This is a genomic window from Bartonella sp. AP20NXHL (assembly GCF_042196165.1).
GTDB lineage: Bacteria > Pseudomonadota > Alphaproteobacteria > Rhizobiales > Rhizobiaceae > Bartonella.
In genome coordinates this window covers 173,015-230,685 of sequence record NZ_JBHIPV010000002.1, presented here as the reverse complement: position 1 = coordinate 230,685, position 57,671 = coordinate 173,015, and the positions used below count along the sequence as shown (strand labels likewise).

The window sequence follows — 57,671 nt, the reverse complement described above, 5'->3', positions numbered from 1 at the left end:
AATAATTGATCCATCAGCCTGTTGATAATTTTCAAGTACGGCAATAAGACAACGTCCAACAGCCGTACCAGAACCATTAAGGCTATGAACAAAATGCAATTTTTTATCGCCTTCTTTACGATAGCGCGCATTCATACGGCGACCTTGAAAATCTCCACAAACTGAACAGCTAGAAATTTCACGATAACATTCTTGACCAGGAAGCCAAACCTCGATGTCATAGGTTTTACGCGCTGCAAACCCCATATCACCCGTAGAAAGAACCACTGTGCGAAAAGGCAAACCAAGCCGTTTTAATATATCTTCTGCACATTCCGTCATACGTTCTAATTCAATTAAAGACTGCTCTTCACTGGTAATCGAGACCATTTCAACTTTCCAAAATTGATGCTGACGCAACATACCGCGCGTATCACGACCGGCTGCTCCCGCCTCTGAACGAAAACAGGGAGATAAAGAAGAAAATCGCAGTGGTAAATCTGATATTTCAAGAATTTCATCGTTGACCAAATTGGTTAATGGCACTTCTGCTGTGGAAATAAGCCATCGACCATCTGTTGTACGAAAAAGGTCTTCAGCAAATTTCGGTAATTGTGCTGCTCCGTAAACAATTTCATCACGAACAAGAAGAGGTATTGAGACTTCTGTGTAACCATTCTCATTGACATGCACATCAAGCATAAACTGGCCTAATGCTCGTTCTAGCCGTGCTAATGCCCCTGAAAGTACTGTAAAACGTGTTCCAGACAAACGACTAGCTCGTTCAAAATTCATCTGCTTGAGATCTTGACCAAGATCAAAATGTTCCTTTGGTGTAAAATTAAATGTTGGAGGTGTACCAAAATGTCGAATGACGACATTATCACTTTCATCTTTACCTTCTGGAACATCATCTAATGGAATATTTGGAAGTGCTGAAAGAATTTTCTCAAGACTCTCCGTCAGCTGTTTTTCTTCCACTGTTGCAGAGGAAAGAAAAGCTTTAATCTCTTCAACTTCAGCTCTAAGACGTTCAGCCATTTGCTGATCCGATACCGCTAAAGCCTGTCCTATTTCCTTTGAAACAGCATTGCGACGTTCCTGCGCCAATTGCACCTTAGCAATATGCGACCGACGTGCAAGATCAAGTTGTATTAACCTTTCAGCTTGTGGCTCAAGACCTCTACTTACGAGTGCTTTATCTAATTTCTCAGGATTGTCACGAATCCACTTAATATCAAGCATAAAAATTCCTCATTTATATTGTTTTATTCATTCCTTATCGCATAAGATTATACACTTTTCTTAAGCGGATTTTCTTCTCTTTTCTATACTGTAAGCAATTAAAATTGAAATCTCGTAAAGTGCTATCGTTGGTAAAGCCACTGCAAACATCGTAAAAAAATCCGACGGCGTTATGATTGCCGCAATAATAAAAGAGAGCAAAATAGCCCATTTTCGTTTAGACGCCAAATCATAAGACGTTAAAAATCCAATTTTTGTTAAAAGACTGATGACAAGAGGTAATTGAAAAATCAAACCAAAAATTAGGATAAATGATGTCATAAAGCCCAAATAATCAGAAATACGCACTATAAACTCTATTTTTAAATGAACATCTGGAAGAAATTGTTGAGAAAGGCTAAACCATAGTATTATTGGCGCTAATAGACCATAAACAAACGCTCCCCCAATACAAAATAAAATAGGCCCCCCAATGAGAAATGGTAAAAAAGCCATCCGCTCATTTTTATAAAGCCCTGGTGCAATAAAACTATAAAACTGAAAAGCCGTATAGGGAAAAGATAAAATAATTCCCCCAAAAGCAGAAAGCTTCATCTTCGTTAAAAAAGTTTCCCATACTTGCGTTGATTGCAAACGAATACCCTCAGGATTACCCCCTGCTATTTTCATTGCCCACTGATATGGCCATAGTAAAAAAATTAAGATATAATCTTTAACAAGAAAACACATCATAAAAGCGATCATAAATGCAACCAAGGCAGCAATAATTCGCTGACGAAGTTCAATTAAATGTTCTAAAAGTGGTGCCATATGGGCATCAACTTCATCTTTCTTAACATTCATGACATATCTTCTTTATCTTTAGAAGCAATAGATACTGTCGTATCTTTATTGGTTACGTTTTGATCGCATTCCAAAATTTCTTTATCTTTTTTTGATTTATGGTGTGTTGCCTTAACATCCAAATTATCGTGGATATCTTCTAATGTATTTTGAATGGGATCAAAAGTCTCTGTCAACTTCTTACTTGAATCGCTAATATTCGAACATGTTTTTTGCAAAGCATCGAGCTCGATTTGTCTTATTGCATCATCAAACTGATGACGCAATTCATTTGCTGTTGAATACACATACGCTCTTATCTTTGCTACTGCCTTTAATATTTTAGGTAAATCTTTCGGTCCAACGACAATGATGAGAACAAGTAAGATTACGATAAACTCTGGTCCGTCAATCCCAAACATCTCTTAATTCGACTTTCTCATCAAAAAATAATGCACAATGATGATTGCGTTTTTGTTACTGTTTTTTAGCAACAGATGTTTTGCTTTTTTTAGAAGCAGAAGAAACCTTTCTGCGCGCTGTTGCATGTTTTACCGATAACGGCTGAGATTGTTGAGATTCTACATCAATTATTTGGGAAGTAGGAGCCATTTCAACTTTATCCTCAATGCTGTCATCTTCTTCCTTCATATTTTTTTTGAAGGCTTTAATTCCCTTAGCAACATCGCCCATTAATTCAGAAATTTTACCGCGACCGAAAAGCACAAAGATAATCAATAAAATTATAATTAAATGCGTTGGTGAAAAAATATTACCCATTACTCTCTCTAACTTATGCTTTTAAATTTGATTTCATTTATTCATGCTTCCTCTGAAGAATGTATCAAAATAATATCTTACTTGTATATTTTCTTCTTAACTTAAAAACAATTACACGCTTTTATTGCAAAAGAACTTTTTATCCTCTCATCCCTTTTTAGCGTACTATAACACAAACCATTCAACAATGATAAACCGCCTCATACAAAATTCAAAACACTTAAAAACTTTTCTAAAATAACTTCATCTGATCTCCTAGGTTACTCATCTTCCTGTAAATACTATAGCTAATGTCTCTCCTTTTACACAATGTTTTACGTATCATTACAAACATTTCCGTCAAATTATCCTTTACTGATAAAGATCATAACATGTTGTAAAACACTTTACGTATTCAATTGAAAAATTCAGAAAGAAAAACCTCTAAAAAACTTTCTTAACACATCATCAGTCTCTTCAAAAACTATCATCTTACGCACAACATTTATTCTTTGCGTTGGGGTAGGAATTTTATCATTCATTATTCTATGTACAATACGAAATATGAGCCATCATCGCGTTCAGTTAAATATCTGGCGTGTAAATAAAAACTATTAGCGGAAAGAGTAAAAATGCACTTTATGAACTAACTCAAGTACCAAGAGGTATGGCAATACTGCTAAAAAATAAAAAAGGTACCAGCTTGCGCCTTTATTCAGAAAATACCTCCATATAACCAGCTCTCTAAGCCACTGTATGCTCTAACTATTACACGTCTCCGGATTCTGGGCATGCGTTCTCATAATATCATGTGTTTAACCTATCTCAGTATTGAAAACAGAATGGGCAGGAATAGAAAATTACATTCAATCAAAGGCATGGTATCGAAGCATAATCCATATAAAAAGAATTTCTTATCCTAGCCTTTTTTATAAGATTACCTCATAAAGCCGCTCGATAATATAGTGTTAGAGATAGATAAACCTATTTACTTTAGTTTAAAATTCCTCATTTTATTGAGATCGCTTGCAGAGCACATATCAATTTTCAAAAGTTTTATTTTAGCATCATACACAATAACCTAGCTATTTAGCGTGTATAATGTAAAGCTTTGGCTCTGCTTAAAGCAATGAGATTCATTCACACTTTTACAAAAATCTATCACTATAACACCAGAACTTTATTGCTCCATCCATAATTTTACGCTCGCTAAAAAAACTTATAAATGTAACAATGTTTTTATCAAGCATTTGAAATTCTTTAATCTTTAAACAAGAAAATTTATGAATGAATTTGAAAGATACCCTTCAATTTTTCAAAAAACTTCACTAATATTCTCGTTAATTGAGTGTTTTTTATAGTCTTCCTGGAAGAGTCCGCGATCATAAAGAAAAATCTCTTACAACATAAATATCTCTATTGAAATGTTTGATCTCTTCTTGTCTATCTTTCATATAAAAAATTTAAAATTTTAACGATTAATCTCATAATATAAAAATAGCCTTGTGAATAAATGCTCCGATGACATTAATATTTTTTCTGTAGTGTATAATGTGGGAGTGAGGGTATTGTTTGATTTCTATAAGAATATTTTTATGGATATCAATTCTATTATTCTATGCTAATAATCCGGTACAGTTATACATATGATAGAGTTTACTCCATGAATTATCGGCATATTTATCATGCTGGCAATTTTGCTGATGTTTTTAAACACATTATTGTCACTCGCATTGTAGAATATCTCAAACGCAAAGAAAAAGCTTTTCGCGTTATAGATACGCATGCTGGAATCGGTATTTATGACCTTTCTTCTTTAGAAGCACATAAAACAGGAGAGTGTCGCGAAGGTGTCCAACGACTTTTTTCAACTCCTATCCCAGAAGATTTAAGAACACTCCTTTGTCCATGGTGTGATATCATTGATGCCCTCAATAAAGGGGAAAAAGAAATTGTATTTTATCCTGGATCTCCTGTTCTTATTCGTCAATTATTACGGAAACAAGATCGCCTCACTGCAATAGAATTGCACAATGAAGATTATCATATTTTAGCAAAAAACTTTGCAGGAGATTATCAGACAAAAGTTCTGCATTTAGATGGTTGGCTTTCCTTAAATGCTCATGTACCACCAAAAGAAAAACGTGGGTTTATCCTTGTTGACCCTCCCTTTGAAAAAACTGGAGAGTTTTCCCGCCTTATTGATGGATTAACGAAAGCCTATCGTCGCTTTTCTGGAGGAATCTACGCTTTATGGTATCCTGTTAAATATGACAAAGAAATTGAAAGTTTTCTTCACGCGCTTTATCAAACCGGAATTCCTAAGATTCTACAGCTTGAAATGCGTATCCGAAAAAGTTCAAGTCCACCGACAATGAATGGAAGTGGTATGATTATTATTAACCCTCCCTACCTTTTGGAAGAAGAAATGAAAAAACTCAGCCCCTTTCTTATCAACCGTCTGGGACAAGATGAAAATGCCCAAATAACGCATAAGTGGCTTCAAAAAGAACATCTATTATGTTAGATTTTTCTCTATATTTTTTCTAAATCAAATATCATGTTGTAAAATACAAAGGCATTAAATGATAAAGTTCTTTGATTCTTTGGATAATACCAACATATTATAATGGTAAGCTAATAACGATCAGCGTGAATTAATTTTTTTTCTTTTAGAAAGTCTATCCTCTTAATCATCATGGATTTCCTATTCCAATCATTTTAATGGATAAATTAGGCAAATTCATAAAGCTGTCTTAGAATAACAACTCTCATATTTTTTATGAAAGATCGGCTCTCTAAAATCATACTCTTATGCTATAAGATATTATTTATAGAAAAAAATTATAAAGACATAAATAATCATTATTTAATAAAAAAGAATATTTCATATATTAAACGAACAACATATTTGTAATAAACGGAATGGTCCTGAAAAGTAATACAAATTGTCCGCAAAATGAACGGGAAAAACTTTCTTTTCTCTCTAATATTACATGGCATAATGCTAATCAAAGCTATGAGAAAAATCAATTCCAAGGTATCAAGTTCATACAAGAGTTTGTTAGACACCTTCCGCATAAGCCAGGGGTTTACCGGATGATTGGTGAAAATGGTGATATTCTCTATGTTGGCAAAGCCCGTAATCTCAAAAAACGTGTTTCAAACTATACACGTGAACAAGGACACAATAATCGTATTACCCGCATGATTCGTGCAACATATCATATGGAATTTATCGTCACCCATACAGAAACAGAAGCACTCCTTTTAGAAGCCAATCTCATCAAAAGATTGCATCCACATTTTAATGTACTCCTACGTGATGATAAAAGTTTTCCTTATATTATGATTACAGATGATCATCGAGTGCCTGCACTTTACAAACATCGTGGTGCTCGAATACGAAAAGCTCACTATTTTGGTCCTTTTGCTTCTGCTGGTGCAGTGACACAAACAGTTCATGTTTTACAACGCGTCTTTTTATTACGAACCTGTACTGATTCAGTTTTTGAAAACCGTACACGCCCCTGCTTGCTTTATCAAATTAAGCGATGTTCTGCACCTTGTACTCATGAAATTAGTGACAGTGATTATAAAGAACTGGTGAAAGGAGCAAAAGCGTTCCTTTCGGGAAAAGATCAATCTATTAAAAGCGATATGGTTCAAGCTATGCATAAAGCCGCTGAAAATCTCGATTTTGAACAAGCAGCTTCCTATCGTGACCGCTTATCAGCCCTTTCTCACATACAAAGCCATCAAGGTATTAATCCTCAAACGATAAAAGAAGCGGATGTATTTGCAATTGCGCAAAAAGAAGGAATGACCTGTATTCAAGTGTTCTTTTTTCGCATGGGGCAAAATTGGGGAAACCGTGCCTATTTTCCTAAAGCAGATCCCTCTTTTTCCCGCACTGAAATTTTAGCGAGTTTTCTTGCCCAATTTTACGATGATAAACCACTTCCTAAAAGCATCCTTTTATCTGAAGAAATTGAAGAAAAGACACTTCTTACAGAGGCATTTAGTCTCAAAGCAAATCACAAAGTGTCCCTCTCTTTACCTAAACAAGGTGAACGAAAAACTCTTGTTAATCGTGCCTATCTCAATGCTCATGAAGCACTTGAACATAAGCTTTCTGAAACAGCCACCCATACAAAATTGCTTCAAGGTCTTGCTAAAACATTCCAACTACCTGTTCCTCCACGCCGGATAGAAGTCTATGACAATTCTCATATCATGGGAACAAATGCTGTAGGGGCTATGATTGTTGCTGGTCAAATGGGATTTATTAAAAATCAATATCGAAAATTCAACATTCGCTCAACAGATATCACGCCTGGCGATGATTTTGGCATGATGAAAGAAGTGATTAAACGAAGATTTTCACGCCTTATCAAAGAGTATGATCTGCCAAATAGAAGTCATGACATAAAAGATGATGATCTTTTTCCCATTTGGCCTGACCTTATCTTAATCGATGGTGGTGAAGGACAAATCAACAGCGTACATGCAATACTTGCTGAATTACAATTAAATGATCTCTTCACAGTTGTTGGAATCGCCAAAGGTGTTGACCGTCATGCGGGACGTGAACGATTTTTTATAAAAGGTATCCCCCCCTTTACACTTCCTCCACGTGATCCTATCCTCTATTTTTTGCAACGTCTGCGTGATGAAGCACACCGTTTTGCGATTGGAACTCATAGGATAAAACGAAAAAAAGCAACATTCAAAAACCCACTTGATGAAATCGAAAATATCGGTCCGACAAGAAAGCGTGCATTGCTTCATCATTTTGGAAGTGCCAAAGCTGTTGCTAGTGCCTCATTTGAAGATTTAAAAAAAGTTACGGGAATTTCTATGACAATTGCACAAAAAATTCATAACCATTTTCATGAAAAATAGGCTTGTTTCATAACCTTCGACTTGTTACGTTAAGGAAATATATTCTCTTTCACAAGAATTAAAAATGGCTCCATGAAAAATCATACTTTTTCTTTTCCAAATATTTTAACTTATGCACGAATTGTTGCAGTCCCAATGGTTGTTGCATGCTTTTTTTTAGAAGGGCGACTACAATCAAGTGATATCACTCGCTGGATTGCTGTTTCCATTTTTATCGTTGCATCCATTACTGACTTTCTTGACGGTTACCTTGCTCGTATTTGGGAACAAACATCCAATATTGGTCGCATGTTAGATCCAATTGCCGATAAACTTCTCGTCTCTGCTTGTTTGCTCTTGCTTGCCGCAGACAGTACCATCGCTGGGTGGACACTATGGGCAGCTATTATCATTCTTTGCAGAGAAATTCTTGTATCAGGATTACGTGAATATTTGGCTGAGTTAAAAGTTAGTGTTCCTGTCTCTCGTCTTGCAAAATGGAAAACTTTTGTACAGATGATCGCTATTGTATTTCTTTTAGCTGGACCAGCCGGTAATAAAATTTTCCCTTACACAGTAGAGTTTGGCATTACTATGCTGTGGATTTCTGCCCTCCTTACATTGTGGACAGGGTGGGATTATTTTCGTGCAGGTTTAAAACACGTTATCCTATGAAGAGTATGGAGATTTATAATGATAATTTATCTTTTTGTACTTAAATAAGAGATAAGAATAGCATAAGATTGATTTATTTTTATTAATGATAAATCAATCAAGCACTTTTTTGCACATTACAAGTAAGGGTGGTATATAGATAAAAGCTCTTCAAAAAAGAGTAAATAGGCTTTATATTTTCGTAAAAGCAGCTGTAATATTAAAAGCTAAAAAACAATTAATGCTCCATATGCTTTCAAAAAAGTCTATAATCTTATAAGCAAAAAACCGAAATATAGTGTTTCGGATTTTTGCTTCTTATAAACGCTTTATTAACCAACAATTTCTATCTCAGAAAACCAAAAGGCGATTTCTGTTTTTGCCGTTTCAGCACTATCGGATCCATGGACAGAATTTTCGCCAATCGATAAAGCATGAACCTTACGAATTGTCCCTTCTTCTGCATCACTAGGATTCGTAGCCCCCATTACTTCACGGTTTTTAGCTATTGCATTTTCGCCTTCCAAAACTTGTACAACGGTTGGACCAGAAGACATGAATTCAACCAATTCACTAAAAAAAGGGCGTTCTTTATGAATAGCATAAAATTTTTCAGCCTCACGTTTGCTCATCCAAACACGTTTAGACGCAATAACACGTAGCTCCGCATCCTCAAGCATTTTAGTAATTGCGCCAGTCAAATTACGACGGGTTGCATCTGGTTTAATCATCGAAAAAGTACGCTCTAAAGCCATTTACTCACCTTTATTTCATTTATAACATTCTCTGACTGTTTCTATAGCGAGCAAGGAGCCCTTTGCCAAGTGACTCTGCAAAAATCTACACAAATTCTCAAAATATAGAATGAATTATAAAGAAAACTTTAATAAAAATACCTGCAATCGCTCATCCCATCATAAAGATGCGCTACCGACTCTCAATAAATATTGAACCTTCTTTCATAATCTTAAATGCTTCCCATCAAAATTATCATTTAAGCAATAAAAAGTCATAAGAAAAAACTCACATGCAAAAAATATATCTTTTTGAAAGCCTTCTTCTTTAAAGAGGACGAACCTAGACACTTGGTTTGAAAATCCTTCTACACACATTGAGATCAATTAAAAATAACCATATACTTAGAAACTATAGCGTACACCTATAATTCCCTGAAGGGACTGTTTTGTTTTACGCCCTTTAATATAATGGGCCTCACCATATAACTTTAACTTCTCACTCACTAAACTGCTTAAACCTATTCCTAATTTACCTGCATTCCCTGATAAGTCCGTGGTAAAGGAATGCCGTTGATTAATTAACGTTTGATTGTCATCTTTATTCTCACGTAACCATGCTGCTGTAATATACGCAAGCGATGAGGAATCCATGTGAGAACCAAATTCATATCCTAAAGATAAGCCAACCTCACTGCGTAATGAAGTGAATGGACGCATGTCACCTGTCATGTCATTCGATAACTTGATTTCTTTACCCTCAACTTGCAACCATATAAATTGTCCATAAGGCTGCAACCAACTGTTCTTTGACGTCTGAAGTCGATAACCTGCTTCAAAGGAGGCGCCCACCGCCCATTGCCTATAACTTCCTTCAATCCCTAAACCATTCGTTGAAACTGCCTTTAGAGTATTTTGATAATGATTATATTTTAAAATACCATCGAGATACCATCCACTATGATCCAAATAAGTGACATAAGCGCCAATACCATAAGTATTGATACCACTGATACCCCCCCGTGCATGCGCAACACGGACACGATCATAACTGCCAAAACCACCTATATAAAATTCTCCATTTTCCCACTCGCTTAAACCATTGATCCCTAAAACAATACCTGTCTGATCTAACTTAAAATCTATATGCTCTGTCGCAATACTCTCTTTAGATTTAATCGCATAGGTCCATAAAGCTGCATTCTTTTTACTTTTATCTAGAATTCCTCTTCCCGCACGCACTGTTTGCATTTCGTTGTGAAACACCATCGCTGGAGCTACAGACATAGACAATACCGCATCTGTAGAGGGCGTGGTCAAAAAGTGAGAAACTGAAAGCGTCTCACTCAATTGTGGAGAAGGTTGTTCTTTATGAACTGGACGCACAATCATCTGATCGGCTAAAGAGTGAGAAGATTCTGAAACAGCAGTTTGTTGCTCTTCAGCAGAAAGAGGATGAGAACTGACTAGAGGAAACACCAGACGATTCTGATTTTCTTGAGAGGGAGATACAGAAACACTAGAGACATTCTGCACTTCTCTTAAATGACGTGGAGGCCGTGGTTTAGCTGGTTGTTTTTTAGTAGGTTTACGAGAACCGGTATTTTTTCCTCTAGAAGAAGCACTTTGATCAAACAATGCAAGAGGAATCTTCGTTTTCTTGTTTACACACTGTGTTTCAGTATTCGAACGTGTCGTACTTTCAGAGGCAGAACTTAAATACCAAATTGTAGAATAACCACTAGAATCAGCACATCTTTCTCTCTTTCGTAAAACATACTGATAAGCTCCACCATCAACAGCTGTAATGTCCTTACCCGAAAGATCTTCCAGAGTAAAATTAGCGCCTCCAAATTTATTAGTAACTAAATTAATCTCTGTGGTCCAACCATTTTTCTGAGAGATATGACCTGTAATTTCACGACCAGAATCTGCAACGCTTATTTTGTGATTACCTGAACCTTCATCAATCGACAAGTAATCACTTGCATCCCCCGTAGCACTAATATTGAATCGAAAATGCAAACTTCCTGAAAGTTTCTCAACATGAAGTGAAATATGTCGTGGATCATACGGTATAGAAGTAAAAATAACAGTCCCATTCTGCCCCCCTAAATCTTCAATTTCAATCTGAGGTTTTTCTCCTATATTCCGTTCACCAACCTCAAATATTGTTTCTTCAGATCTGTCCTGTATAGGAATTTTTTTCTTAGTCGTATGATTTGTCCTATCACCAGCGAATAAATAAAGTTCTCCGTGATCATTGATCCTTACTTCTCCAACGACATCTTTTATACCAACATGGAACCACGACTTAGCAAAGCTGTTAACAGTCAGACCATCCACAAACCCTTCAGGATATACAACTTGAATAGCATGATCTTTCAAATTAGTATCATAAGATTCTCCTAACGCTAAAACGTGCTGCCTCCCATTCCCAGAGACCTGAGCATACATTGATTTTCCCCCCTCTTTTCTTTCTCCTGCATAAAGATTTTGTTCTCCGTTATCTCCCACTTTCGTATACCACACCCACGCTTCATCATATACATTCTGCTGTCCCACTGCTCCACCGCCGCCAGAAACTGTGGTATTAGAAGCACTGCTTTTTCTCACCACGCTTGTAAGATCAATATTTTTCTCTTCATGAACAAACTGCTGACCTCCAAGGATTTTAGCATCTATTGCATTTCCTCCACGTGTAACTATTTGCATCCCTCCTTTTTCAATAGTGGATCCCATGGAAGTTTTTCCATTTTCAACAATTTCAACACCACCACCTTCGATCTTAACATTATTGTTGAAAAGGGTTGTAATCAGTGCTGAACCTTTTGGTACCTTCCCTCCACTTCCCACATTTTCTAATCTTTTTAACTCTTCATTCCTGTTTTCAACTGCACTTGCAACTTGTACAAAACAACTACTGATCATCAATACTGAAAAACTCAACTTATGTTTATACTGCATTATCGACACTCCACTCTCAATTATTTAGAAAAATATCCCACGGCTACGTAGGTAACTCGCCTTAGATTGTATCGTAATGTGTTTTATTTATGTTTAAAAACACTTTTTAAGTGTATTTTTTAATGTAAACAACTTTAAGTTGTGTATCTATGAGCTACTAGAAAATTCTAACTTACGGCTGAAAATCTTAATAAAATTCAAATTGTTTACTTGAGTTCAAGGAACAATTTTCAATATTTGAAGTTAGATGAACAAAATGCTCGTGCCTAACGAGGTCACGTCCTTCACGGAACACAAAACGCCTTTGAATTGTACATTCACGCGCTTGTTTTAAAGAGACATCTCTCAACGCACCCGAACCCATTTCGCGACGTCATCCCATGAATGGTATACCGGTAAAGCCATTGCGTCCCCAATCTTTACGCTTATGAAGAAGCGAGCCGATATCATCATACACTTTGCCATCCTAATGTTATGATAGCCCTTGACACTAGAGAAGATTCATAAGAGACATTTTTACTCTTTTCTTGTATAGTTTTTATACACATGTTCATCCCGCTTGTGATGTGCTAGGCGAATAATTTTGATTGATTCAACATAAACAGATTTGAAATGAGAGAATCCTATGATACTCGGGACTCTCATTCAACATGCATAGAAATGAATTATTATTATAAATTCAGTATGTTGCCTTTAAAAGAGAGAGTATAAAGACATTCCTACTATTTGAGAAAGTCCCTATACTCTCGAAAAGACATAGCCGGGCGTTATCTGTTTAAGCTTGCAAAACAATTACATTTGTAAAATTAATCAGCCGTGTACACACATATTTAGAAACTATAGCGTAATCCTAAAATACCTTGAAGAGCATTCTTAATCTTATGTCCTTTTAGATAATGTGCTTCCGCATAAAGTGTTAGTTTATCATTGACCGTACCGTTTAAACCAATTCCCAATTTACCCGCACTGCCTGATAAATCTGTAATAAATTTATACTGCTTATTAATTGTCGTATAATTATTATTTATATTCTCACGCAACCAAGCTGCCATAATGTAAGCTGTTAATGAAGTTTCTGAATTCACAAAAAATTCATGTCCTGCAGTCAATCCAACTTCACTGCGGAATGAATTTAATGGGCTTAGATCACCTATCATTTCATTGGAAAGTTTTATTCTTTTACCTTCAACCTGCAAACCTGTTAGCTTGATATAAGGCTGCATCCAAGTATTCTGTGCCGGTTCAAAATAACAGCCAATCTCAAATGACCCACCTATCGCCCACTGATTGTAATGACTTTGAATAGCTAAACCATTCGTTGAGATGGCTTTTAAATTATCTCGGTAATAATTATATTTCAAAACACCATCCATATACCATCCACGATGATCAAAATAAGTTGCGTAAGTTCCAATGCTATAAGAGCTCAAATCACTATCACCACCTCGTGCATGAGAAACACGTGCTTGATCATAACTCCCAAAACCACCAACATACAACTCTCCATGCCTTAATTCACTCAACTGATCAGCACCAAAGACTAAACCTGTCTGCCCAAGCTTAAAGTGTGTATGGCCTGTCGCAACACGTTCTCTGCTCTTAATCCCATAAGTCCATAGTTCGATATCTTTCTTATTTCTGTCCCAAATTTTTCTACCATTCCGTACAACTTGCAACTCATTATTAAAAATAAGTCCAGGGACTACGGACAACGTTAACACTGCATCTGTAGAGGGGGTTGTTGATGTTTCACCAGGAAAAAAAGGATCTGTCGGATCTGGCATAGAAGGCTCTGGTCCACTGAGGCGGTCTGCCGATAAAAACCAAACTTTCCCATTTTCATCCTTTCTTTCTTTCAAATCATACATATAAGTTCCACCATCAATGGCGTTAATTTTGTCACCCTTAAGATCTGTCAGCGTAAAATGCGCACCACCACTTTGATCCGTAATTAAATCACGCTTATTTGAAAAAGGATCCGTGATTTCAACTCCAGAATCAGCAACACTTATTGTATGTTTCCCAGCGCCTTTCTCAACCAAGAGATAATCACCACGGTTATGGGCAATCGTAGTATTGAACGCGAAATGTAAATTTCCTGAAAGATTATTCACATGAAGCTGAGAATAATATGGATCAGAACCTGTAAACGAAAAAATAACACTCCCTTCACCACTTAATTTTTGTATCAAAGAACTTTTTCCATCAAACTCATCAGTAACAGAGTACAGTTTTGTATCTTTTCCATTTAAAATAATATCTTCTACTGTGGTGCGTTGTTGATCATTCCCAGCATAAAGATGGATCTGCCCAGAATGGTTTACCTGTGTCTTGCCTTCTAATGTTGCTCCAGCATGCACCCATGATTTTGTTTGATCATTCATTGTTAGATTCTTTACAGATCCATCAGTATATATTTCCTGAATAGCACTCTCATTTAAAGTGACTCCAATAGCCTGACCGCCTTTTAAGATACGTTGTTTACCACCACCAAAAACTTCTGTGTCAAATGCAAAACCACCATTTTTTGCACTTTGAGACTTTTTTCCAACCTCTTGGACACCGCCTCGCATAACTTTCGTATTCCAAACTTTTCCGCCATCATATACTTTTTGTTGGCCTAGTGTTTCATCTTGACCATAAATGACAGTATGAGAAGCACTACTCCCTTTAATCTCTCCTCCAATATCCCCCTCGCCGAAAACAAGCTGCTCACCACCATAAATTTTAGTCCCTTCTACTTTTCCTCCATTTCCAACACTTTGGTGTCCGCCTTCTTCAACAACAGCATTTTTCGAAAAACCTTGTTTTCCCTTCAAAGCCTGAACATTTTCAATTCCACCATGTTCAATTTTACTATTCTCACTGAGTCCTCCTGCATACACATAAAGCTCTGCACCATTCCTTACAGTGTTATTAATGGATCGCCCTGGACTATCAATCTCACCATCATTTGAAATGTATGCTTTACCTTCATTATCAAGGATATAATTTTCTAAAATTGCCCCATCTTTAATGGAGATAAGTTCAGGCTTTTTAAGAAACGCAGTATTTTGTTCTTGTGCATTATATCCAGCATTGTCACGATGACTACTGTCAAGTTCCTGTTGACTCGCAAACACTCTAGCACCCTTATCCATGATAAAATCGCTAGGCTTTTTCAAAAAGTCTAATTCATTGCGCGTTCTTACCATGGCATCATTAGAGGCTCCAAGTATGCATCTGCCTGTTTTCATATCCTCATTGTATTGATCTTGAAATACTTTATCATTTTCATAACTTGAAGATTGACAAAAAAGTGCTGGTCCCCCCTCATTTGCAGCAGCAGCTTGCACAAAACAGCTGCTCAACATGAGTATCCAACAATGTCGTTTCCATTTATATTGTAGAGCCATATCCTCCCCCCTTCACGCCTGCATAGACACTAAACGTAATTAGCTCTACAAAATATATTTTCAACCTTAGATTGCAACAATCCTTCTTAAAAATCATCCTTATCTCATAAAAAACCGCTCTTTATAGTTTTTAAATACTTTTTTGATCAAGAATATAAGAGCGCTCTTATAGTGCTTCTTTAGCATTTTCTCGGAGTTTTCTTATCAAAGATAAAAAGTAATGCATAATCAAGTATATAAGGGTATACAGTTTATCATGAACAACGAAGCTGCATGCTCTGAAAAATTGTTCTCTGAACCTTTAATTAAAGACCTTTAAAAACAATCATATATTTAAAGATAACTAAAAAATAACCATATATTTAGAAACTATAGCTTACACCTATAATTCCCTGAAGGGACTGTTTTGTTTTACGCCCTTTAATATAATGGGCCTCACCATATAACTTTAACTTCTCACTCACTAAACTGCTTAAACCTATTCCTAATTTACCTGCATTCCCTGATAAGTCCGTGGTAAAGGAATGCCGTTGATTAATTAACGTTTGATTGTCATCTTTATTCTCACGTAACCATGCTGCTGTAATATACGCAAGCGATGAGGAATCCATGTGAGAACCAAATTCATATCCTAAAGATAAGCCAACCTCACTGCGTAATGAAGTGAATGGACGCATGTCACCTGTCATGTCATTCGATAACTTGATTTCTTTACCCTCAACTTGCAACCATATAAATTGTCCATAAGGCTGCAACCAACTGTTCTTTGACGTCTGAAGTCGATAACCTGCTTCAAAGGAGGCGCCCACCGCCCATTGCCTATAACTTCCTTCAATCCCTAAACCATTCGTTGAAACTGCCTTTAGAGTATTTTGATAATGATTATATTTTAAAATACCATCGAGATACCATCCACTATGATCCAAATAAGTGACATAAGCGCCAATACCATAAGTATTGATACCACTGATACCCCCCCGTGCATGCGCAACACGGACACGATCATAACTGCCAAAACCACCTATATAAAATTCTCCATTTTCCCACTCGCTTAAACCATTGATCCCTAAAACAATACCTGTCTGATCTAACTTAAAATCTATATGCTCTGTCGCAATACTCTCTTTAGATTTAATCGCATAGGTCCATAAAGCTGCATTCTTTTTACTTTTATCTAGAATTCCTCTTCCCGCACGCACTGTTTGCATTTCGTTGTGAAACACCATCGCTGGAGCTACAGACATAGACAATACCGCATCTGTAGAGGGCGTGGTCAAAAAGTGAGAAACTGAAAGCGTCTCACTCAATTGTGGAGAAGGTTGTTCTTTATGAACTGGACGCACAATCATCTGATCGGCTAAAGAGTGAGAAGATTCTGAAACAGCAGTTTGTTGCTCTTCAGCAGAAAGAGGATGAGAACTGGCTGGACCTGAGACTTCAATAACGTGACTTCCAAGAGAGGAAACAGTTGAAGAAACAAAAGCTGGAGATCTTTGACTCAAGTTTTGGCGGTTTTTTCTTCGACGTGGCAATTTAATAGCATGCTCTTGTGATGCTGCAATCGTTGAAAGAGAAGAAACTGATTGATTTTGATTTAAATGCCGCACAGATCGGCTTCTACTACGTGGTAAACTGTTGAGAAATGAAACATTATCAATAAATACTGCAGATAAATACCAAACTTTTTCACCCCCATCCTCATCAATTCTCTGTTTTAAACCATACGTATAGGTTCCGCCATCAATAGTTTTAACATTTGCACCAGAAAAGCTTCTCAGGGTAAAATGTGCGCCACCACTTTGATCAAAAATTAAATCAAGTCCTGCTGAAGAAGGATCAACAATTTCAATACCAGAATCTACGACACTTATTGTATGAAAACCACTCCCATTCTCAATAAAGAGGTAATCACCTTTTTCTTCTGCAAGGCTAACATTAAAGTTAAAATGTAGACTCCCTGCTAGATTATCAATGTAAAGCTGAGAGTAATATAAATCATCTTCAAAAGAGGTAAAAATGACTTTTCCTACACCGCTTAACTGCTGAATGCGTGTACTTTTGTCGTCAAACCCACGAGCAACGGAGTATAATTGAGCGTCTTCTCCATTTAATTCAATGTTTTCTACTATAGTTTGTTGACCATCGTCTCCAGCATCAAGATGGAGCCCACCAAAATCCTGAACTTTTATTTCTCCTCCTAATATTGCACCAGGAGAAATCCATGAATTAGCATTACCTTCAATCGTTAGATTCTTTACAATTCCACCTGCATAGACTTCTTGAACACCACCAGTGCGTAAAATGACTGTATTTGCTTCACCTCCTGCTAAAACACGCTGCACACCCTCTGAAAAGATTTCAGCATTTACAGCTAAACCGCCGGCTTTTTCTGCAAAGTTATCATCATTAGGAAACCACTTAGCAAGAGTTTGTACTCCTCCACTCATCACTTTTGTTCCCACAGCCATCCCATCATCATATACATTCTGCTGTCCCGGCGTATCACCTTGACCATAAAGTGTCGTGTTATAAGCACTGCTCCCCACAATTCCACCATTTACATAACCATTTCCGAAAACAAGCTGCTCCCCACCATAAATTTCAACTCTCAATGCAGAGCCTCCCCCCTCCACTTTTTGTTTTCCACCCTCGTAAATAATCGTAGATTCTGAGACCCCCTGTTCCCCTACAATCTCAGTACCACCATTTTCAATGGTTGTATTTTTACTGAAACCACCAGCTTCAACATAAAGTCTTCCTGATCCCTGAATTGTATTATTAATAGACTTCTTAAGAACACCTTGCTCTCCATCATCAGAGACATAAACTACGTTATCATCACCGAGCAAAGAGCTTTGTAGAATTCCTCCTCCTTCCCCAATGCTGTAATGAATTACATCAGAGATACTAAAATCTTTTGACGATGTCATATTTTCTTCTTTTTCAGGAAGCTTATCTATAGGCGACTCCACATGAGGTGAAGGAATTACAGGAGCAGAAGTTATTTGTGATGTAGCCAAAGACCAAGTCTTTCCCCCATTATCATCTTTTGTCTTTAAGCCATACATGTAGGCTCCACCATCAATCGTACTCGTCTCTTCACCAGAAAAATCTGTCAGAGTAAAATGCGCATTTCCGCTTTGAACATGAATTAAATCAAGCTCCAAAACTAAATTCTGATCTTGTAGAGGAGAATTGGTCATTTCAACACCAGAATCGATAACACTTATGGTGTGATTACCTGATCCTTGTTTTATCAGAAGATAATCACCGCGCTGTTCTGCAAAATTAGTATGCAACCTAAAATGTAAACTCCCTGAAAGATCATTGATCTCAAGTTTAGAGTAATGTGGATTAAACACGGTAGAAGTAAAAATAACACGACCATTCCCACTCAGATTCTCAATCAAAGAACTTTCACCATCTATATTAGAGGCAATCGCGTACAATTTTGTATCTCTGCCATTTAAGACAATTTTTTCTACTTCAGTACGAGATCGCTCAGCACCAGCATAAAGATAAATCCGTCCAGAATCATGAATCATAGTGCTTCCTTCTAATGTTGCACCAAAATGTAACCACGATTGTGCTTGATCTCTAATTATTAAATCCTTTACATAGCCTCCTAAATCTATTGCTTGGAAAGCATTCCCTTGTAAAAGAACGCCAATCGCGATTCCCCCCGCTAAAATGTGTTGCTCTCCACCAGAAAAGACCTTCGTATCAAAGGCAAAACTGCTATAATCGTTTAGATCCTCTTCTCCATAAAGATTTTGTATCCCTCCTTCCATGATCTGTGTGTTAAAAACCTCTCCATCATCATACACATTCTGATATCCTCGCACTCCATTTTTACCAGAAACGATAGTGTCATAGGCACTGCTTCTTACCATCTCACCTTTGATATCAGACTTTCCTGAAACAAACTGCTCACCACCGTAAATTTTAGCCCCTTCAGCTTTTCCCCCCTCTTTAACCTTTTGTTGCCCACCTTTATGAACAATAGTATCCTGTGAAAGACCCTGTGTTTTAATAAGCTCAGTGCCACCTCTTTGAATTGTCGTATACAAGCTAAAACCACCGCTATAAACGGAAAGCTTTCCACCATCTTTAACTGTATTACTAATTGAAGTTTCTCCATTGCTATCAACTTCCTTGCTACTCGTGTCAAAGCTAGGATCTGCAATAGAAACAGTTGTTCCTTGATCAATTGTGAGTTCTGTAAGTAAATCACTTGATGAACCAGTATATGGTTTCAATACACTATCAAAAACTTGAGAAGTTGTCTCATCAATGGTGTGGTTTGCATCTAAGTACCAAACTTTACCAGTACCCTTATTGTTTCTATGTTTCAAACTGTACCGATAGGTTCCGGCATCAACAGTTCCGATTTTTTCACCAAAAGTGTTTGTCAGAGTAAAATGGGCATTTCCGCTGCGATCAGTAATTAATTTAAGCTTTTTGTAAGAAGAATTTGTAATTTCACGCCCAGAATCAGCCACACTTATTGTGTGAGAACCAGAGCCCTTTTTTTTAATCACAAGATAATTACTACGATGCTTGGCAAAGTTGACATTAAAATCAAAATGTAAAGAACCTGATAGATCATTAATATTAAGTTGAGAATAGAGCTTATTCGTCCCTAAAGACGTAAAAATAACTCTGCCACTTCCTTTTAAATTCTTAACATTAATCTCAGGTTTTTTGCCGTTATCTTCAGACGCAATAATGTATAGTTTGCTATCTTCTCCATTTAAATTAAGATTTTCTACTTCCGTAACAGCTTCACCATTCCCAGCATAAAGATAAAGACTACCAAAATCATGAACATTTGTATTTTCACCTAATATCGCACCAGCAAAACCCCATGACCTTGCTTGATGATTAATAGTTAGATTATCCGCATATCCAGAATCATATATATTCTGAATAGCTCTATCGTATAAAGTAACTTCACTCGCATTCCCTCCTGCAAAGATATTCTGCATACCATTTTTAAAAAGTTCGCTACTCAGTGCAAAAGCCCCCTCATTAATTGTAAAATCTTCATCTTCTGTATCGGCTGTATCAGCATCTTCTGAGAAGCCGTTATGAAAATCCTCTTCACCATCAAGATTCTGGACACCGCCTCTCATAATCTTTGTGTCAACAGCCATCCCCCCACTATAGACACTTTGTAGTCCTAGTATTCCATCTTCAGCATAAATTTCGGTGTTATAAGCACTACTTGCCTTATCTTTACGCAACAAACCAGATCCAAGACTTCCCTTACCAAAAATAATCTGCTCGCCACCATAAATTTTAGTACCTTCTGCATTTGCACCACTCTCAACAATTTGTGTACCACCTTTTTTAACAGTAGCATATTCTGAAATGCTCAAGTTTTGGACAAACTCAATCCCACCATGCTCAATTGTCGTATCCCTGCTAACACTTGCTGCATCAATGTAAAGTTCCCCCCCCCTCCTGAACCGTATTATTGATAGAATATCCAGCGTCTTCATAATTAAAGCTATTTACTTTTTTACCAGAGTCCTCAGAATCACGGTCAGTAATATAAACGGCAATATCATCATAAATTATTGAATTTGTGAGTACTTCAAAGAATAGGTTTTCTAATCTCTTCCTCCCCTCTTCTGAAGGATTACTTCCTTCTGCTCTCTGTTTATTCTCTATCCTTTTTGATCCCCCCTTTTTTTCTTTTAATCCCCTTACTTCCGATAACAACTTTCTTGTCTCTTCTAGATGTTCACTGATACTTACTGGTGTTAATAACTTTTCTCTTGGTGTAGCTACTCCATCTGCACTCGCAATCTTGACAAAAAAACCACTGGTCATTAGTGCATAAAAACTTAATTTCAATTTGCGTTGCATTCTTTACACTCCATAATTTCAAATTTAAATTCTCCCATTTAGAAAAAAGTGCATAGACCAAAACAACACAACATAATTGCTCAACCTCATGTCTTTTAAGATAGCAAATCATTCGATGGATTAAGCTCTGATAGACGAAATATACACCTTGTGTTTTAAAATGCATGCACAACTAAAAGATTTAATTTATTTTAGATACACTTTAAAAGTGTTGCAATTGCATCCATAAAAAATATTTTTAATATTTTGAGACACTAAATACTGATCTACGAATAAGATTGATCCCTTAATAGATAAAAATGGCATTAAACTTTAAAGGAAACAGCAATGTGAATGAGAGCTGCGTTTATAGCCACCTATTGCCATCTTCTACAGCATTTAAAGCAGCGTCTTTATTTTATTCATTTTGGATAATATATAGAACACTTATTCATACTCATCAGTCCATAATCATTGTTCTAATATATAACGAAGTGTCATAATATTGACTCGACACTGATTTGAAATTTCTATACTTATAGTCAGTTAACTCGTTATTTGATTTGTCATATACTGAAAGGGACATTCTATTCATGTCTATAAACTCAGAAATGAAAGCTACAAGCAACAGAAACTCCCCTCGTCGAATTTTATTTGCAAGCCTTATTGGACCAACAATTGAATTCTTCGATTTCTATGTCTTTGGCACTGCCGCAGCTCTTATATTCCCTCATGTGTTTTTTCCAACACAAAATGATCAGACTGCCATTTTACAATCTTTCCTAATATTTGGAGCAGCCTTTTTTGCCCGCCCTTTTGGATCAGTTGTTTTTGGACATTTTGGGGATAAAATTGGAAGAAAAGCAACACTTATTGCTTCTCTTCTCACAATGGGTCTTTCAACAGTCATTATTGGTTTTCTTCCTACTTATGAAATAGCAGGGTGGTTTGCCCCTTTCCTCTTAACCTTGTGCCGTATTGGACAGGGAATGGGATTAGGAGGAGAATGGGGAGGCGCTGTTTTACTCGCAACAGAAAATGCCCCTCCAGAAAAGCGCGGCTGGTATGCGATGTTCCCCCAATTAGGCGTTTCAATAGGTTTGTTTTTATCTATTGCTGTTTATTTAGCTCTGTTGCATTTCCTTGATCGTGCGGAACTTTTAGCTTGGGGATGGCGTATTCCTTTTATTGCTTCAGTTGTTTTTATGATTATAGGATTATGGGTCCGTCTTTCAATTAATGAAACTGTTCAATTCAAAAAAACTCTTGAAAGTAAAGAACATGTCAAAGTTCCTATCATAGATGTCTTTTTAAAATGTCCACGAATCCTATTTCTTGGAGTATTTTCTGGTATGGCAACTTTTGTTTTGTTTTACTTGGTTACTACATATTTGTTAAGCTATTCAACAAACCATCTGCAATTGCCATTTCATCAAGCTCTTCAAATCGAAATTGTCGGTGCTATTTTTTGTGGGATTTTTACTGTCATCACTGGAAAACTCGCTGACCGTATTAGACGTAGAACTTTGATGATTTGGATTACGATCATCACCGGTATTTATTCTTTCGCAATTCCTTATTTCTTAAATTCTGGAGTTATAGGAGTCCTTGCAATGTCTGTTATTGGTTTGTCTCTCATGGGAATGATATACAGTCCTCTTGGTGCTGTTTTGGCTTCACCATACCCAACAGCAATCCGATATACCGGTTCTTCTATCACTTTCAATTTATCTGCTATCATAGGAGCATCTCTCGCGCCTTATATTGCAGAATATCTGGTGCAACATTTCGATACATCTTATATCGGTTATTATTTGCTTCTTGCTTCTTTTATTTCACTGATTTGCTTCGTCGGATTTACAGATGATGAAATATCCAACTAAAATATAATAACGAAGAATAAAATAAGGACTGGCGGCAAAAATGCTGCCAGTTTTGTTTTTAAAGACAGGGGTTGAGGTATTTTCCACCACAATATTCCCGCAAACAATGCACTCAAAAAGAAAAATAAAAAATCTGCAATATTACTCATATAAGCAACAGCAAACATTTTTGATAAGATATGCGTTGTCCCCAACCACGACACGCAAAAGAAGGACAACATCACAGCCCATAAAATAAGCAAAATTCGATCAATAATCATCATCATGGCGTTTCGTTTTTTTAATTATAGGCCATATCTTTAGCATGCCTAAAAGAAAAATCACAATAAAAACCCAACGCCCTCCCCCTGAACCTTCCGTAATAAAAAGTGCTGGATTTACTATTCCCAGCAATCCTATAAAAATCAGAGCAATAGATACGAGACGCATTAAACCTGTTTTTCCCAGCGACTATCTTCAGTCTGTTGCCAATACGTTAAATTATGATTTTCCATTTTATATTTTTTCCACTGTGCACGAACGAGATTCAACTGCTCTTCACTTCTACCATCAAATATCACGACAAGCCGTTGATAAGCATCAATATCCGAACAAACAGCTCCCTCTATGAGAAAACGAACCTTTGAATCATTCGGATTTTCTTGTCCTGTCGTCAGAAATACAGGCTGAAAGTTTGAATATTGATCACACTCCGTTCCATGTCCAATAAATGATTCATCAGCATAAACCCATAAATGTATATCTATAGAATCGCGTTGTTCTTTACTCACACATTGTATTGTTACTTTACCAAAACGAGCCAATGCACGCTCCACAAGCGTCGGCAAAATATCCTTCAGCGTTGACTGCGTCAAATGATAGAATAAAATATCCAATCTCTTAAGCCTTCATCATTCTTTATAAAAAAGCTAACATCTTTTTAAAAAAACTTCTATATCTCTAATACAAAGGAAACGGTTCAAGATATAAACCCTCTTTTTTGATGGAGATGCATCATCTTTTTGCACGTGTCTTTAAAAGACAATAATTTTTATTTTCAACGTTAATAAAAAAGTTTTTTAAGTTATTTTCTAGATTCTTTGTAGACTATAGTTGAAAATAAAATATAATGTACGGAAAATTTAAAGAGGACCTCATAGGCAATTTTATATTATTTATTTGGTAAAAATATCCAATTCATGAAAGGATATTTTTTCAAACTTTATTACATTTTAACCGAAAGCAGTAAAAATATTTGCTATCGAATTAAAGACTGAGGATTTTCCCCAATTTATGCGTATTATTGAGTTCTACATCCTGAAACGTGTCCTTGTTTTGTTTAGTTCTGTCATGATTGCAGCAGTGGGCGTTAGTTGGACTATACAAATTCTTGCACGGATAAACTTTCTCACAACAAGTAAACAAACACTCCTCACAGTCTTACAATTTTCACTTTCATTGGTTCCTTCTGTTATTTTTCTTGTCATTCCATTTGCATTAGTGATCGCAGTTACAACCATCCTCTCAGCAATGCATCAAGACTCAGAATTTGCTGTCATCAATGCCTCTGGTTTTCCTAAAAGTACTGTTTGGAAACCTATCCTTCTTCTTGCTATTGTTGCATCCTGTATCTCCTTTTCTATAGCTAATTTTGTTGTTCCTCAAGCGCGTCTTCATATGCGACAAATGCTAGCAAGCGCTCATTTTGATCTTATTAATCTATTCATTAGTGAAGGGAGCTTTCAAAAACTCGCCAATAACCTTTACATAGAAATTGGCGAACGAAATCCAAACGGAACACTTGAACGCCTTTTCATTGCCGACCAGCGTGATCCTAAGACTGATCTTTTTTATTATGCAACAGACGCATCCATTGTGAGCAATAAAAACGGCAGTTTTCTGGTTCTCAATAACGGTGAAATAGAAAGAGTCAATCATCAAAATAACAGTGTTTCAATCGTGCAATTTAGCTCATATACTTTTAGCCTAGGAGAGTTTATCCCCAGTGATAAAACACCTACTCTTTATCCAAAAGATCGGTCTCTTTCTTATTTACAAAACCCTGACCCAAAAGATCCCTACTATCAACGAAAACCACTCCAATATAAAGCTGAATTTCACCGCAGATTAACACAATGGCTCTACCCTATTGTTTTTTCACTTATTGCATTAGCAGCGGCAGGGGATGTACGCTCCCATCGACAAGCTCGTCATTCCGCAAATCTCTCGGCAATTGCCCTTTCTTTTCTGGTGTATTGGATAGGATATTTTTTCGCAGAAAAATCAAAAAGCGATCTTGCATACGTTCCTCTCCTTTATATTATACCCATAGGAACAAGTGCATTTGTCTTTTTTATGCTTTTAACGAATCATAAAATTGGGCTTCCCACAAAAGTTAATGAGATACTTCAAATCGCTTTTCAAAAAATAATGAACAAATTTGAACAGCGAAAATCTCAAGATTCCTCGGATAAAATATCATGATTGGGTGGACACTTGGACGATATTTTTTTATACGGTATCTTAAAATAACTTGTTATTTCTGGGGAAGCATTTTTGTTCTTGCTCTTTTAATCGATTTCACAGAGAATTCCGGTAGGCTATCTTCCCTTCCGCATTATACAGCAAAAGATGCATTTTTCCTCTCTGCTTTACGCATCCCTTTTATCATGCAACAACTTATCCCTTTCATTGCACTCTTTTCTGCAATGGCAACGCTTATCTCGCTCAACAAAAAACTTGAACTTGTAGTGACTCGTTCAATCGGTGTTTCTGCATGGCAATTTCTTATGCCAGCTTGTTTTGGAGCTTTTCTTTTGGGATTATTTTCAATTCTTCTCATTAATCCACTTGCTGCATGGGGATTTTCTCAAGCAGAAAAAAAGATGACTGAATGGCGCAATCACAATGTACTAACACCTCTTCACAATACAAGTATCCACTGGTTAACACAACGTACAAATTTAGGCAGAACAACCATTGGTGCCAAATCTATCACCGATCAAGGACTTTCTCTTCTCGATGCAACCTTTGTACAATACAATGACAACGCAACCGTCAAAAATTGGATTAACGCCCCAAAAGCAACCTTGACTAATGGATTTTGGCTATTAACAAATGGAACAATCTATAAAATAGGGCATCCTCCTGAAAAATTTACCGTGTTGCAAATAAAAACCAATCTAAAACCTGAATTTTTAACGGAACGTTTAGTGAATCCCGCAACTATTCCATTTTACCAATTGCCAAAAAAAATTATGATTGCACGTTCATTTGGCTATTCTGCTAATAATTTTGATATGTATTTTCAATCTTTGATTGCATTACCGGCATTGCTTGTGGCAATGACCCTCATTGCAGCAACTGTATCTTTAAATTTTACACGTTTTGGGCAATCTAGAATGTTGATTCTTGGTGGCGTAATAGCTGGGTTTATGCTTTATGTTATTTCCGTACTTGTTCAAGCTTTTGGTAATGCTGGATATATTCCACCAATTATTGCAGCTTGGACACCCGTTGTTATTGCGTTATTCTTAGGAATCTCTTTTTTACTTCATAAAGAGGATGGCTAAGTGAAAGCATTAACACTTAAAAAAACTATTTTAACAAAATTAAGTGCTCTCGCTTTTAAAAGTGTTATAGGGGTTATTTTAGGAAGTGCTTTGTCTTATTGTGCGCATGCTCAAAGCCTTCTATCTCCTTCTCAAAGTCGCATTCAAAATCCGGAACCTCCTCTTTTGCTCTCTGCGGATGAACTCATCTACAATCGTGATGAAAACACTGTTTCTGCACACGGTAATGTTCAAATCGAATATGATGGCAATAAAGTTGTCGCTCAAAAAATTATTTACAATCAAAAAACAGGACGGCTTATAGCACAAGGGAACGTTGAAATTACTCAAAAGGATGGTAATAAAATTTATTCCAACCAAATTGATATGACCAAAGATCTTGGCGAGGGTTTTGTAAACGCCTTACGTATTGATACAGCCAACAATGTTCACTTTTCAGCCCAAAATGCTACACGCAAACACAACCACATAACAGTCTTTGAAAATGCAACCTATACAGCCTGTGAACCTTGCTCTTATAAACCTGATCGAGACGTCCTATGGAAAATTAAAGCAAGAAAGATCATATGGAATAATAGCATCAAAAAAATTCGGTTTGAAAATAGCAGTTTTGAAGTTTTTGGTGTACCGATTATAAAATTTCCAAATTTTGAGATCTATGATCCAACTGTTAGGCGTGCTAGCGGTCTGCTTACTCCTCATTTTTTTTATACTGATTATCTCGGTATGGGGATAAAGAATTCTTATTTCTGGAATCTCGCCCCCCATTATGATTTTACCCTTTCTTCTACGGTTTATACCCAACAAGGGCTTTTAACCGAAGGGGAATGGCGTCAGCGTTTAAAAACGGGACGTTATAATATTCGCTTTGCTCATATATATCAAATGAAACCGCATAGATTTGATAATGATACGATTGATGCCCAACATAAAAACCGTTATATGCTGGCGACAAAGGGGGATTTTCGTATTAATTCACACTGGACTTATGGATGGGATATTCTTGCACAATCAGATCGGCATTTTAGTCGTGCCTATAAACTTGAAAACTATAACAATCCTATACAACTTTCTCAGATCTATCTGAATGGTCTTGCAGGAAAAAATTATTTTGATATGCGTTTTTATCATTTTAAAGTTCAAGATTCAATATTGAATGATCCTCATTATGAACGTCACTCTCGGCAAGCGTGGGTCTTACCACGCATCGATTATTTTTTCACACCAGATGAACCCATTTATAATGGAGAGCTTACCTTCCATAGTAATATGCAATCAGTTTATCGTCGCCATGCTGACTTCAGTTCACCCGACCAGAACGGAAACCCTCTCAACACAGTAAAACTTTCTGGTATGGCTGGAAATAGTTTGCGTTTAACAAACGAGCTTCAGTGGAAAAAGCGCTTCAACACGCACAACGGACTCATCTTAACCCCTCTTCTCTCTCTACGAGCTGATATCATTACAACCAATGCAAGAGAAAATCACACAGATTCTATAGAAAACAATGCCTTATCCGCAATTCATGGTTCAGCAATTCGTGGCATGGCAACAGCAGGGTTGGAACTACGCTATCCCTTCCTCATTACAGCTGATCATTCTACACATATTATAGAACCAACTGCACAAATTTTTATACGCAATAATGAACAATATATTGGACAAATTCCTAATGAAGATGCTCAAAGCTTTGTCTTTGATGCAACCACTCTCTTTCAACGAGACAAATTTTCTGGTTATGATCGTGTAGAAGGTGGTACAAGAGCCAATATAGGTATAAGATATTCTGGAAGCCTTAATGATAATTGGTCTCTTTATGGTCTCATTGGACAATCCTTTCATCTAGCAGGAAAGAATTCTTTTGCAGAAAAGGACTTTATCAATGTCGGTACTCATTCTAGCTTAGAGGCAAAACGTTCAGACTATGTTGCAATGTTTGGTACAACCCATAAAAGTGGTTTTTCCTTAGAAACGCGTGGACGCTTTGACAAAAAAACAGGAAAAATCCGCCGTAGTGAAATCGAAGCATCACAAAAATGGCAAAATTTTTGGGCAGCTCTACAATATGCCTATATCGCAAAGCAACCAGATTATGAATATTCTCAAGAGCGCCAAGAAATTTCTTTTCAAACAGGACTTAAATTGGCAGATTATTGGTCCATTAATAGCAACGCCGGTTATGATTTAGTATCTGGTACATTTATAAAGCGAGGAATTAGCTTGAGTTATATGGATGAATGTTTCGGGTTAACATTCGGTTATCAACAGGTAACGAATCCAGGCAGGAAAGCACCCTTGCAAAACTTTAATTTCTCTCTTTCATTGCGTACGATTGCAGATATCGGAAAAAAGATAGATTAATTTATAAAGGGAATGTATCAGTCATTTAACTTATCATTGTTTTTATGAAAGAAAGCGTGTATTTTAAGTTGTTGATGAGAATTAATAAACAATGCGAAAGCCTATTTACATGAATAAATTGAAAAAGCGTTTTCTTGCTTTATTTTATATTGCGTCTTTGAGCGTAAGTAGCCTGTTAATAAATGGATTTTTGATTCCGACAGTCTTTGCGCAGACTTCTATTGTTGTTACAGTTAATGGCAACCCCATCACAAATTATGATATACAAAGACGCCTTGCTTTTCTCAGATTACAACAAAAGCAAGGCAATTTGGTGGCACAGGCTAAAAAAGAGCTTATTGACGAAAAGCTAAAAAATATTGAAATAAAACGTCTTAATATTGAAGTAAGCAATGATGAAGTTGATAGAGCTTTTGAGAATTTTGCGACACAAAATAATATGACGATTGATCAGCTCAACCAGATTCTGATCCAAACTGAGATCACAGTGCAACACTTTAAAGATTACATCCGTGGACAAATAGGATGGGGGCGTCTTGTTAGCGCACGCTATCAAGCTGAAACAGGTATGATTAGCGAACAAGAAGCTGTACGCAGAATATTAAAAAATGGTGGTGTAAAACCTTCAACCAACGAATATACATTACAGCGAATTGTTTTTGTCATTCCTGCACATCGTCGTTCAGAGATCTTTGAAAGACGTCAAAGAGAAGCAAGTAATTTTCGCGCACATTTCCGTGGATGTGCCAATGCTCACAATCAAGCAAGAGGTATTTTAGACGTTACTATCCGCCACTTAGGAAAGTTTCTGGAGCCACAACTTCCTAATGCATGGGAAAAAGCTATTCTTGAAACGCCTGCTGGAAAAATGACAAAATTACAAGAGACATCTGATGGAATTGAAGCAATTGCTGTCTGCAAAATAAAAAGAGTTTCTGATGATTATGTCGCTCGACTGATATTTTCTCTTCAAGATAGTAAAAAAAGAAGCCCGCAAAAACTTGAAGAATTAAGCGACAAATATTTAGGAGAACTGCGGCGAGTGGCACGCATTCAAAATTCATAATGGCTGCTCTTATTGTTAGTGGTGGTGATCCTGCCGGTATTGGTCCTGAAATAGTATTAAAAGCGTGGAATTTGCGTGTTACGCGCCAAATTCCGCCTTTTGTACTTCTTGCTGATCCAGATGTTATTCGTTCGCGCGCTCGTTTTTTACAGATTGATGTTGAGGTGCAATCTGTTTTAATCAATAATCCTGCAAAAAATTTTCAAAACGCTCTTCCTATCATCCCGTTAAAAAACAAACAAAGTGATCAATTAGGTATACCTTCATCGAATAATGCCGCTGGAATTATTGAAGCAATTAAACGCTGTGTTCAATTGATTCAAAATGGCCATGCATGTGCACTTATCACTTGTCCTATTGCAAAAAAGAATCTTTATGATGCCGGTTTTCAATTTCCAGGTCATACAGAATTTTTAGCTGATTTAGCCCATAAAGCTTTTCATAAATACTATCATCCAGTTATGATGTTAGCAGGACCTCGATTAAAAACAGTACCAATAACTGTTCATATTCCATTTAAAAATGTTCCTTCACAGCTTACCCGTGATTTAATTATTCAAACTGTACTTATTACTGAATGTGACTTAAAAACACGGTTTAAAATAACGTCACCCCGACTAGCTGTTGCTGGTCTTAATCCTCATGCTGGAGAAGGAGGTGCAATGGGCAAAGAAGATATTGAAGTTATCACTCCTGCTATTGAATATCTTAAAAAGAAAGGACTCAATATTGCAGGCCCGCTACCTGCCGACACAATGTTCCATGAATGTGCAAGAAAGGCATATGACGTTGCCATTTGTATGTATCATGATCAAGCCCTTATCCCTGTTAAGACATTAGACTTTGACAGCACTGTTAATGTCACGTTAGGTCTACCTTTTATTCGCACGTCTCCAGATCACGGAACTGCTTTTGACATTGCTGATAAAGGGATAGCCTCTCCCGAAAGCTTTATTGCTGCTCTTAAACTTGCAAATCAACTTGCAAAAAATAGTTTAATACCATGCCAATAGATAATCTCCCTCCTCTGCGTGAGGTCATTGATATATATGGATTACAAGCGCATAAATCTTTGGGGCAGAATTTTCTTTTTGATCTTAATTTAACATCTAAAATTGCTCATCAAGCAGGCAATATAGAAGGAAAACCTGTTCTTGAAATTGGTCCTGGTCCTGGAGGTCTCACACGTGCCTTGCTAGCAAAGGGTGCCATTGTAACAGCAATAGAACGCGATGAGCGCTGCATACCGGCTCTCTTAGAAATAGAAAAACACTACCCTAAAAAATTAAAAGTTATTTGTAATGATGCACTAAAGCAAGACTTCTCAAAACTCTTTGAAACAAGCCCAGAAAAACCTCGTATTATTGCAAATCTTCCCTATAATATTGGGACAAAACTCTTATTAAATTGGCTTTTGACTGAACCATGGCCTCCTTTTTATGAATCAATGACATTGATGTTTCAACGTGAAGTTGCCAAACGGATTACAGCTAAACCTCAATCTACTCATTATGGACGTCTTAGTGTCTTAACTGGCTGGCGTACTACTGCTAAAATTGCTTTCGATGTACCCCCTCAAGCCTTCATACCAATACCTAAAGTAACGTCTTCCGTTGTTCATATTATTCCACGAACACAACCTCTTGCCTGCTCTGCACAAAAACTAAGCCTTGTCACAAAAACCGCCTTTGGGCAAAGACGAAAAATGCTTCGTCAAAATCTCAAAACACTTGGAGGTGAAGTGCTATTAGAAAAAGCTGGAATTGATGGAATGCGCCGTGCTGAAACGCTCTCGGTTTCTGAATTTGTAACTTTAGCGCATCTAGTGCTCTAAAAAATGCACTTTGTGTTATGAAACCTTTTTTAATCACAACATTTATCGATTTTTTCAGCAATAAGCCCATCAACAAAAGAGCCAAGATAAGAACAACGCTCACGTTTTACGGTTTCAGCTAAATAAATTGATTTAATAAAAGATAAAGACTGATCTAAATCTTCGTTAATCACAACATAATCATAAGAACGCCAATGCTTTAACTCCGTTCGTGCATTTTCCAATCGCAAATTGATGATATCTTGACTATCTTCTGCTCGACGATGTAAACGCGAAACAAGCTCTTTCATTGATGGTGGAAGGATAAAAACAGATACAGTGTCTCCTAGCATCTTTTTTTGCAGCTGCTCGGTACCTTGATAATCAATATCAAATAACATATCATGGCCAGCATTCAATGCGTTTTCAACAGTTTCACGCAAAGTGCCATAATAATTTCCGTGAACTTCTGCCCATTCAATAAATTCATCTCTATCACGCTTATATTCAAACTCTTCCTTTGAAATAAAGTGATAATGTAGCCCATCTACTTCACTAGGACGCCTTTTCCTTGTGGTCATACTTACGGAAAGCTCTAATTGTCCATCTTTTAGAAGTAATCGAGAAATTGTTGATTTACCAGCACCTGAAGGTGAAGAGAGAATAAATAAAAAACCGCGGCGTTGATTTATTTTTATAGCACTCAATTTACTTTCAAAGACTGTCATTACATCACTCTACTTTGTTCATAAATGTTTCTCCAAAATTTGAATTATACATTATCTCAACCTCTCCCCTAATCAATGTGTTTTCTTAGCAATTCTCAATGTTATTTTGCTCTTTTTTGAGATAAGGTATTAGCAGTATATTCACTTCTTTCTTAAATATTTTTATCCATACGCCAATCCCACTTGTGACAGACAAGAAAATGATTTTTTATCATTCTCATAAAAAGTTTAAATAGAAAAATTTTACTATATTTGGGATTCTCATTTACGATGCAAAAGATGTGTTATCACTATAAATTCAATGTTTTGCCTTTAATTCTCGCCACTTGCGAACATTCATATTATGTTCCTCTAAAGTTCGAGAAAAAACATGCCCTCCTGAACCATCAGCAACAAAATAAAGTGCATCACTGCTTGGTGGATGTGCCACCGCTTTTAAAGAATCCCGACCTGGATTTGCAATAGCCGTTGGGGGCAAACCATTAATTTTATAAGTATTATATGGTGTTTCCTTCTCAAGATCTGAACGATAAATTGCACGACCGGATGGTTTTCCTTTTCCTCCGAAGAGACCATAAATTACTGTTGGATCCGATTGAAGACGCATATGCTTTGTAAGGCGGTTATAAAATACCGCAGCAACCATTGGTCTTTCTGCTGCAATTCCCGTTTCTTTCTCAACAATTGAGGCTAATATAACAAACTCATCAATTGATTTAATGGGTAAATCAGGTGAACGCGTAGCCCATATAGCATGAATTAATTTTGTCTGTCCTTCACGCAACCTGTTTACAATCTCTTTACGCGTTGTTCCCCGAATAAAACGAACAGTATCCGTCATTAAATAACCTTCTGGAGGTAAAATTTTTGGAAGGTCTCCAATCAAAATTTCATTCGCAGCTAATCGATCGAAAACTTGCTGAACCGTTAAACCTTCAGGTACTGTAAATGTATACTCTATAGATTTTCCTTTCACAAGAATATCCATAATATCCTGCATCGAAGCATGAGCTGGAATTAAATATTCACCAGCCTTCAGATGCGTTGTTTTTTGGTGATAACCAACCCCATAAACAAAAATATCTGATGATCGAATGAAACCACGTTTTTCTAGCAATGAAGCAATTTCACGAATTCCGGTACCAGGATGGATAAGAACAATTTGTTCTTCCTCAATTTTTCCCTTTTCTTCAAAAATACTTTTTCCAATATAAAGAGGAATACTTATGGCAAAAAGAATAATCACAATCAGCATAAGAAAAAAATGACCGAGAATGACCAACGGATTACGGACGATAGATGATTTCTTTCGTTTTTTATGTATTAACATGTCATAACTATCTGCTAAATGATTCGAAGAGGAATCACTTACGTCCTTTAATGATTTCCATTTTTCACATCGGACATAACCCCTCAATAGCGATTAAGGATAATATTATAATTTCTCATTCACCTTATAATAAAATAGAAAACTCAAAAGCAAAAATTAAATAAAAATACTTATTATCCCCTAAAACGTCGCATCACCAACGATGCATTTGTCCCACCAAATCCAAAAGAATTAGAAAGAATCGTATCAATCTTTCGTTCACGCGGTTTGTGTGGTACAAGATCGATTTTCGTTTCAATCGATGGATTGTCAAGATTAAGTGTCGCTGGGGCTATATTATCCCGTATAGCTAAAATAGAAAAAATAGCCTCAGCAGCACCGGCTGCACCAAGTAAATGCCCGATAGATGATTTCGTTGATGACATAGAAACTTGTGGTGCATAACTCCCTAAAACACGCTCAACAGCCGCTAGCTCTATGGAATCAGCCATCGTAGATGTACCATGAGCATTAATATAATCAAGTTCACTCACATTCACTTGTGCACGCTTAAGAGCAGCTATCATACTACGCTGAGCCCCTTCACCACTTTCTGAAGGCGCTGTAATGTGGTAAGCGTCACCAGATAAACCATAGCCAATAACCTCAGCATAAATACGCGCTCCTCGTTTTTTGGCATGTTCCAGCTCTTCTAAAACAACAACTGCCGCTCCTTCTCCCATCACAAAACCATCACGATCAGTATCATAAGGACGTGACGCCCGTTCAGGATCATCATTGCGACAAGTAGAAAGAGCTCTACAAGCTGCAAAACCTGCAAGAGATATCCGATTTATCGGAGATTCAGCCCCCCCTGCCACCATGACATCTGCATCACCAAACATAATCAAACGTGCCGCATCACCAATCGCATGCGCCCCTGTTGAACAAGCCGTTACAACAGAATGATTAGGCCCCCGTAAACCATATTGAATAGACACATAACCAGAAGCAAGATTAATCAAACGACCTGGAATAAAAAAAGGAGAAACACGACGTGGGCCCTTATCACGAAGCGTATAACCAGCTTCAACAATACCCTCAACTCCCCCAATTCCCGAACCAATTAACACACCTGTACAAATCTGATCTTCATCACTCTTAGGAAACCATTCGGCATCTGCAAGCGCTTGGTTAGCAGCAGCCATTGCATAAACAATAAATGCATCAACTTTACGTTGCTCTTTAGGTTCCATATACAAATCAGCATTATAAGTCCCCTCTGCTCCATCCCCTAAGGGGATACGCGCAGCAATCTGGCATGGCAAATCTGACACATCAAACTCTGTGATACGTCGGACACCACTTCTTCCTTCAAGAAGTCGTTTCCAACTATATTCAGTATTACCAGCTAATGGAGATACCAACCCTAAACCAGTAACAACAACACGTCTCATAACTTCTAACCTTGAACTAAACTTCACCTCTCAAAGCTCTCTTTTCAAAAGAGCTCCGAAGAATATAGGCAAAAGCAATTCATGCCTTTGCCCTTTAGTAATCACGCAGAAGCTTTATCAATGAACTTGACTGCATCGCCAACTGTGAAAATCGTTTCAGCAGCTTCATCTGGAATTTCTACCCCAAACTCTTCTTCAAAAGCCATAACGAGTTCAACCGTATCAAGGCTATCAGCCCCTAGATCATCGATAAAGCTTGCATTTTCTACAACTTTATCAGCATTAACCCCAAGATGTTCCACGATAATTTTCTTAACGCGCTCTACTGTATCACTCATGTTGAAATCCTCGAATTTATATTTTCCTATAATTTGGTTAACTATATCGGTTCATCTAATCAAGCAATAGATGCATTACTTTAAAAGATTTTAGTAATGATTTAAAACATCCTGTGGATATCCCCTACAAAATGAACCAATCTGACATTCCGACATCAATTGATCAACGACCATATTAAAGAAATAGATGCATCTATCCATTTCAATCGTTACTATCTAAAATAATACAACTCATAAATCAATGTGGAATAAAATAAATACTCAAATCATTGCCATTCCACCATTGATATGGAGTGTTTGACCTGTCGTATAGGCTGCTTCATCGCTTGCTAAATAAACAGCAGCAGCGGCTATTTCTTGCCCACTTCCCATACGCTTCATCGGAATCGCAGCCATAATGGCTTCTTTTTGCTTTTCATTAAGCTTGTCTGTCATTGCGGATTTAATAAATCCTGGAGCAATACAATTGACAGTGATGTTTCGCGAAGCAATTTCTTGTGCCAATGCTTTAGAAAAACCTATCAAGCCTGCTTTTGCAGCACAATAATTCGTTTGTCCAGGGTTTCCCACAACACCAACAACAGATGTAATGTTAATAATCCTTCCATAACGGCGGCGCATCATAGAATGTATTAATTCACGCGTCAAAAGAGAAGCAGCTGTTAGGTTAACTTCTAAAACATCATCCCAGTCTTTATCTTGCATACGCACAAAAAGACCATCCCTAGTGATTCCCGCATTGTTAACCAAAATATCGACGCCATCCATTTCTCTTTCTGCAACTTCAGCCAATTGTTTAATCGATTGGCGTTCAGAAAGATTAGCGGGAAATACAAAAACATTCTGCCCTAATTCTGCCGCCACTTCTCTAAGCTTTTCTTCGCGTGTTCCATGAAGTCCAACAATGGCTCCTTGTGCATGAAAGCAGCGTGCAATTGCCTCACCAATTCCTCCCGAAGCCCCCGTTACAAGAGCTTTACGTCCTGTTAATCTAAACATCTTTTAACTCCTTATAGATTAAACGCCGAGCATACCTAGCGCTGATTCTATTTCATCAACTGTTCCAATGGTTACCCCCTTTATATCTTTGTTAATACGACGCGTTAAACCTGTTAATACTTTTCCAGAACCAACTTCAAAAAGCGTATCAACTCCATTAGCAGCGATCCATTCTATTGTTTCACGCCATCGCACCCTCCCAGTCACTTGTTGGACAAGAAGAGTAGTAATACGCTCTGGATTGCTCTCAGGTGCAACAGAAACATTGGCAATCAAAGGAACAATAGGGGACATTTTGTTAACAGTCAAAAGTGCTTTCTTCATGGCATCAGCAGCAGGTTGCATTAAAGATGAATGAAAAGGTGCAGAAACAGGAAGAAGAAGTGCACGTTTTGCACCTTTTGTTGATGCAATCTCTACCGCTGCCTCAACTGCTTTTGCTTTACCGGAAATAACAATTTGCCCACCACCATTATCATTAGCAATCTGACATAATCCTTCTCCAGAAACAGTTTCGCAAATTTCTTCCACAATGTGCTCTTCTAAACCAATTAATGCTGCCATAGAACCTTCACCAACCGCGACAGCAGCCTGCATAGCATTGCCACGAATACGCAAAAGTCTTGCCGTATCTGTGAGAGTAAATGTACCAGCAGCACAAAGAGCCGAGTATTCGCCTAAAGAATGACCAGCAACAAATCTTACCTTTTCTTCTATACGAAGCCCTAATTGTTTCATCACACGAATGACAGCCATAGATACAGCCATTAATGCCGGTTGTGCATTTGCTGTTAACGTTAAAACATCTGCTGGTCCTTCAAAAATGATCTTTGATAATTTCTCACCCAAAGCATCATCAACTTCCTCGAAAACCATCCGTGCGGCAATAAATTGCTCTGTAAGCGCCTTCCCCATACCAACAAGTTGACTCCCCTGCCCTGGAAAAATAAAAGCTGCACCCATTTATCAACTCCTAAAACTGTACAATTAAATTATTTTCTTTTGACCTTATTCATCCGCACAAATCAAGATAAAGCCCTTTATTTAAAACGAATACCACACTTAAAATTATATTTTAAGGGCGGAATTTGATATAAAAACTTAGGGAAATAGGGTGCTATAAACTGAATAACACCCAAACTTATGAGACTTCCTAAAATTGCACCTGCTAAAATATCAAAGGGATAATGTACACCCACAAAGATGCGCGCCCAACAGATCAAACATAAAAATACCGAAGCAAATTTAAAAGCAACTTTGTATCGGTAAAAATAAAAGTTAGCTGCATAAGATGCAATGGTCAAGGCATGATTACTAGGAAAAGAAGCTGTCGCACGATGTTGAATAAGCGGTGTCGTCAGCCCTACCACGAATGGGCGAGGATGAAAATAAAAAAGAGAAATGAGATAACCTATGAAAAGAGCCGCACAAATACTCATGCAAATGCTTAGCACGACACATCGTTCCCTCTCCCCACCACAAAACCACAACGCACAAAGATGGAGAGGAATAATATAAATTAAAAACTTTGCACAAAAAATACTAAAAAAAACTACAATCGACCAAGCGTGATGATTGCCGACAAACATTTCAAAGAGTGTAACATCAATCTGGTTTAAAAAGTCCATTTTTCCCTCCTTTACCTTTATATTACAGTATTATCTTTTTGTAGAAGAAGGAAATATATCAAGATTTAACAAATCAATTTTTTTATGTGCATAAACTTGCTATTTTAAAAGATAACCTGTAAATGTGAAATGTTCGTTGCCGGCACTTTAGCTGGAGGTTGAACGGAGGGCTGTAAAATATCAGTAGGAAATACAATGTTTCCGGCCTCCCGTGTCTCCGCTCTGAGATGTCTCGAATTGTAAACGCGTCCTTTCTTCTTTGGATTTCCAAAAAAGACAAGTCGCAGAGGCTTTGCGCTAAAGCCGGTGAAATTTAATTGAAGAAAGGCAAAACAATGGCTCTTTATGAACATATGTTCCTTGCCCGACAAGACATCGCACCGCAGCAAGTTGATGAACTTTTGAGTCTCTACAAAGGTGTCATTGAAGCGCATGGTGGAAAAGTTGGGCGTATAGAAAATTGGGGACTTCGTCCTCTTGCTTACCGTATTCGTAAAAACCGTAAAGCTTATTATGTCTTGGTCAATATTGATGCACCAGCTTCAGCAATTGCTGAAGTGGAGCGTCAGATGCGCATCAATGAGGATATTTTGCGTTATATGACCATTCGCGTAGAAAAACACGAAAAAGAAAAATCTGCTATGCTCTCACACCTTGATCGCAATAGTCACATTGGACACGATGAAGAGCGTCCTCGTTTTCCACGTCGTCAACGTGAAAATGCTATAGAAGAGGTAGAATGATGACTGATACTAATCAAAACTCTGCACGTCGCCCCTTTCATCGTCGTCGTAAAACATGTCCTTTTTCAGGGACCAATGCTCCCAAAATTGATTATAAAGACATCAAGTTGTTACAACGTTATATTTCCGAACGTGGGAAAATTGTTCCTTCACGGATTACTGCTGTTAGTCAGAAAAAACAGCGTGAATTAGCTAATGCTATCAAACGTGCTCGCTTTTTAGGCTTACTTCCGTACGTTATAAAGTAAGCGATCAATACGCTATGCAACTGGAGAGTTTCTCCAGTTGCTTTTCTTATATGGTTAAAAATAGCTTGTTGTATCCTATGTTAAGCTATTAAATGTCAAAGTTGGGGTATTGACACGCCTCTAACTGCAGAAAGCAGGACAGCAATAAATGAAAAAAAATCGTACTTATGAGATATTAACCGGTATTTTGGCAGGATTATTTGCTGTTGTGATAGGAATGGCAATCATCAGTGTTGCAAATATCGCGCCCTTTTTTTCTCTTCTTCTTGGCTGCTTTCTTTCATTGCCAATTTTTATTGTTGCGTTCGGTCAAGGAACATTAGCCAGTCTCATCGCCCTCATAAGTGCCACTGTTGTTCTTATCATAACCACTAATACCTATATTGCTCTTGGCTCTATGTTCTTATTTTTCCTTCCTGCTGTCTATGCTTCTTGGCTTCTTGGGCTTGCACGACCAGCGCAAAAAGAAAACGAACTGATATGGTATCCATTATCATCGGTTATTTTTCATTTAACTAATTTTATCGCTCTTATAGCAACTTTCATTGGGCTCTATGTTCAAACCCGTCCATCCACACCCGTCATTGCAAAAAAAATCACCGAAAACATAGCACAAACTCTGCAACAATCACAGTCAATAAAAGAAGCCGATATACGCGCTTTTAGTGAGCTTTTAATGACGCATACAGCAACTTTTACTGCTTTTTCTTTGACTATTTATAGTTTGGTTTTTCTCATTGGTAACCTTTACTTTTCCATGATAGCAGCACAACATATGAAATGGCTGAAAAGACCCCGTGATGATTGGAGCCAAACTCTCCGCCTTCCAATTTCTGGAATTATTATTTTCATTATTGTTTGCATAGCATCGATGATTGAGCTGAGCGCTTCTCTTAACTTGAGTACCCGTGTCTTTAGCACTGCATACATTGTCATCATATTAATTAGCGGTCTAGCATATCTGCACAATATTACAAAAGGGGTAAACGGTCGAATTATTATACTTTCTCTTGTTTATATTGCTATTTTTACAATCGTTTTTACTCCACCTATTGTTTTCATGATGCTTTTGATGGGAATTTGGGCTGCTATTCAATACAATTTTCAATCACGCAAAAAACTCCACTAAATTTATTTGTTCGAAAGGAAAAACTATGGATATTATTTTACTTGAGCGCATTCCTCGTCTTGGTCAGATGGGTGATATTGTCTCAGTTAAAGATGGTTATGCGCGTAATTTTCTCTTGCCTCAAGGTAAAGCTTTACGCGCAAATGAAGCTAATAAAAAACATTTTGAGGTACAACGTGCACAACTTGAAGCACGTAATCTTGAACGCAAAAGTGAAGCTCAAAAAATTGCTGAAAAACTTGATGGACAATCATTCATTGTTGTTCGTTCTGCTGGTGAAACGGGACAACTTTATGGTTCTGTGTCAACACGTGATATTGCTGAAATCATAACAGATGAAGGCTTTTCTATTGGAAGAAATCAAATCGAACTTAATCATCCAATAAAAATGATCGGTCTTCACACTATCACTCTTAGCTTACATCCAGAGGTTCAAATTTCTGTGATTATTAACGTTGCCCGTTCTACCAGTGAAGCACAACGCCAAGCAGAAGGTGAAACTCTCACTTCGGCTAAAGAAATATATAATATTCAAGAAGAATTATTAGAAGAAAGTCAGGAAGAATTATTGGCAGAAGAAATTAATGACAACGATATAAACAGTTCTCATCAAGAAGCTTAATTGCTATTTTTTCTTTGTGTTTTATATTTTTTATTCCATTTTAAATATTGTTCATAAAATACTCACACTTTAAAAGTGAGTATTTTATGGCTATCGTACATAAATAATCTAATTTTTATGAAAGAATTAGAAATATATTATTTAAAGGCATTATATGCCGAGAATGATAATATCACTAAGAGGAAATGTCTTTTGTCTTCCAGCATATAAAGCAAAAATAATTTAAAGTCCTACCCTTAAGGCTAAAGTTTGTATGAGCGTTAAGTTGATTATATCCTCACATGATCTGAAATAATTTCAGTTATAAAAAAATAATTCTACTTACACAGATATTGGAATTTTAAGGTTAAGTAACTTAAAAATACTTAAATTTAGAGTAGCAAAACTTCCACTTTAAAATCACATATTATAAAATAAAATAGATAGACGTTATATAAATAATACACAAATGATAAATGAGGAACGAAAAGAGAGTTTTAAAAAATTATATAATTTTAACTTAAAATGAAGATTTGTCGCTCTATTCTTTTAATTATACGATTTTCAATTTATCGCCTAAAGTAGCTAGACTTAGAATTTTAGTGGAAAAATATTATGGAAGAAACTAACGTTGTTAATGTCAGCTCTTCAAAGAAAGAAGATTCTCCTTCTTTTCGGCAACTTCCGCATAATATTGAAGCTGAACAGGCATTGCTTGGTGCCATCTTTATCAACAATGATTCTCTTGACCGCGTTTCAGATTTTCTAAAACCAGAACATTTTTTTGAACCATTGCATCAAAAAATTTATCATGTTTTATCTCACCTTATTAAAACAGGAAAACGTGTAGATCCAGTTACAATCAAGCCCTATATCCAAATGGAAGAAAAAATTGGAGATATTACTGTATACCAATATGTTGTTCGCTTAGCCACAGAGGCAGTCACTATTATTAACGCTGAAGATTATGGACGCGTCATTTACGATCTTTTTATCCGACGGTCTTTGATTAACCTTGGAACTCAAGTTGTCAATACAGCCTTTGATGCTCCTGTAGAACTCACGCCTACCCAACAAATTGAAACTGTTGAAAATCAGTTATTTGAGCTAGCAGAAAAAGGGAAATATGGAGGTGGATTTGAAAATTTTAATGAGGCTATTAAAAAAGCTATCGATATGGCAAGTGCTGCGAAAAAGCGCTCTTCACAATTATCAGGGATAGCCACCCATATTAAAACACTTGATGAAAAAATGGGAGGATTACAAGCATCTGACTTAATTATCCTTGCGGGGCGCCCTGGTATGGGTAAAACCTCACTGGCTACCAATATTGCCTTTAATATTGCTAATGCTTATAATCGTAATGCCAATATCCAAGAAAATGAAGGCGGCATTGTGGGATTCTTCTCACTTGAGATGTCATCCGAACAGCTTGCAACCCGTATTATTTCTGAACAAACAGAAGTCTCTTCTTCTGATATTCGGCGTGGTAATATTTCAGATGAACAATTTTCAAAAATTATTCGTGCGGTGAACCAACTACAAAAGGCACCACTTTATATTGATCAAACTGGGGGAATATCAATTACGCAATTAGCTGCTCGTGCGCGGCGCCTCAAGCGGCAACATGGTTTAGATATCTTGTTTATTGACTATATCCAACTCATGACAAGCAGTTCAAAGCGTTCATCAGAAAATCGTGTTCAAGAGATCACAGAAATTACCACAGGATTAAAAGCATTAGCAAAAGAATTGAATATTCCTATTATCGCTCTCTCTCAACTTTCACGTCAAGTAGAAAATAGAACAGATAAACGTCCACAGCTCTCAGATTTACGTGAATCTGGTTCAATTGAGCAAGATGCCGACATCGTTCTGTTTGTCTATCGCGAAGAATATTATCTCAAAAATGAAGAACCAAAACTAGGTAGCTTGGAACATACAAAATGGCAAGAAATAATGGATAAAGCTTTTGGAAAAGCTGATGTTATTATTGCAAAACAGCGCCATGGACCGACAGGAATCGTGCCCCTTGCCTTTCAATCTGATTTCACACGATTCAGTGATCTTGCCGATAGCAATTATCTTCCAGAGCAAATTGGTTAAATCAACATGGTGCGTAATCGTATTCAATTTATCTGTCAAAATTGTGGAACTGTCCATTCTCGTTGGGCAGGAAAATGTAGTGCTTGTGGAGAATGGAATTCCCTTATCGAAGAAAATATAAATGGCGGCATAGGAAGTGGTCCTAAGCAGAATACGCGTAAAGGACGCATCGTTGCCCTTACATCTCTTTCTGGAGATATCCAAGATGCTCCACGTATTTATTCTGGTATTGCGGAACTTGATCGTGTTACCGGTGGGGGCTTTGTCCGTGGATCGGCACTCCTTGTTGGAGGTGATCCGGGTATTGGTAAATCAACATTGCTGACACAAACAGCTGCTGCTTTATCACGTAAAGGATATAATGTCATCTATGTTTCAGGTGAAGAGGCTATTGCGCAAATTTGTCTGCGCGCACAAAGGCTTGAAGCTAACAATACAGAGGTGAAACTTGCTGCTGAAACCAATGTTGAAGATATTCTGGCAACCTTAAGCGAACATAAAAACCTTGATATGGTGATTATCGATTCGATTCAAACCCTATGGTCAGATACAGCAGATTCAGCACCTGGCACTGTCACACAAGTACGTATCGGTGCTCAGGCAATGATCCGCTTTGCCAAGAAAACAGGAGCCGCCGTTGTTCTTGTTGGGCATGTTACAAAAGATGGACAAATTGCTGGTCCTCGGGTCGTTGAACATATGGTTGATGGCGTTCTCTATTTTGAGGGTGAAGGAGGACATCATTATCGCATTCTTAGAACTGTAAAAAATCGCTTCGGACCAACAGATGAAATTGGTGTCTTTGAAATGTCTGATAAAGGATTACGCGAAGTGATAAATCCATCCGAATTGTTTTTAGGAGAACGTAATGAAAAAGCCCCAGGCGCTGCTGTTTTCGCCGGTATGGAAGGAACACGCCCGATACTCGTAGAAATTCAAGCGCTTGTTGCTCCTTCTTCCCTTGGGACACCAAGACGTGCGGTTGTCGGATGGGATGGAAATCGTCTTTCTATGATTCTTGCCGTTTTAGAAGCCCATTGTGGCATTCGTTTTGGACAGCATGATGTCTATCTGAACGTGGCAGGTGGCTATCGCATATCAGAACCCGCTGCTGATTTAGCTGTAGCCGCTGCTTTGGTATCTTCTCTTGCCAATATCGCATTGCCAACGGATTATGTCTATTTTGGTGAAGTCAGTCTTTCAGGAGCTACCCGCGCTGTTGCACATTCAGCACAGCGCATAAATGAAGCCAAAAAACTCGGCTTTCAAGGAGCCTTTCATCCCACAACAACAACCGAAATGATGAAGTCGCTCAACTTTAAACAAAAAACTTTCTCCGACCTTCCCGAACTCGTTGCTACTCTTACCGTAAGTAAAAAATGATCTGCACCACAGATATGATAATATAGAAAAAACTCTATAACATACAAAAGATCCTTGCTATAAGAACAAAAAATGGCATAACAAAAAATATATTTGCACACAGACTTAAAAGAACGCAACTTTATGTATAAGGAACAAACAAATGATCATAACAATCCTTGATGGAATTGTCGTAGTAATCATCCTGTTGTCCGCTTTTCTTGCTATGCTTCGAGGATTTTCACGTGAAGTGTTATCGTTGATTTCTTGGGCAGTTGCAGCTGTTACGACACTGTTTTTATTCAAACCTGTCTTACCTTTCTTTGAACAATATCTCTCTAATAAAATGATCGCATTGATCACAACATTGGTCACAATTTTTATTATTGTTCTCATTATTACTTCAATTATTACAATGAAGATCTCTGATTTTATTATTGATAGTCGAATTGGTATCCTTGACCGTGCTATTGGTTTTATTTTTGGAGCACTTCGTGGTTTACTTATCATGGTCATCGGTATGTTGCTGATTAATGCACTGATTAAACCCGAGCTTCAAGCGAATTGGTTAAAAAATGCAAAAACAAGACCCATTTTAGATTCATTGGGACAAAAAGTTTGGGAAATACTCCCAAAAGATATTGGATCTGTTCTCGAAAAGGCTGAAAATTTGTTTAAAGACAGCAATAAACATACGTATGAGCAACACTCTCATGAAAAGATAATTTTAAAAAATAGAGAATAGTTTTTCATGAGGAAAGAGAACTAAATGATGTACAATGTGATATTAATGATTCCTCCATATCACAACTGAAAGAATATGATGATAAAAAGCGATGTTTTCTGTCAAGAATTTTCATTAGATGATGATACCCTTCATGAAGAATGTGGAGTTTTTGGTATTCTTGGGCATGAAGATGCCGCAACATTAACAGCTCTTGGACTCCACGCACTTCAGCATCGTGGGCAAGAAGCAGCTGGGATTGTTTCTTACCACAATAAAATATTTCATCAAGAAAAGCATTTAGGTCTTGTTGGTGATCACTATACAAACCCTGCAACACTTGCGCGCTTACCAGGAAATCGTGCTATTGGACATACCCGTTATTCAACAACTGGAGAAGTGGCATTACGCAATGTTCAACCCCTTTTTGCTGAATTGAAAGTTGGAGGTATTGCTATTGCACATAATGGTAATCTTACCAATGGTCTCACATTACGCCGTGAACTCATCGCTTCTGGTGCTATCTGTCAATCAACGTCAGATTCAGAAGTTTTTCTCCATCTTATTGCCCGCTCACGTTATGAATCGTCCTCTGATCGTTTTGTTGATGCGATTCGGCAAGTAGAAGGTGGATATGCTATGTTAGCGCTCACACGTACAAAGCTTATTGCGGCACGCGATCCAACAGGAATTAGACCTCTCGTGATGGGGGAACTTGATGGTAAGCCTATCTTTTGTTCTGAAACTTGTGCTCTTGATATTATTGGAGCAAAATATGTCCGTGATGTTAAAAATGGAGAGATCATCATATGTGAAATACAAAAAAATGGGGAAATTACGAAAAAAATTATAAAACCAGAAAATACAAAACCAGAAAAACTTTGCTTGTTTGAATATGTTTATTTTGCCCGCCCAGACTCAATCGTTGGAGGACGTAGTGTTTATACAACACGCAAAAATATGGGAATCCATTTAGCACAGGAAGCCCCTTGTGAGGGTGATGTTGTGGTTCCTGTTCCTGATGGAGGAACGCCTGCCGCAATTGGCTATGCACAAGAAATTGGAATTCCCTTCGAGCTTGGTATTATTCGTAATCACTATGTTGGCCGCACTTTTATCGAACCAACACAACAAATTCGTGCTTTTGGCGTCAAGTTAAAACATTCGGCAAACCGTCCTGTGATTGAAGGAAAACGTGTTATTCTGGTTGATGACTCTATTGTACGTGGAACAACATCCCTTAAAATTGTACGAATGCTTCGCGATGCAGGAGCAAAAGAAGTTCATATGCGCATTTCTAGCCCTATGATTTTTTATCCTGACTTTTATGGTATTGATACACCTAAAGCTGAAAATCTTTTAGCAAATCAATATCCAGATTTAAAATCTATGTGTGATTTTATTGGAGCGGATTCATTAGAATTTCTTTCAACGGATGGATTATATCTTGCTGTAGCAGGGGAAAAACGGAATAACGCCGATCCACAATTTACTGACCATTATTTTACTGGATATTATCCTACGCATCTGGTTGATCAAGAAAATCTCTCCAAAATTCATCAATCATCTGTTCTTAAAACAAGAGATTAATGATGGCAAAATGTGATTTTAGTCTCCATGGGCGTGTGGCACTTGTTACTGGCGCATCAAGAGGGATTGGCTATTATTTGGCACTCGAGCTTGCTGCACGCGGGGCTCATATTATTGCTCTTGCACGAACAGTCAGTGGACTTACTGAATTAGATAATCAAATCCGAGAAAAAGGAGCTCATGCAACCCTTGTTCCCCTTGACTTGCATCATATGGAAAACATCGATACTCTTGCTATCTCAATTGCCAAACGCTGGAAAAAACTTGATATTATCGTTGCAAACGCAGGAATTCTTGGAACACTCTCACCAATAGCGCATATAGAAAACACGGTATTTGAAGATGTTTTTCAAATAAATCTTTTCAGCCAATGGCGCTTAATGAAAGCCGTTGAGCCTTTATTACGTGAATCTGATGCTGGACGAGCCATCCTGTTATCCTCAAGCGTTGCGCATGCTGCGCGCCCTTTCTGGGGAGCTTATGCAGCCTCTAAAGCGGCTTTAGAGGTGATTGCCCGTTGTTGGGCAGAAGAACTCAAACAAACCCCTATTAAGATTAATTGTGTCAACCCTGGTGCCACACGCACTGCCATGCGCGCTGAAGCTATGCCTGGTGAAGATCCACAAACTCTGCCTTCACCACAAGAGGTCGCAAAAAAGATCGTACATTTGTTATCACCTGATTTAAAGGAAACTGGAAAACTCTTTAATGTCCATAAAAATCGGTTTGTAAATTATCACATACCTGATTGATCATCATATGAGAAGTAAATCGTTTGACTCTCTCTTTTTTCTGTGCTCTTCGACAGAAGCATGAAGCACTTTATGATTCTTGGATAGCTTTAGCATCAGCCTTTTTCTCTTCTAAAGTAGCACGTTTATTATAAGCGATAAAACTACAGGGGAGAAAAATCATATAGCTAACAGCTGTAATCAATAAAGTTTCCCATGTGTAAGTCGCAAGAAAACCGACATAAATAACAATGACCAACATGCACGGTATAACGATATCGCGCCTTAAATTTTGATCAATTGTTTTTGCATTCCATACCGGTAAACGACTAATCAAAAGAAAAGCAATAATTACAGTATAAAGACTAAAAAATAATGCCCACCCCCAATTGGGAACCAAACCAAGAGTGCCTAAATAGGTAGGCAATAAAAGGAGTAATGCTCCTGCTGGTGCTGGAACACCAACAAAATAACTTTTCTGCCACTTAGGTATATTGGGGTTATCTAACATCACATTAAAACGTGCTAATCGCAAACAACAAGCAACACAATAAACAAGAGCAGCAACCCAACCAATGTGATTTGCTTGATTCAAGATAAAAGAATAAACAATGAGTGCAGGGGTAACACCAAAATTTATAACATCAGCAAGAGAATCCATCTGTGCCCCAAAAGATGAACTACCATCTATTAAACGGGCAATGCGTCCATCAGCACCATCTAAAACTGCGGCCAAAAGCACCATTAAAATAGCAGCTTCATAGCGATGTTCAAAAGCCAAACGAATACTGCTCATCCCTGCACAAATTGCTAAAATAGTAATGATATTGGGAATGACATACCGCATCGATGTAGGTGAACGCCGCCGATTTGCACCTTCATCATGCTGCCCCTCAGGATTGAATGAAGAAAATGGCGAAAAATTTTTCATTGTGAGTCCTAATCGTATCTGAAATCCGTTGTGGCACTCTTATCATCAAAAGAACCCAAAACTGTTTCTCCAGCAATTGCTGTCTGTCCAACTGCAACACGCACTTTCATTTCAGTTGGTATATAAATATCAAGGCGAGAACCAAAACGAATCAATCCAAATCGCTCACCAGTCATAACGGCATCATTTTCTTTTGACCAGCAAACAATCCGGCGTGCAACCATTCCCGCTATTTGTACGATACCGATTTTACCATGTTTGCTATCAATTACCATCCCATTACGCTCATTAAACTGACTAGCTTTATCAAAGTCAGCATTAGTAAATCGACCTGGCTGATAAACGATAGACTCTACTGTACCACTGATAGGAATACGATTAATATGGCATGAAAAAACATCCATAAAAATGGAAATACGGATCATTTCATCTTTCCCTAATCCTAATTCTTCAGGTGGAACACATGATTCCACAAATGAAATACGCCCATCTGCAGGCGACATAACCCAATTTGAATTCAAAGGGATCACACGATCTGGATCACGGAAAAAGTATACACACCACACCGTGAGAATGAGACCAAACCAAAACAACGGACTCCATATCCAACCAAGAATGAGCGAAATAACAAAAAACGCTACAATAAAAGGATAGCCTTCTTTATGAACCGATACAAAGCTATTATGGAAAGATTGCAGAATACTCATATAATTTCCTATTCATCGTAAACTTAAACAAGCAACAAATCTTTTTGTTCCTCTTGTGTCTTTTTATGTATTTAATCAATCACTCCATATAAAGATATAGATTACATTTTGCTCTATTTATTTTTTACGATTAACAACACTCATCTCATCTTCTTCACGCATTTTACGTAACTTTTCTTCAGCTTTCGTTGCTTCAAGCTGCTTATTCCACATTGAAGCATAGAGACCTTTCTTGCGTAAAAGCTCTGTATGCGTCCCATTTTCAATAATACGACCACTTTTAAGAACTAAAATTTCATCAGCATTGATAACAGTAGAAAGACGGTGAGCAATAATCAATGTTGTACGTCCACGGCTTACAATATCTAATGCTTGTTGAATTTCCTGTTCCGTCGCCGTATCAAGAGCCGCCGTTGCTTCATCTAGAATAAGAAGTGGGGGAGCTTTTAAAAGTGTCCGGGCAATAGCCACGCGTTGTTTTTCACCACCTGATAATTTGAGACCTCGCTCTCCTACCATAGACTGAAAACCTTCCGGTAAAATTTCAATAAATTTTGATATTTGTGCCATTTCAGCAGCTTTGCGCATCTCTTCATCTGTAGCACTTGGACGCCCATAGCAAATATTATAGGCAATTGTATCATTAAATAACACCGTATCTTGTGGGACCATGCCAATCGCTTCACGCAAACTCTTTTGTGTTACGTCACGAATATCCTGCCCGTCAATTGTGATAGAGCCCGCATCAACATCATAAAACCGAAAAAGCAACCGAGAAATAGTGGATTTACCGGCACCAGATGGACCAACAATGGCGACTGTTTTTCCTCCCGGAACTTTAAAATCAATATCTCTGAGAATCTGACGTCTCGAATCGTAGGAAAACTTTACCTGATGAAAACAAATGGTCCCATCGCTTATCTCTAACGGTTTAGCATCCGATTTATCAACGATCTCCTTCTGAACATCTAAAAGATCAAACATTGCTTCAATATCCGTTAAACCTTGTCGAATATCACGATACATTGACCCAATAAAATTTAGTGGAATAGAAAGTTGCATTAAAAGCGCATTAATAAAAACAAAATCTCCTAAAGTTTGTGTCTTATAAAAAACTTCATAAGCTGACATCAGCATCATGATCGTCATTCCAATACCAAAGATAAGAGTCTGACCAAAATTAAGCCAGCTTAACGATGTCCAAATCTTCGTTGCGGCTTTTTCATAACCTACCATAGAAGCATCAAATCGATCGGCTTCTAGAGTTTCGTTACCAAAATATTTGACCGTTTCAAAATTCAAAAGAGAATCAACAGCGCGAGTATTCGCCTCAGTATCCGCTGTATTCATTTTTTGTCGAATGCGAATACGCCAATCACTCGCCTTAATGGTAAATAAGATATATAATCCAACCGTTGCAACAACGATGAGAAGATAATACCACCCATAACTTATGTAAAATACCAGTGCCGTTAATATAAATTCTAAAACTGTCGGTACTGTACTAAGAATTGAAAATCTTACAATCGCTTCAATTCCTTTTGTTCCACGCTCAATCACACGAGAAAGCCCACCTGTTCGGCGTTCCAAATGAAATCGCAAGGATAACTCATGCATATGTACAAAGGTTTTATAAGCTAATTGACGAACAGCGTATTGACCAACAGTGGCAAACAGGGAATCGCGTAATTGATTTAATCCAGCCTGCATAATACGCGCGACATTGTATGCCAAAACGAGCATGATGGGAATAATCCAACTGGATGGGAACCATTCAGGTAGCTGAAAGCTTGAATCAAGCACATTCGTAGAATATTTAAATAAATACGGTACAGATATGAGAACGAGCTTAGCCAAAACAAGATAAAATATTGCCCATAGCACACGCATTTTTAGATCACGCCGACCTACCGGCCACATATAGGGCCATAAATTGTAAAGTGTGTGCAGAGTCTTCCCTGTATCTGATGATACAGTTTTTGTCATTTCATTGCGTTTCATAAAGTCCTTACTTCTCTATCATCCGCACAAACAGGCAAAATACCCTCTGTGGTTATTTATAGATTTATCTCTTTATTATACTTCCAATAAGCTATACCTACCCGTTTTTTGAAGTTAGACTGTTTTTGAAAAAGGAACAAGAAATAATCCACTATACAATTTATTATTTTGATCTGTATTTTCATACCACTCTGCTGCGAATAAACTTTCAACTTTTACATGTTTTTTTTTCAATTCTGCCTGAAGCCACTTTTTTGTTTTACCAATCTCTTTAAGTCCATCATCAATAACTTCACCATTTTCTATTAAAATCGTCGATTTCTTTCCCTCTTCCTTTTTAATGACAGTGCAATCACCATTGGTTTCCAAACGAACAAAAGCAGCTTCATGTAAGTGACACCCTTTAAGACGTAACATCGTAATGAGATCATTAATATTGATCCCTAAGTTCTTAATCTTATCCATTTGGAAAACTCCATCTAAAACTAATGTGACATTCCGCCCTGCAATAAGACGACGAAAAAAAACTGAATAACGTGCAATAAAATTAAAAGATGTAATCAAGGTTTGCCAGATGAGTAAAACAAGCAATAATTGAATGCTACTAATATTCTGATTATAAATAACGCCTCCAATAATACCTCCCATGACAAAATTACTGACCAAATCAACTGGTGTCATTTGACTAAGACTCCCCCGCCCCGTCGTTCTTAAAATAAATAAGAAGGCAACAAGACCTACAGCCAGCTTAAGCGCGATATATCCATAATGATATAAAAATTCCATCATATTCTCCTTTTTTATGGAGCTGCTGGAATAGAGACATTAGTGTCGCTTTATTTCCCACACAGTTATGCGCTCACCACTCTGCGGATCCTTACTGTCTTTTAAAAGAACCCCCTCGGCTGCAAGCTCATCACGAATTGTATCCGCAGCTTCCCACTCTTTATTATGGATAAGTCTTAGTCTTTCGGCAATGCGCTGATCAATAAATTTTGTATCAAGGAAAGTTTTTCTTATAAATAATGGGCAATCTATTTCTTTAATCCATTCTTGTCTTAACAGTCCTAATAAATTCATTCCATTTACAAGAGCCAAAGCATTTCCTTCCTTATAAAATTTTCGCAAAAGAGTCAGTGCTTTTGGAGTATTAAGATCATCACTAAGTGCATCTATCAAAGTATCATCAATTGCTTCATTGTTTTTCATCTCACTCTTTTTGCTGCGAAGCCATTCATACCAACGATACAGTTCGCTGCTCGATTGTATTAAACGCTGCGCTGTCCAATTTAGTGGTTCACGATAATGCGTTTGCAACATCGAAAAACGCGCAGACAAACCAGCCCAATTTTGCTTCATTTCATCGGTTAAAATACCATTAAACTCCAAAAAATTATTCTCTAAAACAGAACGAATAGTTATGAAATTGCCAAAGCTTTTCGACATCTTTTTGCCTTCAACTTGTAAAAAACCATTATGCAGCCAAAAATTAGCCATTCGCTCCGTCCCAAAAGCTGAACAACTTTGTGCAATCTCATTTTCATGATGAGGAAAAATTAAATCAATTCCACCACCATGGATATCAAAAACATTGGCGGTCGGATCATCACAGGTTAAACCACCGCCATAGGGCGCTAATAACTTTGCCATTGACATTGCAGAACATTCAATATGCCAACCTGGACGACCTAAAACAGGAATTCCGCCCGGTGATTCCCAACCTGGTTCTCCTTCCACAGAAGGCTTCCATAAAACAAAATCCATCTCTTCCCTTTTATAAGCAGCAACATCGATACGCGCCCCCGCCCTCATTTCATCTAAAGAACGATTTGCAAATGCCCCATAATGGGGAGGATTTTTTATGCTACTTACAGAAAACAATATATGATTTTCCGCTTTATAAGCGTGCCCCTTTTCAAGCAATCTTTCAATTAAAGAGCGCATTTCCTCTAAATGCTCGGTTGCGCGCGGCTGGCTGGTTGGCAAAAGACAACCAAGTGCTATTGTATCTTGCTGAAACTGAGAATATGTACGTTCTGTTAATTGACGAATAGCATCATTCAATGACAAGTTTGGATATTCGCAAGCTGCTCGTGCATTAATTTTATCATCAACATCTGTAATATTACGTGCATATAGAACATGCTCATTACCATAAACATGACGCAATAAACGAAATAAAATATCAAAAACAATGACAGGGCGTGCATTTCCTATATGCGCATAATCATAAACTGTCGGACCACAAACATAAAGACGTACTCTTGTCGCATCTATTGGTGTAAAATTTTCTTTTTTACGTGTCAGCGTATTATAAAATCGCAACTCTTTCATTTATTGACTCCATGAACGATATTATGCACCGATCCTTTTAGATGTATCTTATCTCAAATTATTGTATTACGCTGTTTAGGCTAAAAACTTTTATCTTATAGTAAATTCTTCTTACCATTTTCCCATTGTATTCACGGCTGTATCCATCATTTATCATAAAAATAATCTATTTTATTTGATTGGACAAAAGCGTTCTATCATTAGAAATGCTTTCCCTCCTTAAAGAAAACGAGCTTAGAAAAAATTCTATAGGTAATACAATATAAATCTATGTGAAAAATAGATAGTTTGCAGAAAGAAAATCTTAAATTTTAAACTACACAAAGCTTCATCAGTATTTTCAATATTCCACAATGGGTTCCTTACTATCTCTTACGCCCTATATTTTATAATCAATAATTGAGAATAATGTAGCAATCAACTCTATTTTTTACACCGTTCTCATGACAAAATTATTTTATCTTTACAGAGTTTTATTCAAAGAAAGCAATAAAAATAATGCGTAATAGATTGATGAACATCATTATTTTAATATTTCTTGTCATTTCAATGCCAACCTTTGCACAACAATCTCCACCTTATGAAAAAAAATTACTCCGACTAGCAGAAATTTTGGGATCATTGCATTCTCTCCAAAATCTTTGCGAGCCTCCAACAAACCAATGGTATGACTATATGAATGCACTGATTGAAGCAGAACACCCCATTCCACAAAGACGTGCTTATTTTTATGAAGCGTTTAATGAAGCGTATCGTGCTTTCTCAGAAAATTATCATCATTGTACACAAGAAGCCATTGAAGCCAATCAAAGATACATTGAGGAAGGAAGAATTTTATCTGAAAACCTCCTCATGTATTATAAATAATTAATCTATACAAAAAGTATCTCTCTCAATTTTAGCGGTATCAATGATACTCCTTTCACAAATGCGGGGAGTAATAAACCAGCTCTGAAAATAGAGAGACGTTTAAAGAATAATGTCTCGATACGCTTTTATTCGTATGAGCGCCTTTTTCCCCATACAAAATCGCTCTTTGGCTTCCTCCCCACACCTCAAAGGACGAAGATTTTTAACTAAATTTGCTCTGTAAATAATCTAGGTTCTTGTTGAACAAGGTTCCTCTTGGCTTCTAACGCATGTAACTTGCTGCATAGTTTCTACAAACAAGCCTAAGAATATTCACCACGCATTAAAAAAACACTTATGTATCAAAGAGGCTGACATACCCTATATCACCACTCTAAAGGATGGTATTTTACGGCATACTTATAATTTTAATCTGTTTACACCAAAGTTTCCATAAATTTAACAGGCTCTCCTTGTGAAGGTGTGACAATTTCACCTTCCCACATAACGCGCATACCACGGATAATAGTCCCAACAGGCCAACCTTTAACTTTTTGACCATCATAAGGTGTCCAACCGGCGCGAGAACCAATTAAGCTATTCGTAATAATTTCTTCTCTCTTAAGATCAACAATGGTTAAATCAGCATCAAACCCAACAGCAATGCGCCCTTTACAGCTTATACCAAAAATACGACTAGGGCCATGTGAAGTGAGATCAACAAAACGTTCAAGAGATATTTTTCCTGCATTCACATGTGTCAACATAATTGCTGCTGTTGTTTGCACGCCTGTCATACCTGAAGGTGAAGAGGGATAAGGTTGAAGTTTTTCTTCAAGAGTATGAGGCGCATGATCTGAGCCTAAGACATCAATTATTCCTTGTTGAACACCGTACCAAAGAGCTTCACGGTGGCGCAATTCACGAATAGGCGGATTCATCTGAATTAATGTACCAAACTTCTTATAATCATCAGCCGTGAGTGTCAAATGATGTTGTGTCACTTCAATTGTTGCAACATCCTTATGTTTTTTTAGAAAATCAATTTCTTCTTCTGTCGAAAGATGTAACACATGAATGCGAGCCTTCATCTCATGAGCAATTTTTACCAAACGCTGCGTACATTTTAATGCCGCAACTTCATCACGCCAAATCGGATGTGACGATGCATCACCTTCAATACGCAATATTTTACGCTCTTTGAGCCTCGCCTCATCTTCAGAATGAAAAGCCGCACGACGGCGTGTATTCTTCAAAATAAGGCGTACACTTTCATCATCATCAACCAAAAGATCACCGGTAGAGGACCCCATAAAGACTTTAATTCCAGCCGCACCAGGAAGTCTTTCTAATTCAGACAATTCATGAGCATTTTCACGCGTTCCTCCAACCCAAAATGCAAAATCACAATGCATTCGATGAAATGCGCGTTGAACCTTATCGCTTAATGTTTCTTCTGATGTTGTTAATGGACTGGTATTAGGCATTTCAAAAACTGCCGTAACCCCCCCTAACACAGCAGAATACGAGCCACTTTCCAAATCCTCCTTATATTCATTTCCTGGTTCACGAAAATGCACTTGGCTATCAATAATTCCTGGTAAAATATGAAGCCCCGTACAATCAATGACCTCACTAGCCGATGCACATGTAAGATCGCCTATTTCAGCAATACGACCATTTGTAATACCAATATCACGCTTGCTTCTTCCATCATGATTCACAAGTGTTGCACCTTTAAAAATTGTATCAAATGTTTTAAACATAACCACGCTCCTTACATATTGCTCACTTATCGATTATGTAACTTTGAGCAGAAAGGCAAGAACCATGATTAAAAAACAAAATGCCATTTGCTTAAAAAACCGCGGGCTTATTCAAATTACAGGCGAAGAAGCAACAGATTTTCTACAATCCCTGATCACGACAGATGTAAAAAAAATCAGTCCACAGGAACTTTTCCCTGGAGCCCTTTTATCCCCACAAGGAAAGGTTCTTGCTGATTTTCTTATCGGAAAAAAAGAAGATGGTTACCTGATTGATATCAGGATGCCTTTAGCTGATACGCTCCATAAGCGTCTGTTGCTCTATAAGCTGCGCAAAAAAGTAGAAATTACACAACCATTCCAAGAGCTTGTTACAGTTTCTTTGAATAATGAATCAGATTCTTTAAATTTTGATTCAAGTTTTGTTGATAAACGCTTCCCACAACAAGAAAAAATAATACGAATCTATAGCAAAAAACCTTTTTTAACTTCAGAATATCATGACACATGGAATCGATTGCGTATCCGTTATGCAATTGCGGAAAGTGGTCAAGACTATGAAGTTGGCAAAGTCTTTCCTCATGATATTAATTACGATCAAATCAATGGACTTGCATTCAATAAAGGATGTTATATTGGACAAGAAATTGTTTCACGAATGCACCACCGCCGTGCAGCACGTCGCCGTATTTTTATTGTAAAAGGCCAGTGTGAATTAACCCCTCAATCTAGCATTGAAGCAGAAACAAAAGTAATTGGCTACTTGGGAACATGTGTAGAAAATGAGGCTCTTGCTTTAATGCGTATTGACCACGTCAAAGATGCTATGGATCATAACATCCCCTTTACTGTAAAAAACATTCCTGTCATTATAAGCATTGCTGAAAATATGAATTTTACCTTTCCTGAAAATACTATAGAAAACACTCATGGCTAAAGCTGAATTATTAAAAAATGGAGAAGCCCGCGCTTGGCAAAGAATGCTCTCTGGAAGGCGACTTGATCTTCTCAACCCTTCTCCTTTTGATGTTGAAATTGAAGATATTGCCCATGGACTTTCTCGCGTGGCACGTTGGAACGGTCAAACACGAGGAGAGCATGCCTATTCTGTTGCACAACATTCACTTTTGGTTGAACAAATATTTCAAAAACTTTTTCCACAATCGGGAAGCAACGAATGTCTTTATGCCCTTCTTCATGATGCTCCAGAATATGTCATCGGCGATATGATTTCCCCTTTTAAAGCTGTCATAGGAAAACAATATGAACGCGTTGAAAAACGCATCCAAGATGCTATCCACATGCGCTTTTCTCTTCCCGTTGATCTTTCTCAAAAACTTTTAAAAAAAATTAAACAAGCCGACCGTATTGCTGCCTATTATGAAGCGATTACGCTTGCTGGATTTAATACAGAAGAAGCCCTT

Annotated in this window: 46 protein-coding genes and 1 pseudogene (2 of these 47 running past the window's edge); 22 read left to right on the top strand and 25 right to left on the bottom strand. The window is 37.4% G+C overall.

Translation table 11 applies throughout. The annotated features are described in order from the left end of the window. The 4 genes in view from serS to tatA are tightly spaced (at most 60 nt apart) and all read right to left on the bottom strand, a layout consistent with a single transcriptional unit that may run on beyond the window. Positions 1 to 1,224 carry the 5' portion of a serine--tRNA ligase gene (serS, locus tag ACFILL_RS02165; RefSeq protein WP_375631757.1) on the bottom strand. Its footprint begins 54 nt before the window's first position, so the window shows 1,224 of its 1,278 coding nt (coding positions 1-1,224); it begins with the start codon at positions 1,222 to 1,224; the stop codon falls past the left edge of the window. Between the two features lie 60 nt (positions 1,225 to 1,284). Then, the gene (tatC, locus tag ACFILL_RS02160; protein WP_375637380.1) at positions 1,285 to 2,067 is read right to left on the bottom strand and encodes a twin-arginine translocase subunit TatC; all 783 of its coding nucleotides are present in this window, start codon (positions 2,065 to 2,067) and stop codon (positions 1,285 to 1,287) included. Then, on the bottom strand, positions 2,064 to 2,468 hold the full coding sequence (locus ACFILL_RS02155) for a twin-arginine translocase subunit TatB (protein WP_375643088.1): 405 nt from the start codon (positions 2,466 to 2,468) through the stop codon (positions 2,064 to 2,066). Before ACFILL_RS02155 ends, tatC begins: the two co-directional genes overlap by 4 nt. A 55-nt stretch (positions 2,469 to 2,523) precedes the next feature. After that, a complete protein-coding gene (gene tatA / locus ACFILL_RS02150) occupies positions 2,524 to 2,826 on the bottom strand; it encodes a twin-arginine translocase TatA/TatE family subunit (protein ID WP_273791129.1) in 303 nt (100 codons plus the stop codon). A 1,642-nt stretch (positions 2,827 to 4,468) separates the two neighbouring features. On the opposite strand from tatA, the gene ACFILL_RS02145 reads away from it, so the two are divergent. The 3 genes from ACFILL_RS02145 (at position 4,469) to pgsA (ending at position 8,364) form a co-directional block, all read left to right on the top strand. Next, the gene (locus tag ACFILL_RS02145) at positions 4,469 to 5,332 is read left to right on the top strand and encodes a 23S rRNA (adenine(2030)-N(6))-methyltransferase RlmJ (RefSeq protein ID WP_375612916.1); all 864 of its coding nucleotides are present in this window, start codon (positions 4,469 to 4,471) and stop codon (positions 5,330 to 5,332) included. 398 nt (positions 5,333 to 5,730) lie between these two features. Next, on the top strand, positions 5,731 to 7,710 hold the full coding sequence (gene uvrC / locus ACFILL_RS02140; RefSeq protein WP_375643090.1) for an excinuclease ABC subunit UvrC: 1,980 nt from the start codon (positions 5,731 to 5,733) through the stop codon (positions 7,708 to 7,710). Positions 7,711 to 7,782: 72 nt separating this feature from the next. Continuing rightward, complete coding sequence (pgsA, locus tag ACFILL_RS02135; RefSeq protein ID WP_273723320.1) at positions 7,783 to 8,364, top strand: CDP-diacylglycerol--glycerol-3-phosphate 3-phosphatidyltransferase; 582 nt, start codon at positions 7,783 to 7,785, stop codon at positions 8,362 to 8,364. A gap of 311 nt (positions 8,365 to 8,675) precedes the next feature. Here pgsA and ndk read toward each other — a convergent pair whose 3' ends face one another. The 5 genes from ndk to ACFILL_RS02110 form a co-directional block, all read right to left on the bottom strand. Beyond that, complete coding sequence (ndk, locus tag ACFILL_RS02130; RefSeq protein WP_375631370.1) at positions 8,676 to 9,098, bottom strand: nucleoside-diphosphate kinase; 423 nt, start codon at positions 9,096 to 9,098, stop codon at positions 8,676 to 8,678. Between the two features lie 384 nt (positions 9,099 to 9,482). Continuing rightward, a complete protein-coding gene (bafA, locus tag ACFILL_RS02125; RefSeq protein WP_375681080.1) occupies positions 9,483 to 12,044 on the bottom strand; it encodes a BafA family autotransporter in 2,562 nt (853 codons plus the stop codon). An 830-nt stretch (positions 12,045 to 12,874) separates the two neighbouring features. Next, positions 12,875 to 15,439, bottom strand: a complete 2,565-nt coding sequence (bafA, locus tag ACFILL_RS02120) for a BafA family autotransporter (RefSeq protein WP_375643092.1) — start codon at positions 15,437 to 15,439, stop codon at positions 12,875 to 12,877. A 362-nt stretch (positions 15,440 to 15,801) separates the two neighbouring features. Further along, a complete protein-coding gene (bafA, locus tag ACFILL_RS02115) occupies positions 15,802 to 20,943 on the bottom strand; it encodes a BafA family autotransporter (RefSeq protein WP_375681079.1) in 5,142 nt (1,713 codons plus the stop codon). Further along, positions 20,882 to 21,313, bottom strand: coding sequence for a hypothetical protein (locus ACFILL_RS02110; RefSeq protein WP_375643095.1), 432 nt, complete (start codon positions 21,311 to 21,313; stop codon positions 20,882 to 20,884). The genes bafA (ACFILL_RS02115) and ACFILL_RS02110 overlap by 62 nt, the downstream gene beginning before the upstream one ends. Positions 21,314 to 21,885: 572 nt before the next feature. On the opposite strand from ACFILL_RS02110, the gene ACFILL_RS02105 reads away from it, so the two are divergent. Then, the gene (locus ACFILL_RS02105) at positions 21,886 to 23,175 is read left to right on the top strand and encodes an MFS transporter (protein ID WP_273791063.1); all 1,290 of its coding nucleotides are present in this window, start codon (positions 21,886 to 21,888) and stop codon (positions 23,173 to 23,175) included. Here the strand turns inward: ACFILL_RS02105 and ACFILL_RS02100 are convergent. From ACFILL_RS02100 to ACFILL_RS02090, 3 genes are read right to left on the bottom strand one after another with little or no spacing between them, the layout of a single operon-like run. Further along, positions 23,172 to 23,435 carry a hypothetical protein gene (locus ACFILL_RS02100; RefSeq protein ID WP_273791119.1) on the bottom strand — a complete coding sequence of 88 codons (264 nt, stop codon included), beginning with the start codon at positions 23,433 to 23,435 and terminating at the stop codon, positions 23,172 to 23,174. The genes ACFILL_RS02105 and ACFILL_RS02100 overlap by 4 nt on opposite strands. After that, entirely contained in the window at positions 23,425 to 23,604 is a 180-nt protein-coding gene (locus ACFILL_RS02095) for a hypothetical protein (protein ID WP_375630745.1), read from the bottom strand. Before ACFILL_RS02095 ends, ACFILL_RS02100 begins: the two co-directional genes overlap by 11 nt. Next, the gene (locus ACFILL_RS02090) at positions 23,604 to 24,050 is read right to left on the bottom strand and encodes a DNA polymerase III subunit chi (protein WP_375637386.1); all 447 of its coding nucleotides are present in this window, start codon (positions 24,048 to 24,050) and stop codon (positions 23,604 to 23,606) included. Before ACFILL_RS02090 ends, ACFILL_RS02095 begins: the two co-directional genes overlap by 1 nt. A gap of 397 nt (positions 24,051 to 24,447) precedes the next feature. Here ACFILL_RS02090 and lptF point away from each other — a divergent pair, with 397 nt between their 5' ends. From lptF to rsmA, 6 genes are all read left to right on the top strand, one after another. Continuing rightward, on the top strand, positions 24,448 to 25,638 hold the full coding sequence (gene lptF / locus ACFILL_RS02085) for an LPS export ABC transporter permease LptF (RefSeq protein ID WP_273791066.1): 1,191 nt from the start codon (positions 24,448 to 24,450) through the stop codon (positions 25,636 to 25,638). Further along, on the top strand, positions 25,635 to 26,726 hold the full coding sequence (gene lptG / locus ACFILL_RS02080) for an LPS export ABC transporter permease LptG (protein WP_375612925.1): 1,092 nt from the start codon (positions 25,635 to 25,637) through the stop codon (positions 26,724 to 26,726). The genes lptF and lptG overlap by 4 nt, the downstream gene beginning before the upstream one ends. Further along, complete coding sequence (locus tag ACFILL_RS02075) at positions 26,727 to 29,087, top strand: LPS-assembly protein LptD (protein WP_375643096.1); 2,361 nt, start codon at positions 26,727 to 26,729, stop codon at positions 29,085 to 29,087. Between the two features lie 109 nt (positions 29,088 to 29,196). Beyond that, positions 29,197 to 30,153, top strand: a complete 957-nt coding sequence (locus ACFILL_RS02070) for a SurA N-terminal domain-containing protein (protein ID WP_375643098.1) — start codon at positions 29,197 to 29,199, stop codon at positions 30,151 to 30,153. Further along, complete coding sequence (gene pdxA / locus ACFILL_RS02065) at positions 30,153 to 31,166, top strand: 4-hydroxythreonine-4-phosphate dehydrogenase PdxA (RefSeq protein ID WP_375630753.1); 1,014 nt, start codon at positions 30,153 to 30,155, stop codon at positions 31,164 to 31,166. Before ACFILL_RS02070 ends, pdxA begins: the two co-directional genes overlap by 1 nt. Continuing rightward, on the top strand, positions 31,157 to 31,987 hold the full coding sequence (gene rsmA / locus ACFILL_RS02060) for a 16S rRNA (adenine(1518)-N(6)/adenine(1519)-N(6))-dimethyltransferase RsmA (RefSeq protein ID WP_375630755.1): 831 nt from the start codon (positions 31,157 to 31,159) through the stop codon (positions 31,985 to 31,987). Before pdxA ends, rsmA begins: the two co-directional genes overlap by 10 nt. 29 nt (positions 31,988 to 32,016) lie before the next feature. Here the strand turns inward: rsmA and gmk are convergent, their stop codons facing one another. The 7 genes and pseudogenes from gmk to ACFILL_RS02025 form a co-directional block, all read right to left on the bottom strand. Next, positions 32,017 to 32,694, bottom strand: coding sequence for a guanylate kinase (gene gmk, locus ACFILL_RS02055; RefSeq protein WP_273791072.1), 678 nt, complete (start codon positions 32,692 to 32,694; stop codon positions 32,017 to 32,019). A gap of 298 nt (positions 32,695 to 32,992) precedes the next feature. Beyond that, positions 32,993 to 34,101: pseudogene (gene mltG, locus ACFILL_RS02050) on the bottom strand (endolytic transglycosylase MltG). Between the two features lie 96 nt (positions 34,102 to 34,197). Continuing rightward, positions 34,198 to 35,460: a beta-ketoacyl-ACP synthase II gene (fabF, locus tag ACFILL_RS02045; protein ID WP_273791074.1), complete on the bottom strand. Its 1,263-nt coding sequence runs from the start codon at positions 35,458 to 35,460 to the stop codon at positions 34,198 to 34,200. A 101-nt stretch (positions 35,461 to 35,561) separates the two neighbouring features. Continuing rightward, entirely contained in the window at positions 35,562 to 35,798 is a 237-nt protein-coding gene (locus tag ACFILL_RS02040) for an acyl carrier protein (RefSeq protein WP_004860281.1), read from the bottom strand. Between the two features lie 261 nt (positions 35,799 to 36,059). Continuing rightward, complete coding sequence (gene fabG / locus ACFILL_RS02035; protein WP_273791075.1) at positions 36,060 to 36,797, bottom strand: 3-oxoacyl-[acyl-carrier-protein] reductase; 738 nt, start codon at positions 36,795 to 36,797, stop codon at positions 36,060 to 36,062. A gap of 18 nt (positions 36,798 to 36,815) precedes the next feature. After that, complete coding sequence (gene fabD, locus ACFILL_RS02030) at positions 36,816 to 37,760, bottom strand: ACP S-malonyltransferase (RefSeq protein ID WP_273791076.1); 945 nt, start codon at positions 37,758 to 37,760, stop codon at positions 36,816 to 36,818. A gap of 77 nt (positions 37,761 to 37,837) precedes the next feature. Continuing rightward, the gene (locus ACFILL_RS02025; RefSeq protein WP_375625018.1) at positions 37,838 to 38,425 is read right to left on the bottom strand and encodes an undecaprenyl-diphosphatase; all 588 of its coding nucleotides are present in this window, start codon (positions 38,423 to 38,425) and stop codon (positions 37,838 to 37,840) included. Positions 38,426 to 38,760: 335 nt separating this feature from the next. Between ACFILL_RS02025 and rpsF the strand changes: the two genes are divergently transcribed. The 9 genes from rpsF (at position 38,761) to ACFILL_RS01980 (ending at position 47,680) form a co-directional block, all read left to right on the top strand. After that, positions 38,761 to 39,168, top strand: coding sequence for a 30S ribosomal protein S6 (gene rpsF, locus ACFILL_RS02020; protein ID WP_273791078.1), 408 nt, complete (start codon positions 38,761 to 38,763; stop codon positions 39,166 to 39,168). After that, on the top strand, positions 39,168 to 39,416 hold the full coding sequence (rpsR, locus tag ACFILL_RS02015; RefSeq protein ID WP_012754957.1) for a 30S ribosomal protein S18: 249 nt from the start codon (positions 39,168 to 39,170) through the stop codon (positions 39,414 to 39,416). Before rpsF ends, rpsR begins: the two co-directional genes overlap by 1 nt. A gap of 148 nt (positions 39,417 to 39,564) precedes the next feature. Further along, positions 39,565 to 40,545: a hypothetical protein gene (locus ACFILL_RS02010; protein WP_375630761.1), complete on the top strand. Its 981-nt coding sequence runs from the start codon at positions 39,565 to 39,567 to the stop codon at positions 40,543 to 40,545. A 25-nt stretch (positions 40,546 to 40,570) separates the two neighbouring features. Further along, complete coding sequence (rplI, locus tag ACFILL_RS02005; protein WP_273791080.1) at positions 40,571 to 41,167, top strand: 50S ribosomal protein L9; 597 nt, start codon at positions 40,571 to 40,573, stop codon at positions 41,165 to 41,167. Between the two features lie 594 nt (positions 41,168 to 41,761). Beyond that, positions 41,762 to 43,252, top strand: a complete 1,491-nt coding sequence (locus ACFILL_RS02000) for a replicative DNA helicase (RefSeq protein WP_273791081.1) — start codon at positions 41,762 to 41,764, stop codon at positions 43,250 to 43,252. A gap of 6 nt (positions 43,253 to 43,258) precedes the next feature. Further along, positions 43,259 to 44,635, top strand: coding sequence for a DNA repair protein RadA (gene radA / locus ACFILL_RS01995; RefSeq protein ID WP_375630763.1), 1,377 nt, complete (start codon positions 43,259 to 43,261; stop codon positions 44,633 to 44,635). Positions 44,636 to 44,777: 142 nt separating this feature from the next. Then, on the top strand, positions 44,778 to 45,359 hold the full coding sequence (locus ACFILL_RS01990; RefSeq protein ID WP_273791083.1) for a CvpA family protein: 582 nt from the start codon (positions 44,778 to 44,780) through the stop codon (positions 45,357 to 45,359). Positions 45,360 to 45,434: 75 nt separating this feature from the next. Continuing rightward, positions 45,435 to 46,928, top strand: a complete 1,494-nt coding sequence (gene purF, locus ACFILL_RS01985; protein WP_375630765.1) for an amidophosphoribosyltransferase — start codon at positions 45,435 to 45,437, stop codon at positions 46,926 to 46,928. A 2-nt stretch (positions 46,929 to 46,930) separates the two neighbouring features. After that, on the top strand, positions 46,931 to 47,680 hold the full coding sequence (locus tag ACFILL_RS01980) for an SDR family NAD(P)-dependent oxidoreductase (protein WP_273791085.1): 750 nt from the start codon (positions 46,931 to 46,933) through the stop codon (positions 47,678 to 47,680). A gap of 70 nt (positions 47,681 to 47,750) precedes the next feature. Here the strand turns inward: ACFILL_RS01980 and pssA are convergent, their stop codons facing one another. From pssA to cysS, 5 genes are all read right to left on the bottom strand, one after another. Further along, a complete protein-coding gene (pssA, locus tag ACFILL_RS01975) occupies positions 47,751 to 48,590 on the bottom strand; it encodes a CDP-diacylglycerol--serine O-phosphatidyltransferase (protein ID WP_273791086.1) in 840 nt (279 codons plus the stop codon). An 8-nt stretch (positions 48,591 to 48,598) separates the two neighbouring features. Then, positions 48,599 to 49,297 carry a phosphatidylserine decarboxylase gene (locus ACFILL_RS01970; RefSeq protein WP_273791087.1) on the bottom strand — a complete coding sequence of 233 codons (699 nt, stop codon included), beginning with the start codon at positions 49,295 to 49,297 and terminating at the stop codon, positions 48,599 to 48,601. A gap of 117 nt (positions 49,298 to 49,414) precedes the next feature. After that, a complete protein-coding gene (locus ACFILL_RS01965) occupies positions 49,415 to 51,298 on the bottom strand; it encodes an ABCB family ABC transporter ATP-binding protein/permease (RefSeq protein ID WP_375643099.1) in 1,884 nt (627 codons plus the stop codon). A 114-nt stretch (positions 51,299 to 51,412) separates the two neighbouring features. Beyond that, on the bottom strand, positions 51,413 to 52,084 hold the full coding sequence (locus ACFILL_RS01960; protein WP_375613046.1) for a DUF421 domain-containing protein: 672 nt from the start codon (positions 52,082 to 52,084) through the stop codon (positions 51,413 to 51,415). A gap of 39 nt (positions 52,085 to 52,123) precedes the next feature. Further along, on the bottom strand, positions 52,124 to 53,632 hold the full coding sequence (cysS, locus tag ACFILL_RS01955; RefSeq protein WP_375643100.1) for a cysteine--tRNA ligase: 1,509 nt from the start codon (positions 53,630 to 53,632) through the stop codon (positions 52,124 to 52,126). Positions 53,633 to 54,130: 498 nt separating this feature from the next. Between cysS and ACFILL_RS01950 the strand changes: the two genes are divergently transcribed. Beyond that, positions 54,131 to 54,499 carry a TIGR02301 family protein gene (locus ACFILL_RS01950; protein ID WP_273791091.1) on the top strand — a complete coding sequence of 123 codons (369 nt, stop codon included), beginning with the start codon at positions 54,131 to 54,133 and terminating at the stop codon, positions 54,497 to 54,499. A 419-nt stretch (positions 54,500 to 54,918) separates the two neighbouring features. Here the strand turns inward: ACFILL_RS01950 and ACFILL_RS01945 are convergent, their stop codons facing one another. Next, positions 54,919 to 56,247: a dihydroorotase gene (locus ACFILL_RS01945; RefSeq protein WP_375643101.1), complete on the bottom strand. Its 1,329-nt coding sequence runs from the start codon at positions 56,245 to 56,247 to the stop codon at positions 54,919 to 54,921. Positions 56,248 to 56,311: 64 nt separating this feature from the next. On the opposite strand from ACFILL_RS01945, the gene ACFILL_RS01940 reads away from it, so the two are divergent. Together ACFILL_RS01940 and ACFILL_RS01935 are read left to right on the top strand one after the other, a co-directional pair. Next, a complete protein-coding gene (locus ACFILL_RS01940; protein ID WP_375643102.1) occupies positions 56,312 to 57,184 on the top strand; it encodes a YgfZ/GcvT domain-containing protein in 873 nt (290 codons plus the stop codon). Beyond that, positions 57,177 to 57,671, top strand: partial view of a YfbR-like 5'-deoxynucleotidase gene (locus tag ACFILL_RS01935; RefSeq protein WP_375630780.1) — the 5' portion only. Its footprint extends 123 nt past the window's final position; only the first 495 of its 618 coding nucleotides appear in the window; the start codon lies at positions 57,177 to 57,179; its stop codon lies beyond the right edge, outside the window. Before ACFILL_RS01940 ends, ACFILL_RS01935 begins: the two co-directional genes overlap by 8 nt.

Coding starts and splice junctions, on each gene's coding strand:
- tatC (WP_375637380.1), bottom strand. CDS start 2,067: ATGAATGTTAAGAAAGATGAAGTTGATGCCCATATGGCACCACTTTTA.
- ACFILL_RS02155 (WP_375643088.1), bottom strand. CDS start 2,468: ATGTTTGGGATTGACGGACCAGAGTTTATCGTAATCTTACTTGTTCTC.
- tatA (WP_273791129.1), bottom strand. CDS start 2,826: ATGGGTAATATTTTTTCACCAACGCATTTAATTATAATTTTATTGATT.
- ACFILL_RS02145 (WP_375612916.1), top strand. CDS start 4,469: ATGAATTATCGGCATATTTATCATGCTGGCAATTTTGCTGATGTTTTT.
- uvrC (WP_375643090.1), top strand. CDS start 5,731: ATGGTCCTGAAAAGTAATACAAATTGTCCGCAAAATGAACGGGAAAAA.
- pgsA (WP_273723320.1), top strand. CDS start 7,783: ATGAAAAATCATACTTTTTCTTTTCCAAATATTTTAACTTATGCACGA.
- ndk (WP_375631370.1), bottom strand. CDS start 9,098: ATGGCTTTAGAGCGTACTTTTTCGATGATTAAACCAGATGCAACCCGT.
- bafA (WP_375681080.1), bottom strand. CDS start 12,044: ATGCAGTATAAACATAAGTTGAGTTTTTCAGTATTGATGATCAGTAGT.
- bafA (WP_375643092.1), bottom strand. CDS start 15,439: ATGGCTCTACAATATAAATGGAAACGACATTGTTGGATACTCATGTTG.
- bafA (WP_375681079.1), bottom strand. CDS start 20,943: ATGAAGACGCTGGATATTCTATCAATAATACGGTTCAGGAGGGGGGGG.
- ACFILL_RS02110 (WP_375643095.1), bottom strand. CDS start 21,313: ATGCAACGCAAATTGAAATTAAGTTTTTATGCACTAATGACCAGTGGT.
- ACFILL_RS02105 (WP_273791063.1), top strand. CDS start 21,886: ATGTCTATAAACTCAGAAATGAAAGCTACAAGCAACAGAAACTCCCCT.
- ACFILL_RS02100 (WP_273791119.1), bottom strand. CDS start 23,435: ATGATTATTGATCGAATTTTGCTTATTTTATGGGCTGTGATGTTGTCC.
- ACFILL_RS02095 (WP_375630745.1), bottom strand. CDS start 23,604: ATGCGTCTCGTATCTATTGCTCTGATTTTTATAGGATTGCTGGGAATA.
- lptF (WP_273791066.1), top strand. CDS start 24,448: ATGCGTATTATTGAGTTCTACATCCTGAAACGTGTCCTTGTTTTGTTT.
- lptG (WP_375612925.1), top strand. CDS start 25,635: ATGATTGGGTGGACACTTGGACGATATTTTTTTATACGGTATCTTAAA.
- ACFILL_RS02070 (WP_375643098.1), top strand. CDS start 29,197: ATGAATAAATTGAAAAAGCGTTTTCTTGCTTTATTTTATATTGCGTCT.
- pdxA (WP_375630753.1), top strand. CDS start 30,153: ATGGCTGCTCTTATTGTTAGTGGTGGTGATCCTGCCGGTATTGGTCCT.
- rsmA (WP_375630755.1), top strand. CDS start 31,157: ATGCCAATAGATAATCTCCCTCCTCTGCGTGAGGTCATTGATATATAT.
- gmk (WP_273791072.1), bottom strand. CDS start 32,694: ATGACAGTCTTTGAAAGTAAATTGAGTGCTATAAAAATAAATCAACGC.
- fabF (WP_273791074.1), bottom strand. CDS start 35,460: ATGAGACGTGTTGTTGTTACTGGTTTAGGGTTGGTATCTCCATTAGCT.
- ACFILL_RS02040 (WP_004860281.1), bottom strand. CDS start 35,798: ATGAGTGATACAGTAGAGCGCGTTAAGAAAATTATCGTGGAACATCTT.
- fabG (WP_273791075.1), bottom strand. CDS start 36,797: ATGTTTAGATTAACAGGACGTAAAGCTCTTGTAACGGGGGCTTCGGGA.
- fabD (WP_273791076.1), bottom strand. CDS start 37,760: ATGGGTGCAGCTTTTATTTTTCCAGGGCAGGGGAGTCAACTTGTTGGT.
- ACFILL_RS02025 (WP_375625018.1), bottom strand. CDS start 38,425: ATGGACTTTTTAAACCAGATTGATGTTACACTCTTTGAAATGTTTGTC.
- rpsF (WP_273791078.1), top strand. CDS start 38,761: ATGGCTCTTTATGAACATATGTTCCTTGCCCGACAAGACATCGCACCG.
- rpsR (WP_012754957.1), top strand. CDS start 39,168: ATGACTGATACTAATCAAAACTCTGCACGTCGCCCCTTTCATCGTCGT.
- ACFILL_RS02010 (WP_375630761.1), top strand. CDS start 39,565: ATGAAAAAAAATCGTACTTATGAGATATTAACCGGTATTTTGGCAGGA.
- rplI (WP_273791080.1), top strand. CDS start 40,571: ATGGATATTATTTTACTTGAGCGCATTCCTCGTCTTGGTCAGATGGGT.
- ACFILL_RS02000 (WP_273791081.1), top strand. CDS start 41,762: ATGGAAGAAACTAACGTTGTTAATGTCAGCTCTTCAAAGAAAGAAGAT.
- radA (WP_375630763.1), top strand. CDS start 43,259: ATGGTGCGTAATCGTATTCAATTTATCTGTCAAAATTGTGGAACTGTC.
- ACFILL_RS01990 (WP_273791083.1), top strand. CDS start 44,778: ATGATCATAACAATCCTTGATGGAATTGTCGTAGTAATCATCCTGTTG.
- purF (WP_375630765.1), top strand. CDS start 45,435: ATGATGATAAAAAGCGATGTTTTCTGTCAAGAATTTTCATTAGATGAT.
- ACFILL_RS01980 (WP_273791085.1), top strand. CDS start 46,931: ATGGCAAAATGTGATTTTAGTCTCCATGGGCGTGTGGCACTTGTTACT.
- pssA (WP_273791086.1), bottom strand. CDS start 48,590: ATGAAAAATTTTTCGCCATTTTCTTCATTCAATCCTGAGGGGCAGCAT.
- ACFILL_RS01970 (WP_273791087.1), bottom strand. CDS start 49,297: ATGAGTATTCTGCAATCTTTCCATAATAGCTTTGTATCGGTTCATAAA.
- ACFILL_RS01965 (WP_375643099.1), bottom strand. CDS start 51,298: ATGAAACGCAATGAAATGACAAAAACTGTATCATCAGATACAGGGAAG.
- ACFILL_RS01960 (WP_375613046.1), bottom strand. CDS start 52,084: ATGGAATTTTTATATCATTATGGATATATCGCGCTTAAGCTGGCTGTA.
- cysS (WP_375643100.1), bottom strand. CDS start 53,632: ATGAAAGAGTTGCGATTTTATAATACGCTGACACGTAAAAAAGAAAAT.
- ACFILL_RS01950 (WP_273791091.1), top strand. CDS start 54,131: ATGCGTAATAGATTGATGAACATCATTATTTTAATATTTCTTGTCATT.
- ACFILL_RS01945 (WP_375643101.1), bottom strand. CDS start 56,247: ATGTTTAAAACATTTGATACAATTTTTAAAGGTGCAACACTTGTGAAT.
- ACFILL_RS01940 (WP_375643102.1), top strand. CDS start 56,312: ATGATTAAAAAACAAAATGCCATTTGCTTAAAAAACCGCGGGCTTATT.